This window comes from Nocardia aurea, assembly GCF_003123685.1.
GTDB classification, from domain to species: Bacteria; Actinomycetota; Actinomycetes; order Mycobacteriales; family Mycobacteriaceae; genus Nocardia; species Nocardia aurea.
The window spans coordinates 57,672-111,970 of sequence record NZ_QCYJ01000020.1; the positions used below are offsets into that span (position 1 = coordinate 57,672).

Consider the following 54,299-nt stretch of genomic DNA (forward strand, 5'->3'; position numbering starts at 1 on the left):
GACTGTTCGGCGTCGATGACGCGCTTGTTCGCCCGCACGTAATCGAGGGGGTCGGTGGACTTCAGCGCGGCGAGATCGCGGCGGGCCTCGGCCAGCGAGATCACCGCGTCGGCCTCCGACAGCGCCGCCCCGCGCGCCTGCAACGCCAAGTCCCGCAGCTTCTTCGAGGCTTCGGAGTAGGCGGAGTTGAGGTCCTTACGCGCCTGGGTCAAGCTGGCCACGGCCTGCTGCTCGCTGCGCTGGGCGGCGGCTATGGCGCGGGCCTGGGTGGTGGCGTCGCGGGTCGCGGATTCCGACATCGCCTTCGCGGCGGTGAACGCCGCGCTAACACCTGAGACACCAACCGCGAGTGTGGCGATCCCGGCGGCGGCGATCGCGGCGGCGGCAGGCAGGAGGGCGAGGGTGCCTGCGGCTTGGGCGGCGACGGAGATCAGTGGGAACAGCGATCCCGCGACCAGGGCCATGACCGCGACCTTGAGTGCTGTCGCGGCGGCCGAGGCGAGGCTCATCGCGATGTTGAATCCGCCCATGTTCGGGCCGATGGACCCGAACTGGTTCCGCAACTGCGCCAACAACGCCAGGAGTAGGAGGAGTTGGGCGTGGTCGAAGGTGATCCGGATGTGGATCGAGATGTTGCGGTAGGGCGCCAGCGCGGTGAACAAGGCCGAGCCGAACCCGGACATGTCCGGGCGGATCTTCACCCCCAGCGACAGATCCCGCCGCCACGCCAACCGGGTCCGCAGCAGCTCGTTGAACTCACTCAAATCAGGGACGATCCGCAGACCGTGGGTGATCGCGACGCGCTGGAGCTGGATACGGATCTGGTTGACGAAGTTGCGCGCCAACTCCGGATTGACGGTCAGCCGCGCCGAGCCCGCCGAATACGCCTGCGCCACAGCCTCACCCCCGAACTGCCTTCTAGGTATCGACCCCCAGCCGATGCAGCACGTCGAGGACCTGGTCTCGGTCCGCGCGAGCGCGAGCGCGAGCCTCAGCGGTGGACGGGCGCGGTTCGGGCGGGATCGGCGCGGCCGGGCTGTCGGAGAACAGGGACGCCACGACGCGGATGAGTTCCTTGGTGACGTCGATGTGCCGCAACATCAACAGCGTCGGCAGGTCGTAGTACAGGGGCGAGATCGGTGACGGTGGCGCGTTCTCGTCGATCTCTTCTTGGGCGTGCAGTTCACCCAGTTCGGGGTCCATGAGCAGCGCGGCTTGGTAGTGCGACCACATCGGCAGCCGCCGCGCCAGCCGAATCAACTGAGTCCAGGGCCGCTCGCCACGCATGTAATCCAGGAGGTCCCAGCCGCGGTGGAACAGGTCGGCCTCGATGTCCTCACCGTGACGGTCGATGAGGAGCACGAGGCCGGTCAGCCCCCCGGCAACTCACCCACCTGCTCCGGAGCGGGTAGCGCGTTGAAGTGTTTGTTGATGGCGTCGAACAGCGGCCACAGCACCTCGATGTACTCGTCCTTCACCACCGCCCACACCCGCTCGAAACCATCCCCGCACATCGCCTCGAACAATTCCTTGATCCGCCCGACCTCCACGTCCTCGCCGTCCAAGACCGCAGCCAGGGTCAACACCTGCCAGACGCTGTCGGGTTCGTTGATCGGGGTCGGCGGATTGGTGCCGTCGAACATGTACGGGGGCTTGCGTTTCCGGTCGCGGGTCGCGCGGGCCTCATCACGCATCTGCATCCACGCCGACCCCGCCGAGACGGCGGCCGTGGCGGTGTTGGTCTTATGGCGGTTCTTGCGTCGTCGTGAGTTGGGCACCTCAGGCTGCCTTTGCTTTCTCGGCGATGGTGAAGCCCATCGGGACGACGAGGTCCCCGATGCCGGGGCCGCACAGGACGTTGCGCATCGAGTAGCCGAGCTTGTCGTCGACGGTCGCTTTCACGGTGATGGGCCAGGAGGCGATGTTCTCGGCGTTCCACTGCTGCTGACCGACCTCGGTCACACTGGCGCGCGGCATCACCCGCAGGACCCACTTCTCCCGTGGCCCGACGCCGTCGACGAACAGGAAGATGACCCGGTAGTGGATGGTGTCCGGGGAGGTCGGCTCGTTCCACGACAGTTCCTTGGTCACCGGATCGGCCTGCACATCGGCGAGGCTGCGTCCTGAGACCAGTTCCAGGACCGCGCGTTTGTACTCTTGGGCGGTGAACGCTGCGGACATGTCGCGTTTGACGATGTCGGAGCGGGTGGGTTCCAGCCATCCCCAACTCTCGGTCTCCGAGAGCTGCTGCTCCGGGCGGAACTGCGGGCCACCGGACTTGTCGATCAACCCCAGCGACGAGAAGCCCTGCAATGACTGGAATCTCGCGTCGGCTCCTGCGGTGAATGCGATCGGCACCGGCACCGACATCGGCGCGAGCAGCACGGCGCCTTTTAGTGGTTTGAGCAGCAGGTCCTTGTTGGCGTCCACGATCTGCTCGAACGTCGCCACTGCCATTTGCATCTCCTTTGCCCGTGAACGAACCGTGGCCTCTCGCCCGTTCAGGGCGAGAGGCCACGGCAACAGCGCTGGTTTGCGGAACGTTCGTCGTTCGGAAACGATAACTAGCGACACGATTGGAACAGCACGACAGGGAGATTGGCGCTCCGAGCACTGATCCAACTCGGGTGATCTGGTGGGAGGCAGTCGCCGTCGCTACATCTTTGGGTCCTCTCGATCCGTGGGTCGTCCGGGACTGATGGGCGACGGCGGGGTTGCTCAGCTTGCGACTGCTGTTGGCCCTGGCGGTGGTGCATGGTGGGGCATCGCTGCGCCCAATGTGGAGTCTCCGCCGCGCGCGGCCTCGCTGCTCAGGCGTTCGGCGAGCGTTTCGAGTTCGATATAGAGGGTTGGTCGTCCGACCCGCTCCCGCTCTGCTGCCACCCACGGCGAGTACATCTGCATGAGGTGCCTGACTCGCGAACCCGAAGTCCGTTGCATCAGCGTGTAGTCAAATACGTTCATGTTGACAGCCGTCGCGAACCTCTCGTAGAGGCTGAAGAGTCGGCGCAGCTTGTGAAAGTCGATCGAGTCGGGCACCAGCGCGGCCTCCAGGAACGCCGGATACCGAGGGTCCGAGTCCAGGATTGGGGCGTGGTTCTGGAGTTCGTGTTCCTGGGGGAGGGTCGTTGCCATCCAGCTCAGCGTTTCCGATTGTCGCACTCGCCGGTATTCCTCAGCGGCCTGCTCGCTCGCCACAATGGCCTGCTTGGTCGATAGATCGAGCGAACGACGCGCGTCGTCGACCTGCCGTTGCAGCAGCCTCAGCTGGTAGACCACCAGGACGATCGCGGTTCCGCTCAAGAGCATGCTGCATCCCTCGAAGATAGTCACCTCCGAATATTGATTTCTGAAGAATCCTGTGGGAAGAGGTGACCGACATGTCCTCACATGTCCTTGCCTGACTGTCCATTCGGTTTCCTGGGCTTGAATGTGTGGGAAGCGCAGTTTGTATGGTGCATCGGGCGGGCTCGCTGTTGTTGCATATGGCGTACCTTCATTTGAAAGTTCTGCGTTGACAAGCAGTTCAGTGAGAGGGCGTGGTCAGATCGCCCGGAACGACAGTTGATACACCGCGGTCAGTTTCCGGTCACCCGTATCGGGGGCAGACGCGTCTTGGCCCCCGGTTATTTCTCGGGCCGTATCAATGAGGACGCCTGCAGCCAGCGTTCCACTAGCTTCTGTGATGGCCTGGCGGCACTGTTCCTTGAGTCGCTCACCTTGCTCGTCAGTGTCGGCATAGGTGTCCACGCGCACAATCGGTCGGTCGGTGATCCCGTCCTCGGCACCGCCGATGCGGCGAACTACCGTGTAAGGCAGGCGTTGTCCGGGTCGGCGGCTCTTGACGGTCGGGACGATCGGGGTGAGCAGGGTGATGAGGACTTCGTGCACGTTCGGATAGCTCGGCATTACCATATCCCGTCTATGGAGTGCAGGAAGTCGGCCATCACGTGCTCGGCGGCGTCGTCGCGGGAGCCTTCCTCGCGGTAGCGGGCATAGGTGGCGTAGGCGTAGACCACGCCGTACTGATGCCCGCCGCCGGGATCGACGTAGCCGACCACGCTAGTGGCGTTGTGGCCGGTGCGGCGGTGGGATCGGGTGCGCCAGTAGTCCGCGCCGAGGTCGACAATGTGTTGCAGGATCTGGCGGGTGTCGCTGCCGGCCCCGACGGACAGGTCGAGGGTGTTGTCGGTCGGGTCGTAGTCCACGGGTGTCCTTCTCGTGCGGGTGTCAGAATCCGCGGGCGATGCGGAATCGGTGGCCGGGTGACCATCCGGTGAGCGGGTTGGTCGGGGTGAGGATCGCGCCGACGATCCGGAACGGCTGCCCGTCGACCTTCACGCGGTCGGTGGCGAGAATGTCGGAGCCGAGTGGTGCGGTGAGTTGTGCGGCGACGGTGATCATTTCGCCGTCGACGTATTCCTCGCCGGTGGTCCAGGAGATCGGGCAGGGTCCGATGGTATGGCTGGGGTGGGCGTAGCGGTCCAGGAGTTGCCCGTCGGCGTCGCGGAGGTCGCCGTAGGCGTCGGCTTCGCCTTCGCGGTAGACCTCGACCATCACCCCGAACGGGTACTGCGGCGGCTCGTCCATCAGCAGATGAGCGGTCGCCCACTGGCGAGTCCGGCGTTGCGGAGCACGAGAACCGATTCATAGCACAGACGTTCGGCGGCCTGCGCGATGGCGGCGGGGTCGGGCAGGCGGTAGGCCACCGACCCGCCGTCCACGGACTGGCTGGCGACCTCGGCGCGCAACGCCCCCGCCGCTGGGGTGATCCGTGCCTTGGTCCAGGCGATGACCTGGAGGCAGGTCGCTTCGCGTAGGGCCTCGCGCTGGTCGGGATCGGAGGGCAATCCGGCGGGGGTCGTGGCGTAGAGGTCGTTGACGGTGTGGTCGCGGACCAGGCTCGACGCCGAGGCGATGAGTGCTGCGGCGTCGGCTGGGATCGGGTCGAGTCGGTGGGTGAGGTCGGCGGGTGTGGCGTAGACGAGCATCACGCGGCGTCCTTGGTTGTGCGCTTGGTCGCGGGCGGCTTCGCCCCCTCTGGATCGCCGCCTTCGGGGTTGCCGCCGGTGGGGGCTGGGGCACCGGCCGGTGCGGGGGCTCCGGCGTGGGGTCCTTGGAGTAGGACTGCGCGGTCGGGGTCGAGGCAGGTGACACCGTAGAGGGTGTCCACGGAGATGACGGTGGTCTTGTGTCTGATGTCGTAGTCCATCGCTACCCGCATCGACAGGCCCTTGTATTGCACGGTGAACACTTCGGCGCCGGGCGGCAGTTCCATCGGCGCGGACGCGAACGCGAACGCTGTGGAATGGAACGCGACCCCGACTTCGGTGGTCGGATCACCCGGTCGCGGCGCAGGTGAGGGCTGGCCGACGTTCTGCGACCAGAAGGTGTCGAACCCGACGATCTGCTGACCGATGCTGCCCTGGCGCAGCGCGGCGGTGGAATCGCTCTTGTCTGCATGCAGCAGCAACGGTTTGCCCAGCCAGCGGGCCTTGGTGGTCGGCCCGATGACCGCGCGCCGTCCCGGTGCGGGTACGGACTGGATATCGAGCAGGCGTCCGGCCTCGATGAGGTTCTCGGGGTTCTCCCAGAGGAGATCGTCGCCGGTGCCGTAGGGGTCGGTTCCGGCCTGTTGGGTGATCGCGGCCCGCAGCGAGAGGAGGTCGCGGTCGACTTTCTGGGAGATGGCTTCCATGGCGGGGCGCAGGATTTGTTCGTCGAAGTCTTCGATGTCGAGGGTGAGTTCCTCAGAGGTGACTTCGACGGAGACGTCGGCGATGGTGTCGAGGACGACGGGGATTTTGGATTCGGTGGTGTCTTGGATGACGATGCCGCGCGTGCGGTCGAAGGTGGTGGCTTCGAAGCGGGGTGGGCGTTTGACGTTGACGGTGTTGCCGACCTTTTGGGGGCCGAAGTCGCTGGAGATGTCGCGGTAGACCAGCGGCAGCATCACCGTCAGCTCGTAGAGGTTGGCCAGACTGCGTCTGGCGAGGACGTCGGGGGTGAGGAATACGTTGGGCACAAGCGTCTTTCACAGTGGATCGGTGGGCGGGTTAGGTGCGGGTGTCGGCGATGGAGGCGCGGACCTTGCGCCGGATGGCGTCGATGTCCTCCTCGTCGGCGGGTGCGGGTGGGGTGGCGTTGCCCGCGGTGAAGTCCCCGCCGGAGCGTGGCGTTATGGGGGTGGCGGCGAGTTTCGGGTTCGCTGTCAGTGCGTCGGTGACGAGGGTGTCGAGGTGTGTGGTGAAGTCGGAGGCTTCGGGGTCGAGGGCGCCGAGGGCGCCGGTGCCGCGTAGGTAGGGCATGAGCAGGGCGTGGTCGGCCTTCTGTGTGGTGGCGGCGGTGAGTAGGGCGTCTTTGATGCGGTAGTCGCGGAGTTTGCGGTCCGCGGCGCTGGCGCGGTCGGTGAGTTCGGCGATCACCTGCTCCGGGTCGATTGTTTCGTCGGCAACCAGGCCGATCGCGCGTCCGATCTCCTGGACCAGGTCCTCGCGCGCCTGCTGGGCGGCGCGGTCACGCGCGGTATCGGCCCCGGTGCGGGCCTGTTCAAGTTCACGACGCAGGTCGGCGACCAACGTTGACAACGCGGCCGGGTCTTGATCAGTCGGCAAAGCGCTTCGCGGCTCCGTCGTCGTGGTGGGCAGCGTGGTCGACTCCGTGGCACGATCGGATATCGGAGGAGTCTGGGCAGGCGCCTCAGGCAGCGCTTCGGTTGTTGCCGGTGTGACTTCGGTGGACATCTGGGTTCCTCTCTCGACGATCAGCCAGAATTGGGGCGACTTCAGGGTTCAGACAATCGGCCATGTACGGGATAATTGCCGCGCCAGCTGGTGGCACATTCAAAAAAATCTGAAACCGCACGCGGAATCATTCCCAAATAGCAAGCATCAGCTGGTTCGCACATCCCGTGAGTCCGGACCTAATTCCCGCGACGAAGCGGGAATGTTGACGAGGTGATGGGGACATGCGAGAAGTGATCCGCATGCGCTACGATCCAAAGGCTCGCATCCGCGAAACAGCCATGCGATCAGAGCCGCAAGTGGAAGGTATGATGAATCGCCGAGCATTGATAACCGGCGTCGCCGGCCAAGATGGCCGATATCTTGTCGAGCTCCTGCTCGGTAAAGGGTACTTTGTCTACGGAATAGATATAGACCGATCAGGGATCGCGCAGATGGGCACCGAAGTTGCGCTGCTTTCAGATCCTGCGCGCATTACTCTATGTTGCGCTGATGTCACCGACAGCGTAACCCTTCGACTAATAGTGGACGCGTTCCAGCCATCCGAGGTCTATAATCTGGCGGCTAGATCTCACGTGGGTCAGTCATTCAAGACTCCGAACGAGACAATGCGAATAATCGCTGGGGGAACCGCGACCGTGCTTGAAGTCCTGCGAGGCCGTCATCGAGACGCGCGCGTATACCAGGCGTCGAGCGCAGAAATGTTTGGAAACTCCCCCTCACCACAGAATGAACTTTCCAGGTTCTCTCCGCTCAGCCCATACGCGAAGGCAAAGCTACATGCGCATAGAACAGCTCAGTCGTACAGGACCAGGTTCGACATGTTCGTATGCTCAGGAATACTATACAATCATGAGTCGCCAATCCGGCGTCCCGAATTCGTCAGCAGACGAATTACACAAGGGGTCGCGTCGATAATTTCAGGCAGAGCGACAAAGATTGGTCTAGGAAACCTGAATTCACGCCGCGACTGGGGACATGCACAGGACTACGTTTACGCAATGTGGCTTATGCTACAGCAGTCTAATCCCGATGACTATGTGGTTGCGACCGGCCGAGACCGCAGTGTTGCAGATTTCGCTCGCACCGCGTTCGATAATGTCGGATTAAACTGGGAAGAGCACATTGTTGAAGACCCGACACTTCGTCGCCCACTCGACCCTCCAGACCTTTGCGGCGACGCGTCGAAGGCACATACTGAACTAGGCTGGCAACCAACAATATCGTTCAATGACCTGATCGCTGAAATGTTGGCCCACGATCTCGATGAAGCGCGAACGCGCGTCACACGAGTTCCATGGGGTTAGTCATGTCTTTGAAGATTTGGCGGCACACGAAGCCGGTAGAGTTGAGGGCGGCAGCGAGGGAACGGAGCATGCGGTTCGATCATCGCCGCGATTGCGAGTTTCAAGCCGAATATCTAGAGCAAGTCCCCCGGCTTTGGCTGCTCGATATCGTCATAACGAACGCGGATCACTTCGGATACACTACCTTGTGAGCGGCGTTGATTCAGCTTCGACAGGTTGTCGCCATCTGATACGAATTGCGCGGCACCCAAGGTTCCTGTTCCGTGTATCCCAGCTAGTATCACCAACTTCCTCGCCGGATTGCGCGGACTACTGATTGACGCAATCAATCCGTAGTCGAAATTTCCGTTCACCTCTCCAGGGGGAGCCTCTCTCGATGAACGCAACCTGCCGGGGTTTCGGAAACTATCGACAAGAATATTATCGTCATTCTCGGCCGTGATCGAGTAGCGCATCTCTATCCTCTCCGAGATCTGCCGCAGGACCGAGTTTCGGGCCGGTCCGCAAACAAGTACTAGATTGTTATTCCACAAATCATCATTGCTACTAACGCGACGATCGGGATGAATAGAGAATTCTGCACCCTCCTTGAGACCGAGCGATTCGAATAGCGTAGCGAGAGCCCTGGCCGCGTGCGTGTCGGTCGCTGGGTAGTTGTACGCCTGCTCTGGAGCATCGAAAATAGCAGAATGCACAATCATGTACGGACCAGCGGATCCAAAGAATTCGCGAAACGATTTCCCTAGTTTTCGCTCGTTGCGTTGTCTTGTGAACCAACCGGCCGCGTTCGCTAGTATAATGCCGACGCTCGCTGCAACCAGATTCGCAAGTACGTCTCCGAGTGTGAAAGTCACGGGTATAGACCTCAATCGCTGCAGCTGGCTGTATAAGAGCGACCTACCGTGAGAGCGTAAACCCGCGCAGAGCCCTTGGCTGCCCATCGGTCGATCCCCATGCTCGACCTGGAAGAACTTGGTCGACACGTACTTCTATCACGCCCCAAGCCATCTCGCGTGTCAAATTAGCCGGTCAATGGCCAACAACGCCAGCGGATTGACGGACAGTTAGGGCTCTGGTGCACGAACACAAGGCTTTCCGAAGACCAGCAACCTAAAGGTGCACCGGTGGTTGCCATACCGTTAGCCCAGGTCATCGCCATGAAAGTGTGAGCAACCATGAAGTCACGAACGCAAGCGGCGGGCGAGCTGCCTGCTGAGCTGTTTCTCAGCCTCGGTGCGGATGCGGCCGACTTCGTCGTTGACGTCGTCACCGGACCAGTTCGGATTGCGTTCGCGCACAGCCTGTTCGGTCGAGATCAGATCCGAGCCCTTCAACGTCGCCAACCGCGTAGCGGTCTCCAACGGCGGGAGTTGGGCACGGACAGGCCAGCGGACTTCGGGGTCGGCCTTCAGCTCGATACGGGATCCGAACTGGACGTGGTCGAGTTCGGTGAGGGTGCGGGCGAAGGGGCCGAGTTCGGCTTTCCAGTAGTTGATCTTCTGGTCACGGGTGGCCTCCGACAACTTGTCGCGCGAGTTCACGCCAGTGGCAGTGACCATTCCCGCGCTGCGGTCGTCGCCGAAAGCGGACGAGGACAGTCCGGCGCTGCGGAGGATAAGTTCGGTGATCTCGGCCGCGGTCTGCTGATGTTCCTCCCAACGAATCGTGAACTGCTGCGGAACGATCGGCGGCTGACCATCCTTCAAACTGCCCAATCCGGCGCCGGGCAGGGTGGTGTAGATGGCCTGCTCGGAGTCGAACACCGCCCCCGAACCAGGGCCGCGAGCCTGGGTGACGGCCCTGTCCACGAACAGCCGTGCGCGGCCGAGGTCGATATCGCGCAGCCACGCCGACCACGTCTCATCGAGCGCATCCAGCAGCGGTTCCTGCCCTTCGAGGTCGGAGCGCCCGAGCTGCGCGAGTCCTGGTGTGTGCCGCCAGGTTCGGTTCGGTCGCACGTTCGGGACGTACCGAGCGGTGAGGGTGTTCACCCCGGTCGCTATCGCCGCGTCACTGTCGACCACGGGCGCGGCCCACGCGGTGGCAGGGTGTTCCAGGAGGTTTCGGCGCTGGCCGAGCCGATCCCGGCTGCCTCGGTAGAGGCCGTGGTGGATGCGGCCGGGCCCGTGGTACTCGAGGTGCCGCCACACGACACCGCTGCCGGTGTCCTCGGCGACGGCCTGCCAGAACGTCACCGCCGCCAGCCGGTCATACCGCCACACCGGCACCGCCGCGTCGGCGGACATGATCCCCAGGTTCACCCGGTCGCTGATCGCGTGGTCCCACCACGCACGCAGGTACACCCCGCCCAGCACTGAAGCGAGTTCCCCGGCTTCGAGCAGTGTCGAGGCGGTATCCGCGCCGCCGAGCAGCAGTTCGAGGCGGGTTTGGGCGGTCTTGCGGTCCCCGCGTGCGTCGGTCTCGCCGATCACGAACCGCGGTGCCTGGGAGAACAACAGCGCCGACGACCCGCGCGCCAGGTCAGCGGCAAGGGGGACGTGCAGGCGTTTGGTCGCCTGCGGATTCGGGCGGCCCCAGAAGAACCGCGCGACCCGCCCCACCAACCCGCCCGCGAACTGGGACGGCCGGAAGGCGGGGTAGCGCTGGTAGTGCTCGGCGAGGAAGTCGGTGTCGCCCGCGTACCAGGCGTCCCACACCCGCATGGCCTTCTGTGCCTGGTCGAACGGTAGCGGGGGCCAGGCGATGTCGGAGTCAGGCAGCATCGGGCACCTCATCGAAACCGATGATCGGCCGCCACAGCCGTTCAGTGGTGATCAGCGCGTAGCGCAGGGCGTCGATGCCGTGGTCGTTGACCTTGATCGGAGCGTCCTCCCCTTCCTCGGTGGCCTTGGTCGACCACGAGTAGCCGGGCAACTCGAGCAGCAACGCCGGACACCGCGACGACACCCGCAGCAGGCCGCGGGCGAACAGCATCGCCATCACCCGCAGCCCGTAGAGGACGTCGTTGTCGGCGACGCCGGTTTCGAGGCCGTCGGTGTCGAGTTGCACCCGCAGCGACGCCGCCGACGGGTCGGCTATCACGAACTCCGGACGCATCCGCGCCTGCCGCAGATCGGGGAGGTGGCCCTGGGCGAGCCACGCCCGGATGTCGGCCGAGAGTTCAGCGTCGGTCTTGCGCTGGCTCATGGTCGAGGGCTCGTAGCGGTATTCGTCGACGGCGTAGAGGACGCCGTCGACGCCGATGCCGAGCAGGACTGCGTGGGTGGGGTTGGTGGTGCCGTAGTCGATACCGACCGCAATCAACTGAGCCATCAACGGCAGCGTGGCCCAGTCGATGACATGGGTGTCGTCCCACGAGTCGAACACCGACCCGTCCGCGGCCACCCAGTGCCCGAGGATGAAGCGCCGGTACCAGAGTCCGGAGTATTCGCGCTTGTATTGGAGTTTTCGTTTCTCCGACAGGGCGGGGTTGTCGTCGAGCTCGAAATGCCATGTCCGCCAGTCCGGTAGCAGCGGTTCTCCCTCGGCGTCGGTGCGGCCGATGCGGTCGAGGAATTCGCGTTTGAGCCAGTGCACGGGGTTGTCGGGGTTGGTGGAGCCGAACAAACGGGCGTCGTCGAGAGACATGCGCCCGAGGAGTTGGCGGAAGAAGTCGGGGCGGATGACGGTGATCTCGTCCACGTACGCCCCGGCGACGGTGAGCCCGCGCAATGACATCTCCGCTTTCGCATCGGAAGCGCCGAGCATGTAGACCCGGCGACCGAGCACGGTCGCGGTCGGTGCGCCGAGGGTGTAGGAGACCCGCCCGGCGAGATGTCCAAACAGGGCGGGGTCGCGCATGGGTTCGATGACGTTGCGTGCCAGCGATTCTCGGGTGCGGCCGACCATGACGAACTGTCCGCCCGGGGGTGGATCGGACAGGAAGATCAGCCAGCACAGAATCGAGGCGATCGTTTTGCCGGAGCGGATCGCGCCTTCCCAGATGTTGCAGCGTACGACCGCTTCCACGATCGAGACCGCTTGCTTGCGCGAGATGGGTAGTTCGTCCAGGACGCTCACGACACCGCGCTGTCGTCATCGATGTCCTGCGGCAGTACGGCGGGGGCGGAGTCGAGGAGGACGGCGTCCCGCTCGGTTTGGTCTTGTTCGACCGCGGCTTTGAGCTTGCCGAACAGGTCACCGAGCATCGACCGGTCCGAGGCCACGGTCTCGTTGGCCTGGTTGGTGATCAGCTCCGACAGACTCCGCAGGGCCAGCGACAGCGCGGTGTAGCCGTCGCGGACATCGCGCAGCGGCGGCAACGGCAGCGTGACGGGGATGAGGGTGTCGAGGCCGCGTTCGTAGGTGGTGACCGGGCTCCACAGTCGCTCGTGCAGGGCGGGGATCTGGGCTTCGAGCATTTCGGCGAAATCGAGGCGTCGCCGTTTGAGTTGTTCGAGGCGTGCGGCGCTGGCCTCGGCGGTCTGGGATTGGTCGAACCGTATTCCGAGGCGGCGTGCCCAGTAGGTGATGGTGGCGGGGTCGACTCCGAGGATCGTGGCGATCTCGTTGCGGCCCTTCCCCTCGGCGTGTAGGTCCACGATGCGGTCCCGGTCGGCCGCGGTGAGTTTGCCCGGCCGTCGTCCTGCCGCACGCCGCGCCTCGGCAGCGGCGTCGAAAGCCAGGTCCTGGGCATCGTTGCCTTCTGTGTTGGTCATGTCGTTCAGCTGCGGAACCGCGCGGCCCAGGCCGCGATCTTGCGGTCCGCGCGGTCACGCACTGCCGACATCGGGTTCGGCACCGGGGCGCCCGAGGCCGCGTCGATCACCAACAGGCCGGTTTCGGCGAGGATCACTGTGGCCTCCTGGAACTCGGCCAGCGCTTCGCAGTAGGCGGCGAACTCGAAGATGTTGGCGGGGGTGAGTTCGGTGTGCGGGGCCAGGCGCTCCCATATGGCGCGGGCCTCGCTGGTCAGCCAGTCGGGCGGGGCGGCTTTCCATGCCGACAGCGACACCGGTGCGGGGCGGCGTAGCGGGATGACCGGGAAGTCGTCGGGAGCGATCACAACTCACCTCACGTTCTCGGGAGGGGGTTTGGTGCCGACGACACCAATAGGGTGGTGTCGTCGGCCGTGGTGGTCAGGAGCCGGAGGTCGAGGCCGCGCCTCGTGATCCGGCGATGCGGCTGCGGGCGCGTTGGCCGGCAGCGCGTAGCACGGTGCCCAGGCGGCGGCCTGCGGCGGCGAATCGATTCATCGGTGTTCCTCCTTCCCGTGGTGAGTGTGCCGATACGAGACGGCGATTCATGCGCCGTGTTTCGCCGTAGAAGTCACTACGCTGCCCGGGAAGCCATCTGTTCAATCCTCTGGCGTGGCAATGATTTGCTGGCCGGGTCGGCCGGTAGATTCCCGGCAGTGAACAAGACGCGCATCGAGGCGACGGTCAATGACCACGTCATGCATGTGGTCGACGGCGGGCGGATCGAGGACGAATTCGTCGAGGCCAAAGCTGAATGGCCAAAGACCGACAAGGCCGGGCAGCTTGGTGGCATGGCCAATGCCGCGCACGGGCACCCGGTGATGTGGATCATCGGCCTCTCAGAGAACGAGCACCGTGTGGTGCCGCTCGACGAAACCGATCCAGCGGACTGGTGGCAGCAGATGCAGAGCAAATTCGCGCCCGGGGCCACTCCCGACCTGACGGTCATACAAGTGCATACCGACCACGGCAAGGTGGTCTGTCTGCATTTCGAGACCGAGCAACCGCCATACCTGGTCAAAGTAGACAACAACGGGTGGGTGACCGCCGGTGTTCCCTGGCGGTCGGGCACCCGGACCAGGACCGCCACAAGATCTGAGTTGCTATCGATGATGGAGCGATCGGCGTACGTGCCCGGACTCGACTTGCTCAGTGCCGATGTCGAGCTGACCATCACCTACACCGGCAATTTCTCGCCACCTCCGACATCGAGGCTGAGTCTGTACGGTCAGCTGTTCATCGACAGCGAGGCGGGCGAGCACATAGTGCTGCCTGAACACCGACAGGAGATCACCGTTCGAACGGGCTCGGGTGATGTCTACCCGTTTCGAACGGTGGCGTTCACCCCTGTCACGAAGCGGCACGAGAAGCGCGCCAAGCCGGAGAACGGCCTGGTCACCAACCGCGGCACCGCTGATGATGAGTTAATGCCGCATGGGATCGCGAATCGACCTGTCGGGTTGGTCGTACTCGGCCCGGACTTGATCGCTTTCGAGAGCCATATCCAAGTGTCGTGGGAACAAGCGACTTCTTTCGGTTGCGAGTGGGTCGAGGTCAGCTTGAAGTTTCCGATAGGTGCGACCGAGCGTGTCGCACGGATCTCTAGGCGGCTCGCTCGCGTTCCCAGCGCATCCGACGAGACCCGCACCCATGAGTGGAGGCTGGCCGGAGGAGACAGTTAGCCTGGCGGAAGTTTTCTACTGTTCGTCGAGGTCGACGCCGAGGATATCGGCTACCTTCTCCCCGTCCAGGTATTTGTCTCCGAGTTCGATCAGTTCGAGCTTGCGCAGGAATTCGTCCTTTTGTGCGCGGGAGCGGAAGCAGACCGCAATCCAGAATTCCGAATCGTTCATGGCCGCGAACTTCTCGGCCCACTGCTTACTCGCCCCCGAGAGTCCTTTACCGAGGGCGTCGAGTTCGGCTTTCACATCGGCTTCGAGATCGCCGGTAAAATTGCCGCGAACCTCTTCGAGGGGGTCGGGGTGAGGTTGGCGGCGTAGGGCTTCGGCGATGTCCTGGCGGGACGCTTTCACCTTGGATTTGCCCGCTTGCAGCATGGCGAGGACATCATCAGGAAGCGGCATTGCTCATCACCTCTGCACGGAAGATTTCGAGATCGGCCAGGGGGAACCAGGCAAGGATCGTTTGGTAGTCGTCGGGGAAATGGGTGCGGATCTTGCCGAGGTAGTCGTAGCGGATCCCGTCCAAGGAACGTTTGAACAGTGGGTAGTCGGGGCCGACTTCGATACCGGCCTGTCTGATCCGTGCCCACACTTCCTTCGTCTCCCAGTCCCAGAGCGGGGATTGGCGGCGCGTGCGGGGTTTGACCGGCCCCCACCGTTTGATCGCCAGCATTCGCGTCGCCGAATCCGCCGCGCGCACGCCGTCGAGAATCCAGGTGTCGGGAGCGGCGAACGCCTCGCGCATCAGGTTGTCCCATTCCTCGCGGGTGGGTACCCACAGGTCAGCGGCCTCGATGATCGCGCACCGCTCCGGAGGCTGGAACACCAGGTTGGACAACATCCGCCAGAACGCATCCGCCGGTAGATCGATGATCCGCCGCTGGAAGTGCTGTTCGTAACGGTCCAGGTCTTCGCGCACAAACTTCAAACCGGGCACGATCGACTTGTGGATCGGGATCACTTCGATCCCGCGATCAGCGAGCTCGAGCCACACCGCGATGGAGTCCTTGCCGCGGGAGAAGTTCAGGATCACCGGTTTCCCGATCTCGGCGATCCCGTCCAGCAACTGGCTCGAGGTCGGATATCCGGGTAGTCGAATCACCGGCACCCTCCCGGATGCGCCGGCCGCGATAGTCGGCCGGCCCTGAGATTTTCTCTGTCAGTTTTCATGGTGAAATCCTCGATTTGCGCATTTCTGTCCCGCCCTGGAGTAGGGCACACCTGGGAGGCTAGAGGGCAGGCTCACACCATTTACCCACCCCCCAAACAAGGCTTGAGAGCCATTCTCAAGCCCTGAAAGCTTCCAGGGATACCCCAGGGCACCCTAGAGCCATTTCAGGGCTCACAAGCTCAATTCAGGGCCATTTTCCAGGGATTATGGATTCTCCACTTGCACACCATTTCCCATTGTGGTTTTGTGGGTTGTGTAAGTGCTTTACAGGCTTCATTCACCACTGGGTACCAGCCTTCGACTAACGGCTGAGTCGCCCCAACAATTCCGCCTATTGGTACGGCGACACTCATATCGTCTTCTGGGTGAATTCCGGCAATTTCCGGTGACAGCGGAGCTATGCCAAATTACGGGAGAAGTCGCACCGAGTTTTACCCGCTCGGTGGCTCCCGCATGTCGTTCGACAACTCCACAGTGTGAACCATGCCAAGACAGAGAACTTTTCTGTCTGTCCGTTCCTGCCCCCAAATCTGTTGGGAGGCAGTCGTTCACTGGGAGAATTCATGTCCACTCGCACCAGCACACGCAACGGCTCCACCGGACCGCGCAAGGCGACGCCGTCGAAAGCCAAGCCCCAGGCCAAACCTGCGGCCGAGCCGAAGAAGGCCGAGCCGACCCCGGTACCGGAAGCCAAGGCGCAGAAACCTTTCTGCACCTCGTGTGGTTCCCGCGTCGCTCCGGAGGACAACGATCCGTTTCTGGGATCGCCTCTGCTCTACGACGATTCGGGATTCGCGAACCTGTCCGGTGCTCTGTTCCTGTGTGGTTGGCGCTCGCAGACCTTGCAGAAGGTCGTCGACGGCCGACCGGCCGTCACGGTCGTCGGTACACCCGTCGACGCGAACGGTGACACGCTGACCAACCGCAAAATCATCACCGCGACGTGGCATCACCGCACCGATATCGGATGGGTGCAGATGGCCGAACTGTGCGGCTACAGCCGCCCAGACGGCCAGGGATTCCAGAACCGGACCGCTGAGCAGTTGGTGGAATACGTCGGCCGCAACATCGCCGAATGGGTACTCGCACCCATCGACGAAGAAGCCGAGCCCAAGCCGAAAGACCGGGGCAAGACCAGCAGCGGCGGCAGCGGCGGCAAGACCGCAGCGAAAGCCACGGCCGCGCCGAAACCCACGGTCGACCCGGAATCCAAGGGCCTGCCCCAGGGCAGCAGCCCAGCACCCACCGAACCCACCCCCGATCCGGCCAACACGCCGGAACCGGCGGCGGAACCGGTGGCGGAACCGGTGGCGGAACCGGTGGCGGGAGAACCGGAATCGGTGGAACCCGATCCCGGCGACGATGTCCCCTCGGTCGAGGAGGACAGCGCCGCCGCGGGGGTGGAGGAAGAAGTGCTCGAGGAGGGCGCAGCCGTTTAGAACGCGGCGGCGGCCGACTCAGTGAGAGGCCCGGACCGAACCAGCTTCAACCTGGTTCGGGACGGGCCTCGCTTCATTCAACCATCCCGACCGAGAGGGAAACAGATGGAATCCGAGCAGGATTCGCAATCCACCGAGAAGATGTTGCGGCGGATTCGGGGGCTTTTTGCCAAGGCGGAAGGCACCGACAACGAGAAGGAGGCCGAGACGTTCCGGGCGAAAGCCTACGAACTGCTCACCAAACACAACCTCGACGAGATGAAAGTCCGCGCTTCCGGGCAGCACAACGCTGCCTCGGCGCGCGACGATCAGATCGTCGTGGTGCGTTTCGATCTCCCGCTGCGCTACCGGGAACAACGGATGACGTTGCTCGCTGCGGTGATGCGCCCGTTCTACAACAAGGACATCGACTGCGGTAGCGGGGTCGTGCGCTGTGTCGGGGTTCGGGCCCAGATCGAGAAGGCCCGCTTCCTCTACAGCCTGCTGCTGCCGCAGATGCTGTCGGCGACGAGCAAGTACGTCCCCGATGATCCGTTCGATCACTCGGCGGTGGTGCGGGAACGCAGCTCGTTCATGAACGGCTTCTCGACCACGGTCTACCAACGCCTGCTGAAGGCGGCGACCGATGCGATCAACGACGCCGGTGGCGGTGCCGCTGTGGCGGTGCGTGATCTGGTCAGCCGGGTCGACGCCGCGTTCGACGCCAGGTTCCCCAACAGGTCCAAAGGTGTCGCACACCGCCACGGCGGTGAGGGCTTCGCAGCAGGTGCCCGCAGCGGCAACGCCGCCGATGTCGGACACACCCGCCTCAACGGAAACCGCCAAGCATTGGGTTCCTGACCTGTACCCGAAGGCCCGACCCCCCGTCAGGGGGTCGGGCCTTCGGCCATTGAGCCACCGCGGCCCTGGAACCGGGGCTGTGGTCAAACCTGCCCACCGTTAGACGAGGTGGGCACTTGAGAAAGGGAATACCGAGAAGTGAACGATATCAACGAGGTTCAGGGCTGCCGGGTGGGTTTGGAGTTGACCTGCGCGGGTTGTGGTCAGGTCGTGTCCTGCCATCGGGAGGGATTCGACTACATCCTGCGCGAACTACTCGAACAGGCCGAACTCGGTTTCGGGCAGCTGCTCTCGGCGCTGGTCCTGTCCGGGTGGGACATCACCGTGCACCAGCTCGTGGTCGGTGACTTCCCGCGCGTGATCGTGATGGGCACGCCCGTCGACCGTGACGGTCGCGCGGACTTGACCAAGAGCGATGTCACCGCGATCTGGGAACGCCGCCCCGAAGGCTGGGTCGCCGGAACGAACACCACCGGCTTCCAGCGGATTTCCGGTGGCGCGTTCCGTCCGGAGTCCGCGCTCGAGCTGGCCGGACTGGTCACCCAATCCCCGGCCGTGTGGTCGCGGGTACCGGCGCGGCGCTGACCCGCCCGGCGGTGACCGACACCCTCTGACCCGACGGCGGTGGTGGTACCCGGCCTCCTTAGCCAGGGTCGGGCACCACCACCGCTCTCATGACCCGCCTCCCGGGGCGGGTACCCACCGCCGCGTCCCGGCCTGCTTAGCCCCAGGCCGGGACGCGGCTCCCTTTGTTCGCACAATTTTCTACGGGAGACAACACAATGAGTGATCCCTGCATCGTGGGCAGACTCGGCGGCAATGAAGCTACCGGGGTGTATGTCCACGTCGACGGAACACCACACACCATGCTCGAACGCCTCGGGCTGATCATGGCCCGCGACGGTATCGAAACCACCCTGACCACGCTCGCGTCCTGCCACTACGGGTGGACGTATCTGTGGCCCGAACTCGACGAAGGCGACGCCGAAACCAACCTCGGACTACCGATCCACAAAGGCCGAGTGGTCCAGGGCTACGGGTTCAGCTACACCCTCGGACCACGGATGAACAGCTACACCCTCACCGACGCACGCCAACATCCGATGATCGGGTGGGCGTACTTCATCGACCCAGCAGGCGGGGACGTGCACTGGTTCGACACCCGCCCCGGAGCGCCGGAGACCGCGCATGTGGTGACGGTTTGGAGCAGGGCATGAGCGCCGCCGACGAACCGTTGCCCGCAGGCACCTGGCGGCGTGACCGGATCCAGGGCGGGTGGCGGTACTGGACGACACTGTCGCGCCGCTACAGCGAACCCGACCAGTTCCGACCTGCGTTGATCACCGAGATCACCGAGATGCGCTGGTATCCGCCGAACCCTGCCGTCCTGCCGATGTGGCCAGGACTGGGTTTGGTGGAACTTATACGCACCGAGCAGTTCTCCGGCGTCGGCGGCCTCGGTGTCAGCGAGACCCCGCTGGAGTTCCCCGAGGACACCTACCTCGATGCCTACCTCGAACGAGGGACGGAGCCGATCTGGGCTACCTACAGCCTGCTGGGTATCAAACAGGTCCTGCGCGACGGCTGGCAGATGTCGTACTTTCTCGACAAAGGCGTCGATATCGGCGGTATCGCCATCGACATCGTCGCCGAGCAGCACCCGACCGATGTCAGCATGTTGTGCCTGCTGGAGCGCCACGACGAGTGCACCGGCACCTACAAGACACAGAGCTGGATACACCGCGAGCGCGTGCCCTGCCAGTGCAACTGTGGATGCCGGGAACGGTCACAGGGGCGCACCTCCGACGATCGAGTTGACCAGCTCGACCACGAAGGTCAGGACTTCGAGCCAGATGGGCAGGGTGGCACCGTAACTCATGAACAACCTCCAGAATCGGAGTAGCGGAAGGCGGTAGATACGACGAAACCCCCGGCGTCCTTGGACAATCCGGGGGCTTCTCTCGTCAACGCCACAGCGGCGGGGCTGTAGGCACACTACTGGCGCGGAACCGACGCTAGCTGTCCACAAACCCTTTGCGCAAGAGTGACTTTCGAACGCCATTACGGCACAGAACGGGTATTCGCGCCGGTCGTAGTCGAACGAAGTTCAGAGATAGACCGACGCGGGGCTCCCGAGGGTGATCCGCGCTCGCCGCCGTGGGGCTTGCCCAGGCGGCGCCGTGTCGGTAGTTCGGTCAGCAGCGAGGCTCGTACAGACCGCCGCAGTAGTACTTGTAGAGGTTGGGCTCGTCGGAGGCGGGCAGGGAATTGCCGATAGCCCCGCCGATCCCGGCGCCGATGAGACCGCCCGCGATCATTCCCACCGGAATCGTGATGATGGCGAGCACACCCATGCCGATCAAGCCGAACAGGCCCAGGAAGCTCCCCAGAACGAATCCGATGGTACCGCCGATGCCCGCCCCGATCTCGGTGTTGACCTGACGCTGGGAGACCCATTCGCCGATGGGCTTGGCGGTCAGGTGGGTGCCGGTTCGGTCAACGGTGGCGGAGAGCTCGACAGTGCCGTCGGAAGTGTTCGTCCGGAAGGGGATTTCGCCGATGCGCGCACCGGTTGCGTCGGAGACGGTGTAGCCGGTGTCGGTCGCGGTGAATCGACCGCCGTCCAGGTTGACCGTGACCTCCTTCAGATCGGAGGACTGAATGATGGTGAAGGCCACACCGTGGTCAGTGCCCTGAAGGGCGAATGGTCTCTCCTGCGGTGCCGCGGGCACGTCGGCGTGGGCGAATCCACTGGCGGTCACCGTGACTGCGGCAGTCATGACGGTGGCCACCGCGAACTTCGTGAGGTGCATGTGTGAGGTCTCTTTCTGACGCAAAGGGCTCGCGTCGGCACGCAATTGAACAATCCCCCGGTGCTGGAAACGAACCCGACCGCACCGGAACAGCATCAGGTTGGTTCACGATGTGGTGAACCGACAGACGATACACGTCAGCGACGCCTAACCGTGATCGGAGCACTGCCGCCCGCGACATTGCGGGCGACCCCGGCCGCGTCGTGCACATCCCGGCGCAAGTGCTCACCCGCCTCTACCTGAACAGCACGCCCGACGAGCAGGAAGCCACAGAAGCGATCCTCGGTCGCGACTTCATGGCCGAGCTGGTCGACCAGTTCGACCGGGCGACAGCGTGACCCGCCGCGACGTCGAGCACGCCGAGGAGGGCGAGACGCCGTTGTGGGCGTACGCCGAGAACCCGCGCGCCTACGACGCCGCCGAGCGTGGCGAGCTGCCCGCCGAAGCCCTCAGCTCACACGACCGCCGACTGCTGGTCCGCCAGTTCGTCGCCGACGGAATGACCGATATCGCGATAGCCCAGATCACCCGATGGACGCTGTACACCACGGCGCGGATCCGCGAGTCGATCGGTCTGGAACAGAACCAGCCCCGCAGGAGGGCCGCATGAGAATCCGAACCATCAAACCCGAGTTCTGGGTGTCTGAGGACATCGCCGTATTCGATTGGGATGTCCGACTGATCTTCGTCGGGCTCTGGTCCTACGTCGACGACAACGGTGTCGGCCGCGACAACGAAAAGTTGATCGTCGCCGACCTGTTCCCGCTCGAGGACGATCCTCGCGACACTCTCGCGAAAGTCTCGCGAGGGTTGCAGAAGCTCGAATCCGCTGGCCTCATCGTGCGGTACATCGCCGACGGCCGCCGTTTTCTGTTCATCACCAACTGGGGAAGGCATCAGCGCGTCGACAAGCCCAACAAGCCGCGCTATCCGCTCCCTACCAGCGACGATGTGCCCAATCGCGATAACGTCGCGACACTCTCGCGACATCCTCGCGAGATCCCCGCGCCTGGAACAGGGGAACAGAGGAACAGAGGAAAAAGAAGAGAGAGGGGCCGCGCAAGCGCCGCCCGCCCCCTCCAGTCGAACCGCTACCCCGAAGCCTCCGACGGCCAAACGCGGCACCGCCATCCCGGCCGACTGGATCCCCACCGAGCAGGAACGCCAGCGCCTCGCCGAACAGCACCCGACCATCGACCTCCGCGCCGAACACGAGAAGTTCGTGGACTACTGGCTGTCGAAAGGCGAAGCGCGCAAGGACTGGTCCGCCGCCTTCCGCAACTGGCTGCGCAAGGCCACCGAGTTCACGCCCAGCCGCCCCGGCCCGCGTCAGTCGCCGTCGCAGCCCCCGAACGGGCTCACACCAGCGGAGATGAAGTTCGCGCGCGCGAAGCCCTGAAGGACAACCCCAACCCGCAGGTGCTCGCCGCTGCGGATATTACCATGCCGCACAACGTGATTGGTGAACTCGACGTATGGGACTCGCTGCCCGCCATCGAGGCGTCATGATCCTCGTCATCGTCGAATCGCCGTACGCGGGCGACATCCTCGCCAACGAGGCGTATGCGCGCCGTGCCCTCGCCGACAGCCTCGCCCGTGGTGAAGCCCCGTTCGCCTCCCACCTGCTCTACACGCAGCCCGGCGTGCTCGACGACACCGATCCGGCCGAACGCGCCCAAGGCATCGCGGCCGGTTTCGCGTGGGGTGAGCGCGCCGAACTGACCGCCGTCTACGTCGACCGTGGTGTCACGCCCGGTATGGCGCAGGGCATCCGAGCCGCGCGAGCAGTCGGCCGCCCGGTGACATTCCGTTTCCTCGATACCGATCGGAGCTGACCGCAGTGACCCCGGATGAAGTGCTGATCCTGCTTCAGGTGGCGCAGTCGTACGACTCGCGCAACATCGACCGCCTGATGCAGACGGCATGGTTGGACGCCGCGAACCGGATGCGTTGGGAGCGGGACGCGGCGCTGGAGGCGATTCGCTCGCACTACGCGGTGTCGACGGACCGGATCATGCCTGCGCATGTGACGGCGCTGATTCGGACGATGCGTCCGGTGTCGTTCGCGCCGCAGTACCGGCCCGCGTTGTCGGCCGCGCCTCCCGCGTCGGAGGGAGGACGTTCGGCCGCGAGAGCGTTGTTCGCCTCTGCAGCCCGAACACAGGAACCACGGAACAGGCCCCTGCCGCGACGGAGACGGACGGAACTACTGCCGGATGGGGTCGAGGTTGGCCCGGAGCCGCAGAAGGCGCTTAGGGGCGATCTGGGGCGAATCGTTCGACAGCCGCAGAGTGGTCGGCGCGGTGAGGACTGAACGGCCTCAACGCGACGGAGCAGACGCCTTGGGTGGAGGGAACCCGGCTGGCCATCTCGTGTTCTGGTCGTACTCCGCGTTATTCATGCTCACGTCGGTCAGGTTCGCGTTGTCCAGGTTCGTGTTGTTCAGTTTCGCGCCGTTCAGGTCCGCGCCGTTCAGGTCCGCGTCGCTCAGGTCCGCGCCGTTCAGGTTCGCGCCGTTCAGTTCTGCGCCGTTCAGTTTTGTGCCGTTCAGGTCCGCGCCATTCAGTTCCGCGCCGTTCAGGTTCGCGCCGGTAAGGTTCGCGTTGGCCATGCTCGCGTTGTTCAGTTGCGCGTTGTACAGGTGCGCGTTGGTCATGCTCGCGCCGTTCAGTTCCGCGTTGTACAGGTTCGCGCCGGTAAGGTTCGCGTTGGTCATGCTCGCGTTGTTCAGTTGCGCGCCGTTCAGTTTTGCGCTGTTCAGTGTCGCGTCGTTCAGTTCTGCGTCGTTCAGTGTCGCGTCGTTCAGTTCCGCGTTGTTCAGTTTTGCGTCGTTCATGCTCGCGTTGTTCAGTTGCGCGCCGTTCAGTTTTGCGCCGTTCAGGTTCGCGCCGTTCAGTTCTGCGCCGTTCAGTTTTGTGCCGTTCAGCCTCGCGCCGGTAAGGTTCGCGTCGGCCAGTTTCGCGCCAAACAGATACGCGTCGTTCAGTTTTGCAAAGTTCAGTTCCGCGCCGCTCAGGTCCGTGTTGTTCAGTGTCGCGCCGTTCAGGTTCGCGCCGTTCAGTTCTGCGCCGTTCAGTTCTGTGCCGTTCAGGTTCGCGTTGTTCAGTGTCGCGCCGTTCAGTTTTGTGCCGTTCAGGTTCGCGTTGTTCAGGTCCGCGCCGTTCAGCTGCGCGCCGTTCAGTTCCGCGCCGTTCAGGTCCGCGCCGGATAGTGTCGCGCCGTTCAGGTTCGCGCCGTCTAACGCAACGTCGGTGAGGGCGAGATTATCAAGGTTGCAGTCTGGCAGCGACACGCTGTGGAGGCTGATGGACGTGGATATCCAAGACTTCGGATCAGCGCGCGGTCGGAGACGGCGTTCGCTGAGAATGCGCACGATGGTTTGCCGGATCTCGCGTTCGGCCAGATCAGGTTTCTCCGGGTCGTCGCTCTCAGGGAACGGGACACGTAAGTACCACTGGAGCAGGTTGATGCACACCTGCCTTTCGTCGTCTTCGCCGAACGCGTGCCAGTCGTCTGCAAGCGCCGTCAAGGCGTACACGCCTGCTTGGCGGATCGCGGCGGACTCGTTGGCGATCTGGGTTGCGATCGACGTGTAGCGGTCGCGCAAAGCTGACTCTCGCTCATGCCGTGAGTCGATCTTGTGATGGGCTTCCGCCTGTTCCCGACTGCGTTGGCCGGTCAGATATGCCAGCGTTCCCGCAGCGAGCACGCCGGTCCCGCCGATGATCGTCGCGAGCGGTTGACCGAACGACGTCGGAACCCCGGAAACGACTGCCGCGCTGAACCCTGCGGTCACGGCACCGCCCACGGTGGCGGCGATGCTGGGCCAGAACCATCGGCCGCGCCCCGGAACGAGTTCGCCGCCTGCCTTCTCCCCTTCAGACATGGGAAGACGGTACAACGCTGGCGATCTCGGAGTATCTACGATCTGGCGAATTCTGGGGCAGTCGCGGAACAAGGTGTGCGACAACGACTGACGGCACCGATTCGCCTCACCTGCCTCGCGCGCCGATGGCAGGATTGTCGGCTGTGATCCTCACATGGCTGGCGCAGGCACCGGCACCCGCTGAGACGGCGGTCGAGACGTCCTGGGCGTGGAAAGACCTCGGCCCTTCGCTGTTGCGATGGGTACGCTATGCGCTGCGGTCATCGCTGGCCTATTCCTGCGCCGAAACCTGTGGAAGACGCCGTATGACCGGCTGGAACTGCTGAGCAAAGCACGCGCCGACTGGCCCGAGGAAGATCCGGAAGGGCTCGCCTCGCTCAACCGGTCGATTGCCTTCGCGCTGGAGCAGATCCGCAGGAACGAGGGCGGCAAAGCGCACCCCGCCACGACGCTGGTCATGCGGGAGGCGGTAGCGCAGGCGCTTCGAGTTGACCGCAGAAACGCAATCCTGATATTTGCGGCCAGCCCGTTGGTAAGCGCCGCCTTGTGCGGATCGCTGTATGCAGCCGTCGGACCAACCACCGAGTTGGCCCCTTTAATCGGTGCGGGCGTCCTGATGTGGCTGGGCGCGGGCGGCGTACTCTTGCGTTACTACGGAGTGGAAATCCTGTTTGGAATTGATCCTGACCGCCGATAACGCTCAATTATCGGAGGTCAGAAATCGCCTCTGCCGCAGGTGGATCCACGCCGTCGCAGCTGGTCGGAACCTTCACGACGCGCGCCTCTCGCGCCCGCTTCTCACACGCGCATTCCGGTTCGTCCAATGGCGGATCATGCACCAGTTTCCCGCATTCGCATTCGCGGGTCCGGCGACCTGTTCGACCCGGAGCGATGCACGCCACCCAGCCCGCGAGGACGGGCCGCAGGCGATGCCCGCCCGCGAGGCAGAACACCGGGTGCGGCTCGACCCAGCCGTCCGGGGTCTCGACGAGAGTGCGACGCGGGACGACAACCCCGCCGACCTCGAATCTCTGTTCCCGCATCCCTCTATTCTAGAACGTCTGTTCGATCAACTCGCGGTGCTGGGTCGGCGCGATTCAGCCGCGCGCGGATGGCCGCTACAAGCGCCTTGAGCAGTGTCCACAGCAGGCCGAGAGCGAAGAACAGGACGAAGACAGCGGCACCAAAGCAGAGAAGGAGCAGGACTGTTTGAACTTGATCTGACACAGATGGAACCCTAGAGCGAAGGGTGTCGGCCGACAGGGTCCATCGGAAACCGCCACACCCGCGACGACCCATCCCCCGACGGCACCAGAGCCACAGTCATCCCGGCCCGCGTGAGGAACTGCTCAGCCGGTCGCCCCCCTCGATCGTCGATCAGAGGCACCCCGCCCCACCGGCACGCCTGGCCGTCACTGCGAGGATGCGCACCGATGCAGCCGCCCACCACCGGAGCCAACTGCACGCACACATCCCGGTCGAGACAGCGGACGTGAGTCAGCCGCCCGTGCGGATCCCCGCCCTCAGTTCGGAACGTCATGCACGCGGTCACAGTCACCGCGGCTGTACCCGGCCCCGGCCGCGTCACCGTCGACCATCCCAGCCGTGCCCGTCCCAGCGCGGGTCAACCCACCGGTACCCGTCCCAGTGCCGCCCGTCCCTGTGCGGTTCCTCGCCCGCGTTCTGGTGGGCGACGCGGGTCACGATGTCATCGACGGTCGGCCCCTTCTTCCGTTCCGGCCAGACGCACCACAGCAGCACCAGCAGCGGCACGCCGATACACACCGCGTACCCGAAGACAGCCGCCCACCCTGTGACGTTCACAGCGACCCCGCCCCGTCCGCAGAGGGCCGCGTATGGCCGCGCCCATATCCGACGTACCAGCGCGTGTCGTCGACGCTGTGCAGGTCCGCGACACCGGTCACGGCGCGTTCGTGGCCGTGCACATGCGCGAAGTCCTCGACGATGATCGCGTGCGCGCCGAGACCGTGGGACCGCTCCAACAGCCGGAATATCCAACCGGTTTCGCCAGGGTCGAACGTGAACACGTCGACGATCGTCAGATCATGGCGCGCAGCAACCTCGTCGAGCACGGGGAGCAGCGCCCCGACGTCGCCGGTCAGATCCGAACTGACCACTCCAACAGCCTTCACGGGGCACGCCTCCAGTCGAGTTGAGCGGCCCCGCCGCCGAGGACATTCACCCCCGCCCGAGCCCTGGGAGAGGGGCGCACCGGATGAGGGGAACGGTGCGAAGTCGACCCGACGACGCGGCCTGATCCCAGACTCTCGACCGCGTGCACTTCGCACCAGCGCGGAAAACACACGCGCCCGATACGCTTTCGACACGGGCAGTTCCGGGCGAGGTCAGGGGGATAGATGATCGTCAAGACATGGACAGCCGTTGAAGTTCGGGCACTGCGCGTCGCAGCACTGCGCATGACCCGCGAGCAGTTGGCCGACGTGCTCGGCTGGGGTGCGTCGACCATCCAGAAGTGGGAGCACGGCGCAACCCGGTCGATCTCCGGTGACCGGGCCGACGCGCTGGACAAGACGCTGGCCGATCTGACCCCGGTCCAGCTGGAACGGTTTACAGACGCCTTGACGGAAGCGAGAGCGACGCAGGGCGTGCACCCTGGAGTCACGGTCGCCACGCTCGCGGCCGAAGAGGAGGACGACGATATGCGACGCAGAACATTCGGCACCCTCGCCGTCGCTGCCGCCGCGACGACCCTCGCCCCGGCCGCCCGTATCGGCCGCGCCGACGTCGCCCGACTGGAGGCGATCAGCGCCCAGTTGGAGTCTGACCTCCAGCGGCAGGGCGGCGCGGCACTCGTTGACGGAGCGGTCGCCGCCCTGGACTACGGCCTGGCCCTCGTCGACGGTGCGACGTTCGACGGCACCACCGGCCGAGCGCTCATGTCCGCTGTCGGCAACCTCGCCACCCAGACGGGTTGGCTCGCCTACGACGCCGACCGTCACGGCCTCGCCCGCCGATGCTTCACCGAGGCGCTGTCGCTGGCGGGCACTGTCGACGACGATTGGCTGACCGCGAACGCCTGCCTGACCGCCGCACTGCAACCGGTCGCCCTCGCCCGCAACGGCATCGGCTCAGCCTCCCGCGCCCTGCCGCTGGTGGCGCGCGCGGCTGACGCGATGCGCCGACAGGCACCCTCGCGCATTCATGCCCTGATCGCGACGCGGGAAGCAGCCGCGTACGGCGTCATGGGCGACGCCGACGGATTCGGTCGAGCCATCTCTACCGCGTGGCGCGAACTCGACCGCGCGGAACTGTACGAGCCGGTCGACGACTGCCCGCAATGGCTGCGGTTCGTGACACCGCAGGAGATCCGAGGACATGAGGCGCGCGGCTGCGCGGACGTCGGCCGCAGCCGGGCCGCGCTCGGCCTGTACGAGGTCGCCATCACCGAGCACGCGAGCCCGAGCAACGCCGCGAACATGGGTGCCTGGGCCGCGTCGGCACGCGCGCAGATCGGCGATCTGGACGGCGCGCTGGCGCAAGCTCTGCCGGTCCTGAAGCAACTCGAATCCGCAGTGACTTCACCCCGCACCCTGAAGGCTCTGACCCCAGTTCGTGAGGCGCTGCGGGCAGTGCCAGCCGCTGCCGACTTCTGTGCACGATTCGACGCTCTCGACGCCCGAGGAAGTGTGTCCGCATGATCGAGTTCCGCAGGTACAACCACACCGAGGCCCGCGAGATCCGCACGCAGGTGCTCGACGTCTTCACCCGGTCCTATGTCGTCGCGATCGAGTCCGGCGATCCGTTCGACTCACCCAAGGCGTTCGCGGAACGGTTCGACGCCTACACACGCGGCCCCGGTTTCGACCTGCTCGTCGCCTACATCTCTGGCACCGCTGTCGGTCAGGCGTGGGGCTGGCCGCTCTCGCCCGCGTCCGGGTGGTGGGGTGGGCTGAAGCTCGACGACCCGGCCGCAGACCATGCCGCATTCACCACGGAGGACGGGACGCGCACATTCGCGCTGTCCGAGATCATGGTGGACGCCGAGCACGCGGGACGCGGGTACGCGCGGGCTCTGCATGACGAGTTGCTGCGCGCCCGGACCGAGACGCGCGGGACTCTCCTGGTCGAGCCGGACAACGAACAGGCCTACGCGAAGTATCGCCGTTGGGGCTGGTCGCGGGTCGGAACTCTCACCCCGCATTGGGATCACGCGCCGACCCTGGATGTGTTGGTTCGGCCGCTGGGGTAGGGGCCCACATCGTGCGGCACGAATTGCACACGGTCCGCGATGCTGTCTGGAGCGCGGATTGGCCCAAGAGTTCCGTACTCAGTTGAGCCGACGAACATTTGTTGCCCACAGTGGTGTAGGGACGGCGACTTCGACCTGACGCTAAGAGGCGCGAATGAGGTCGATTATCGGTCCGAGTTCGGTGTTCTGCACGAACGTCTCGATGCGGTCACCGGAAGGTGGTAGGTAGGGGCGGTATTCCGCGACGGCGAAGACATAGGTCCACGCTCGCAATCGAATCGGGTCGAGGAGTGGGTGGGCGGCGAGTTGATCCAATCGCTCTTCGATCGTGGATGGTCCGTCTTGAATCGCTACCCAGAGTGCGGCTTCGGCGTTGAGGTCACCTACTGCTCCCAGTGGATCGATGGTCTGCCAGTGCGCCTGTCCGAGGAGGATGTTCTTGGCTTGGAGGTCTGCGTGGAGGACGACCGGTGTGCGTGTGGTCGCGAGAAGTAGGTCGAGTACGTGCTGTGCCTCGGCCAGCCGGTCGGGTGCGCCGAATCGGGCCATTGCTGTCGCGTAAGCGGGGTCGATGAAGCGTTGACGCGCCCAGTCCATTCGCATGGCTGTCACTTCGGCCAGATCACGCAACTGGGGTAGGTCGGCGAGTCCGCGGTGGTGCAGTCGGTTGAGTAGTTCGCCGAACCGAGCGGATTCGACGTCTTCCCCGCCCGGCCAGGCGATATCGCCGGGTTCGATCCTGGTCATGAGGAAGACACCGCTGTCGGGATTTCGTTCGAGGATGGACGGTGTCGCACCGGTCTGTCCCCATCGCTCCAGCAAACGCATTTCTGTGGTGCCTGATTGTTCGTCGACGGGGATCTTGAGGACCGCGGCTTTTCCTTGACTGGTCGTGCAGTACACGCAGCACGACATAGCTCCGCTGTCGGCGACACGGTCCAGTTCGAGTTTCCACCGTTGAGCGTAGCGAGTCAGGCGTTCGGGGAGTGCGTCGAGCCAGGCTCGGCCGTCCTGGTCGCCTCGCAGGAAAATGATGGCCTTTTCGAGGCGGTCGGGGATGGGAGGGGCGATCATCGGTTGGGCACCTCCGCGAGTCGGTCTAGGAGTCGATCGATGTCGGTGTGGTCGTTGTAGATGTGCGTGGATATCCGTAGCAGAGTTCGGCCGGCTGGTGAGGTTCCGACCCACACTCGTACCCCGGCGGGTCCGAGGGTCGACTTCACGTCGGCGACGGTCGCTCGGTCGAAGAGGAACGATCGCATCCTCGGCGCCCGGTATTGCGATGTCGCTACGGGGTGTATGTCGAGTTGGGACAGCGCCGAGGTGATCTCGTCGGCGAGTGTCCGGCAGGTGTCGAATCGCCCGCTGTCGTGCCATTGGCTCCATTGTTCGATCGCCGCGGTTATGCACAGTCGAGGCGCGGGATCGAAGGTGCCGGGCCAGGAGAATCGCTCGATGAGATCGCGGGAGTGCCATGTGAGCGAGACCTCGGGTGGGCGAATCAGCTCGATGAGTGTCGGTGTGAGCCAGAGGAATCCGAGCGGGCGCGCGGTCGGCAGCCATTTGTGCAGAGTTCCGAACGCCGCGACAACTCCGGGCAACGCGGGTGCCAGTTCGACGTGGCCTGGCCCGTGTGCCGCGTCCAGCACAACTTGGCCTCCCCTGGTCCTGGACCATTCCGAAATCGGGTCGACAGGTATGCACAGCGCGGCCGATGAGGAGACCAAGCTCATCTGGAGATACCGGATATCGGTCGTTATGCGGGCGTCCAATTCGGCGAGGAGTTCCTCGACTCCGGGAAAAGGTAGCGCAACCTCGACAACATGACAGCGCGCACCGACGCGAGCGCATGCCACCTTCCATGCCTCGACAACTGACGAGTACTCGGTATCGAGCACGACGACCGTGTCGGTGGAACGCAGCGGCAGGGAGCCGATGATCGCTGCGGCTCCGGAGGTGGCGTTCGAGCACAGGGCGATTCGTTGGAAATCGAGCCCCAAGAACGTCGCCACCTCCGCGACGCTGCGGCGGAGCAGATCACGCAGTTCTGCGCCGAGGAATCTGGTCGGATCGGATTCGATGTGCCGCCGTACCTTCTCGGCTTCGCTCGCGACCCGGCGCGAGGTGATGCCATAAGAGGCGTGGTTGAGCTGCACCAGATCCGGGTCGAGGAAGAAATCCTCGTAGGCGCAGGGATTCACGAGGCGACGCCGTCGTTGCTTCGTACCGCCCGCAGTTGCGGCAGGCTCGGTACGTCGAATCGGAAGATCGCGTCGGCGGCGTGCGCGTCCTCGGGTGCCACGTGGAATTCGGTGATGGCGAAACCCACTGGATCCCAGTCACGTGACCTGGCGTCCAACACGCGCAGGTTGTTCGCGAGTCGTGTTCGTCGCTCGGGAGAGAGAAATTCTGTCAGGCACACATCCCGCAGGTGCGCGAGCAGCCGCTGTCCGGCGATCGCGCCGTGCACTGCTTCCAGTTCGTGGATCTGACAAGCCAGGGTGGCTTCGGCCCGTCCCAGCGAACCGGGAATGACGAGGTCGACATATTGGGCGAAAGCCTCGGCGGCTTCGGGGTAACGATGTTGTAGAGCGTGCACTCTGCTCGAGTCACGCAGGTGGGGCGGGTTCTCGCTGGCGACTCCGCTGTTGCCCGACATGCGAGCCAATTCATCGAGCAGTTCCCGGGATCGGCCCAGTTCCAGGCACGCCATGGTCTTCTTGCTCAGCCAGTGCAGTGCCTCGTACTCGGCGTAAGGGTGTCCGGTCGAGCGGGCGGCTTCGATCGATCGAGTGAGCCATTGCTCGGCGCTGGCCGAATCGTAGGCCGCCAGGTGGGCCAGGCCTCGATGCCCGAACGCCCTGGATCGCACTTCCGCGTTGACGGTGAGAGTCGCGACCCTCTCACACAGGTCGATGCACAGTGCGGCGTCCTGCACCGGGCCACAGAGTGCGACCTCTGCCCGGAGCATGGTCGCTTCGGCGAGGATCTCATCGGCACCGATATAGGTCGCGACGAGTTGATCCAGTACGTGGACGGTTTCGTCCCAACGGCCGGTCATGCGCAGGTTGCGCGCCCACAGCAGTCGGAAACGAGCTTCGTCTTCACCGGTGGCCACCGCCGACGCGAGGTGGGTCAGGGCGGCCGCGCAGGCGTCGGTGGCCCCCAGGTGTTCGCCTTGGGCGGACAGAGATTCGGCCAGTAGCGCGAAGTTCTCGAACGAAGGTGCGTGCTCGACCGCGATCCTGGCCAGGTCGCATGCTTTGGACACCGCACCGAGCGCGAATTGCCGACGCGCCGCGACCGACGCCAGCGCCCCGGCTTTCACCCTGTCCCGCGCGGCCGCGGCGACCGCGGCCGCGCGCACATGCGTTTCGTCGTCCCAGTCCGGTTCGGATTCCAGTATTTCCAGCAGACGGGCGTGGTGGCGCCGCCACCGCGGCGCGTTCGATGCGCCGCGTTCACGCAGGATCTGCGCGAACAGGGGGTGGTGGATCAGATATCGGTCGTGAGCCCCGCGTGGTTCGGCTGGGCGGACCAGCCGGTGTTCCTCGAACAGCACATGCAGACGTTCGTACACGTCATCGACGTCCACGCGCGCGAGGCGGGCGAGGTACTCGACTTCGAAGCTGTATCCGACCAGTGCCGCGATCTCGAGCAATCGCTGATCCGCGCCGTCGAGATAGGAAAGTCGCTCCTCCAGAACGGCGGTGATCTGCTGCGGCGCCTTGCCGTGCGCCTGATCACCCAATCGCACCAGCGACTCGGCGAACAAGGGATTGCCCGCGCTCAGCCGCACGATTCTCGACACGATGTGCGGCGCCACCGGACCTTCCCCAGCCGCTTGGCGGATCAACTGCTCTGTGTCGGCGTTCGACAACCGCGGAAGGTCGATCAGCACCGTCTCGGGCCGGTATCGGCACAGGCGCAGCACAGCACGCTGCAAGGGATGTGTCTGCTCGCCCGAATGTAGATGGTCGGGGCGATAGGCCAGCACCATGATCAACGGCCCGTCGACGCGCAGCGCCATGGTGGTCAACAGATCGATCGTGGCGGTATCGGCCCAGTGCAGGTCATCGAGCACGAGCAGGACGGGTCCGGCGGACACGAGATCCTCGACGAGACGGAGCAATTGATCGAGTCTGCTGTCGATCTCGGATGAACCTCGCCCCGACGCCGCGTAAGCCTGACCGGTCCGTACTCCGGCGGCGAGCAAGTGCCCCACGACGGGAACCGATTCGATCCAGTCCGGCGCGTGCTGCCGAAACGAGGACGCCACCCGCCCCAGCCGTCCCGCTCCCGAGCGCTCCGCCGACGAGGTCAACGATCGTAGGCACTCGCGAACAGCCTGAAACGAGTCCGAGGCAAGCGAATTCAACATCGCCTGCCCATACCCCGACAGCAATCCGGTCCCGTGGTGGCGTTGAACTGCTCGATACGCGAAGTTCTGAAGCAGGCTCGTCTTGCCGACCCCTGCCTCACCCCGCAGAACGAACACCGCGCTGCTCTGTGACGCGACGGCGCTGTCGACATGCTCGAGCAACATCGCCAGTTCGTCGGTCCGATCGACCAGCGCAGGTGGCTCAACCAACCGTGACACGCATCCCCCTACCGATGTCGGCTGTGCACTAGGAGGATTCTAGATGATCGAGTCCAGGGGGCGCCGGTGCTCCACGCCGCCACACACCACATCGCCCACGACCGCCTCGTGTCCGATAGGCAGTGAAATTTGCTGCACACCAGACAATTTGACGAGGATATTCGGGACGTCCTGGATCATGGCGATGGTATCGTCGGCGCTGAGGATCCGAGGTGGCGGCGGGCTCGGCGCTGGTCGCTGGTTCGCCCATAGGTAACCTGCAACAGAATTCTGAGTCGGGCCGAGGCCCAGCGGTCCGCGACGCTTTCCGGAGTGGGCCACAGCCATTCGACATTGCCCTGCGCATCCATATCAGCTATTCGGCACCGCGGCCGCTGGGGCTGGGAGCCAGTACGCAGGAGCCCCAGAAATGACCATGATGTCACCGTCGGCTCGGGTAGCGCTGTTGTCAACTGTTCCAGCCCTGAGTGTTTCGACGTTCGTAGTACGCGTCGTCAGCAGCCTGGATTTCGTCCTCGCTCATCTGACCTCGCGGTTCTGGCTTCTTGCGGTCGTGATCGCCCCGGAGTTCTTCGATCCCGGCCCGCAGGCGCGGGTCCACGCCCTGGAGGAGTTGTTCGACTTTCGTCGCGGCGTCGGCGCGAGCACGGCGGTGACAATCGAGCAGCGCGCTGCTCAGTTGGGTGGAGGACCATTGCATCGCGCCGGGCGCGATCTGTAGCGAGGTGATCTCGCCGGTGACGTCGACTTCCACGGTGAGGCCGCGAATCTCACTGCGCCCTCGAATCTTCGACGCGGCATCGGTGAGTTTCACTGTGCTGGCGCGTATTTCGTCGAGCTGGTGTTGTAGTTGTCGTTCCCAGTCCGACAGATTGGTCATGGGGCTGTGTCGGAGTCGTCGAGCAGGTCCGCGAACACTGCTCGGATGTGCGGTTTGTTGCTGACGCTCGCGATGCGGGACAGCGGTGAACTGCCCTGTCGGTTTTCGATGGTCGGATCCCCGCCCCGGTCACGCAGTAGTGCGATCACTTCGGGGCTGGTCCAAGGGCTGCGGACCGCATACATGAGCGGGGTGTTGCCTTCGTCGTCGCGGGCGTTGACTTCGGCACCGGCGTCCAGCAGTACCCGCACGGTTTGGACTCCGTCGTATTGGGCGGCACCGTGTAGCGGTGTGACTCCAGCGTTGTCGCGGTCGTTGGGGTCTTGTCCGCCTGCGATCAGTTCGGCCACCTGATCGTGGGTGGTGCCGCTGCTGTCGGCGGCGGCGTAGTGCAGCGGGGTCCGGCCGCCCTCGTCGCGTGCGATGGCGGGTTGCTTGTCCTTTTTCTTCCACATAGCCGGTGTCCCCTTGTTCTACTTCGGCATTTCGTTGCGGTGGCTGGAGTTGCCGGGCCGGTCCTCGATCCGGAAGTGTTTGGGATCGTTGTAGTAGTCGCAGTATTCCTTCCATGTCATCGGGGGGTTGCGCCGCAGCGCCTCATCACGCAGTCGCCAGTTCTCGTGCCCGTAGATGTGCCCGTATTGCGGGGTGCCGTCGACAGGATATTTCACGCCGTTGGCGCCCAGGTAGTAGTCGCCTTTCGCGTCCTTGGGCAGCGCGGTGATCGCGGCGTCGTCGTACTTGCCCGTGACCGGGATCAGCACTTTGTCGTCAGTGGCGCTGATGTAGTACTCCCGCCCGTTCACCGTCGTCGTATCGGTGGCGGCATTCACGGTGTCTTTGGTCGATTTACGCAGATACGGGCGTCGCGCCAGCAGGTTCAGGTCGAACTGGGACAGCGGATTGACCATCCCGAGCGATTCCGCGGTCAACAGACTCGCTTGCGAGGTGATCAGTGGCGTGAGTTCTTCGATCGACCGGAGGAACGCACCACTGGCGGCGATCACCGGCAACCCGGACGTTTCCGCGGTCAACGCCAACGCACGGATAGTGGCCGCGATCCGCGATCCCACGACCGCGGCGCGGGCGGCGAGCGCTCCATTGCCGGCGAAGATCGAGAGACCGAAGGTGAACTCGGCCGCCGCCAACGAGACAGCTTCCCCCGCGACCCAGAGCGCGGCGAAGGAACCGAGTTCCTTCAGGATCTTCTCGTGGGCGTCGGTGACGGCGATGGAGTAGTCGACACATCCGTGCGCCAGGGTCATGAACTGCGCGGCCAGGGCCTTGCCCTGAGTTTCGAGCAGGGTGATCTGGTCGAGGATCTGTTGGACCTCGGGGGTTTGCTGATTTCCGATCGCGTCGCGGGCGGGCTGGAAGTTCAAGTGGGTGTTGAGTTGCTCGGCGCACCAACTCCATCCGGTCCCGGCATCGGCGAGGGTATCGGTCTTGGCGTTGGGCCATACCTCGCCCTGGACATAGTCGACGATCTTGTCCCACCACGACGGTGTCCCCGAATCTCCTCCGTACAGGTTCGGGATCTCGGGGCGTTTCATCCACTCCAACGACCCCGGCGGGAACGCGATGTCATCGGGTGCGCCACCGATCACCGATAGCTGGTTGGCGTTGGCGTGATTGGCTGCGGTCGCCTGCAGCAGATCGTGCATCTGTCCGATCGCGATCACATACGACACCGCTGCGTCGACGGCGTCCTGGGCGACCGGGTCGTAGTTCGACGACCATTTCGTGCCGATCCGGTCGGTGCCCGCGCATCCACCACAGATCTGCAATCGCGCGAACAGGGTGTTCATGTCTGCGCGGGCGTAGAGCCAGTTGTTCTTGATCGACTCCGCGGCTTGGCGCAATTCGTTCGGTGTGACGATGACCGGTGTCATCAGGGCCACATCTTCTGATTCACACTGATCGCGGTGCTGTAGTTCGTGTGTGCGCGGCGAGCCACTTCCTTGAGTTCGTCGAGGTTTTCGGCCATCTCGTCCACGCCCAGCGCCCATTGCTCGTGCGCGGCGCGTTGCGCGGTCGCTGCCTCGCTCGACCAGCTCAGGTGTAGTTCGGCGATATGGCGGTCGACCTCGCCCAACCAGTCCCCCACGTCACGACCGAACTGCTCCATCGTGGTGATCGCGGCATCGAGTTGTTCGAGATCCACCCGGAATCGGTCATCGCCGGTCATGGCAAATCCAGGCTGCTCAGCCCGGTGAAGGCGCCGCTGTTGGTCGAGTCGCGCAGCTCGTACTGATTGGCGGCCTCGGCCAGGGATGTCGCCGAGGTTTCCAGTGCCGCGATGACTTTCTCGGCACCGGCCTTCCACTCCACCCATGACTCGTCGTAGGCGCTGGCTGCTGCTCCTTGCCAGCCGTCGGCGAGTAGTTCTTTGCCGATGGTGTCGTCGAGTTGCGTCAGCTGATCTCGAATGACCTGCGCCTTGCCTGCGGTGAACCTGGCCGCCTCACGAAGCCGATCGACCTCGACGTGGAGTTCGTCGGACACACCCATCCCTCTCCCCCTCGCGGTGCAGATCGCCCATGAACTATAGGACGCGGCATCCGGCGAATCGGTTCCCGCACACACGCGGTCGACCTACCGCCTGTGATACCTGCGAGTGCCGCTAGGCACGCCGGTCAGCCTCTGGCAAGTCGGTCGCAGACCCGATACCGGCGTACACGAGATCTCAATACGCTGCGACTATCGGCCCGTGCCGCGTCCACCGGTAGATCGAGGTCTCGCAGGTCAGGTGTTCGGTTCGAATCGGCACCACCGTCGACATGTCAGGAGTCAATCATGTTCAGTTCATGCGCATCCGTCACAAGTCGTGCATTCGCACGCGGCACTGCCCGAGCCGTCGTGGCAGCGTCCGCTTTCGCGATGATCGCCACAGGATTGAGTGGCGTCGCCGTCGCGGGACCGCAACATCATGGAACCAACCCCTCGGCTGGGCCGGACTTCTGCAATCAGAACGGCTACCTGGCCGCCACCCGCCCGATCGAAACCGAGCTCGGGCAGGTCGTCACCTATGTCGATGTCTACTACTCCAACAGTTGCCAGACGAACTGGATCCGAGTCCGAGAGAACCCTGCCGGAGGAGCCACGATCAAAACGATCTGGGCCGACGGACAGCCTGGCCCGTTCACCGAACAGGACAACGGATCGGACTCCAGTTACAGCATGCAGGTCTACGCGCCAGGGACGACATGTATCCATTTCCAGGTGCATCTGAAATACCCCGACGGCCGACACTTCGCCGAAACCTACAGCGCTGGAGCGAATTCCGAGACCATCTGCGGCCCCTAGGCAGGCGGCATCGGAGCCTCGCCGGGTATGTCGGCTGCGCTATTCCACTACCCCGGCGGGTATTTCGCAGCCGAGGACGGCGGCGAGGAGCCGGTAGACCTCCGGTGCCCAGCGGGTGTGGCACGACAGACACACGCAGCCCGCGGCGCTGATCTGGAGTGCGGATTGGCGCACGTATTCGCCGGTGCTGTCGGGTCGGTGCACCGTCTGTGTCCCACACGAGGGACAGGCCGCGACCAGTTCCCACCGTCGTACCGGTTCGATCAGTGCTTTACCGGCCATCGCCCAGTGCTCGAGATCGTCGACGCACCAGGCGATGGCTTCGTGGTCCTCGGGTGCCCAGGTGTGGGCGGCGAGGAGATTGAGACGGCGCACGGTCTCGGGTTGCTCGTCGTCGGGGCCGGGGTCGGGCCACCAGGCGGCGACGGTGGTGTCGACGGTGGTGATCCAGTCCAGGCCCTCGACCCAGGCCGGCGGGAGGCTGCGCGGGCGCAGGGTGCCGCCGGTTCCGGTGCGGGCGGCGAGTTCGGCGCGGATCTCGGCGTATACCGATTCGCGGTAGCCCGAACGGGTTTCGCCTTCGGTGTCGGTGTGGGAGTCGAGGCGGTGGCCGATGAGTGCGTGGACGGCGTCCTCGAGTTCGCGGGAGAGCGCTGGCGGCCGGTGGGTGGCGGTCATGGGCGTGGGTCCGCGGGTAGAGGTGCGACGGAAACCATTTCTCTACTGTAGCGCGCATCAGTAGACATACTGTTGGTGGTGGGTAAAGGTCGCTCAGACCGCGGGGCAGAATTGCTCCGCGAGCCTCCACAGCTGACCGCCCTGGATGCGAGCGGCGTGGCTGATCAGGCTCGATAGCAGGCGTACGGCTTGTTCTTCGTTGCTGTCGTAGAACAGTTTTCGCGCCTGCGTGTGGGGCAGGGCGAGCAGTTCTTGGGCGAGCATGGGCACGATGCGGGTTCGGCCTTCGTAGCGGACGAATTCCCCGATCCCGGTCCATTGCGCACCGGCGAGGGTGACGGTCCATCCGGCGATGTTGTAGGCGGTGCCGTCGGGGCGGATCTCGCGCCAATGGGTGTGGTCGTGCAGGTGCGGGTGGGCGTGTAGAGCCGCGAGCACTTTACGGGCGAGGGGCAGGTTCAATACTGGGGACACTGGGAGATCTCCTGGACACGGCGAAGCCCGTTCCCGGCTGTGGTCTGCCGGGTCGGATGCGCGCGGCGCGGCGGCAGCGTGTGGCTGCGCGTGGCACCGTTTCGATAGTCGATTCTGGAGGGCGGGACCGGCCAGAAATCTGAGGGGGCCTGATCCCGAACAGAAAATCGTAAACGTGAGATCCGTTATAGAGGAAGGGTTTCCGGCCAAGAGTTCGCTGTGGTGTCCGACACGATCGCAGGGGTTCGGCTATCCGTTTGCTGCGGTCCTGGACACGCTGACCAGAGCAGCTGCCCGGTCCGGGTTCTGGGTGAGCAGCACACGTTTGGCTTCCACCTCGACGAATGTCCAGCCGCCGTCGGTGTTCCGCAGTCGCAGCCGGGCCGTGGTCGGTGCGGTGTGCAGGTCACGGGCCATGGCGCGGGCGGTGGGAATGTCGTCGGGATGCAGGGCGGGATTGCGGTCGGGATCGTCGGACAGTTCCCACGCGATGCCCGGCATCGGGGCACCGAGCCAATGATGAGCGGTGAGGGTGTCCAGGTCGACCAAGGCGTGATGGATGCCGGGCACCGACAGTTCGGCCTCCAACGCAGCGCGGGAGAACGTCAACGCTGGCGCCGGTGCGGGGATATCGCGGCCTTCGCTGATATCGATCATCAGGCCGCGGGCGAATCGTTGCCCGTCCACGATCGCGCCGCGAGCGCAGAAGTGCACGTCACGGCGCACGCCGTCGTCACGCAGGATCTGCCAGATGTCGTGGTAAACAGTGTGTTCGTCGGCTTCGGCAGCCAAGGCCAACACCGTGCCCTGATCCTCGGCATACGCCATCCACCGCATCGCCGACGCGCGGCTGATCTCCGGGCGTCGCCGGTCGGGGGCGACAGCGTGTAGGTCGTAGGTCTCCTCGGTGAGCAGGGCGGTCATCGCGTCGAGATTCCAGTCGAACGCACTCGAGCGCGGAGCCTCGGGCACATGGGTATCGGGGCTGCCGGTCCAGATCCGCACCCCGTGGATGTCGCCCGCGAGGTTGCGTACCGGCTCGGCGACGAAGTGCGTGTGCCGATCGGCGCAGTTCTCCTCCCACGCGTGCCCGGTCTCGCGGACCTTGACGGTCAACCGCCGCGCAGCCTGCAACGTCGGGTTCCGCAGGACACGGTCGAGTAGTTGCAGGCGTTGAGGTTTGCGCCCGATGGCCAGCACGGTCGGTTCGTCGCGCATGCATTCGATCAACAGCCATTCCCCCCACATGCGAACCAACGCTAATAGGAAACGGAGGGCTCGGCACCGGTTAGAAGACCGAACGGTGCCGAACCTCACGCTCATAGATACTGGTCAATCACTGACGGTCTGACCGGTGACCCGAGTGACCATCTCGCTCGGGTCGATATGCCCGTCGACCTGATAGCGGCCTCGCATGTGGTCATCGATCTCGATGACGACGCCGTGGGGGTCGATCGCGGACCGGTAGCCTTCGGCGTCGCTCCCGTCATCCAGCAGGGTCAGCATCAGGCCACCGAGCAGGAAGGTGCCACCGTATCGGGGTTGCGCGGTACCGGGCGGGTGGTAGCGGAACAGGACCGTGCACGGTCCTGTGTCTTCCTCCTCAGGTTGGTGCATGACCACGACGTGATCTGTTCCCCGCCACGTACTCCCGAGCCGGAACGCGTGAATCACCGCCCGATACGGCAACGGGTCCGGGAACTCGATCGCGCTCGTCGTCCTCGGCGCCGGAAACGGGTCGGGGTCGGGTGGGGTGTCCTCGGGCAGTGTGACGAGCTGGATTTCGACGATATCGAGGGTGAGGTCGAAGCCGGCGCGCTCGAGGCGCACTTGCAGGGGTTCGATCGGGCCCTCGACGGTGGAGCCGGGGCAGATGATCTCGCTGGTGTCGGTGGCGTAGTCGTAGGCGTCCACATCGCGTTCACAGTCGGCGCACCCGCAGTAGCTCTGCCGCAACAGAACCAGGTTGCGGCGAATCGGCAGCGCGTGCCACTCGTCGATGCAATTCGGGCATTCCTCGGGCCGCGGGGACTGTGGCTCGATCGGGTTCTCGGCTTCGGCGGCGAGGGCGTCGATGCGGTCGGTGAGGGCCTGGTCAGGAGTTTTGTTGTACTCGTATGTCATCAGCGGATTCCGAGTTCGTCCAGGCGATCCTGCACGGCGCGCGCGGCGTGGTCGGGATCGGTGTGTACGGCTTGCAGATGGCGGATGCGCCCGGCCTGATCGCAGTAGGCGATGCGGGCCTGCCAGCGCTGCGGCTGCCCGGTATAGGCGGGCGGCCGGTCGATGAGGATCTCGGCCGACGCGGTACCGGGTGTGAGCACGTCGAGGCTCATCGGGCACCGCCGACGCCGGGGATACGCAGATCAGCGAAGGCGACTGCGTCGCACCAGCAGCGCCCGCGGCCTTCCTCGACCTGGACGACGTTGAGCCACAGGAGGTCCTGCGCCCATACACCGAGTCCGACGAAGCACATGACAGTGCTTGCCGCGCTGAGTGCGTAGGCGTCGTGCTCGGCGAGCGTGTCGGGGTCCGCGCCGAGGTCGAGCAGGGCGCGCCCGAGCAGGCGCGAGCCGCGCCAGGCCCCGGTGTCGTCGCGTACGACGTAGCGGTCCCCGTGCGGGTGCTCGCCACCGGTGGGCGTGGTGGCCTCCGGCATGGCCATAGCGAGTGCGCGCACGCGGTCCACCAAGGCGGTGGCGGTGATGACAGTGGCGGTCACAGCTGCCCCCGACCGATGCGACCGATCACATCGGCGAGGTCGTCGATGCTGTTGGAGCCCAGGAACAGCGCACCAGCCTGAACATGGCTCAGACCCAGGCGCCGTTCGGCGTACTCGTGCGCATGCAACCGCAGACCGGTCGCGAGGTCGACCGCGGTGGTCAGATCCCACTCCAGGCGTACAGGCGGCCTCACCGTGTCGTCGGTCAGGTGGCGGGTACGCAAGGTCATCGTGTCGTAGGCCCAATCGACATCCGGGTCGAGTTGCACGACCCAACCCGCGAAGCACAACGCCGTACGGCAGACCGGTGCACCGTTGTCCGCGTGGACGACCTCCTCGACATCGACGGTGCGGTAGAACGTCTGATCCCACGACAGGCCCGGATGACGCGGATGGTCGGGCAGGTCGGCGATCGTGGTCAACACCCGCAGCGCGAAACGGGTATCGGGGACCAGGCGGCGGATCATGACCGCACCCCCGCCCGCGACACCAACTCAGCACCGAGCAGTCGCCCCGCCGAAAGCAGCCGCACCGGCCGCTGCGGAACCCAGGTGGCCCGGCAGCACGGGCAGTAGGCGGTACGCCGGTTCTGTCCATCGATGACGGTCAGACCGGGTTCGAGGGCCGAGGCCGGGCAGGCCGGGCAACGGCGCTGCGCCAACGGCCGAACCAGGCTGGTGACCAGCCGGGACGTGTCCAACTCCCCGGAAACCGCGATCGGATCATGGTCTTCCGGGCAGTGCAATTCCAGGACGATTCTCATTCGTCATCTCCCGTAGAAAGCGATATTCAATTCGACGAGGATTCCCGGTGGGGGCAAGCCACCATTGAAATCCCCTACACACCAGTATATTTCAGTTCAATATCGGCATCAATACCTCATTTCTGTTGCTACACAATAGGTTTCGATCCGGCTCAACCCTCATAAACGCCTTTGCTTCGGCACAGCGCGAAGTAGCCGCCCGCCGGTGTCCACGGAAACCCCGACGAGGAGTGGTACAGCTCGCGCGGGAACAACCGCTCGTCGCGGGCGTAGCGCCACTGACGCAGGTCGACCACCGAGGGATGCTCGTCTTCCTCATGCCCCTTCGCCGGGACGATCCCGTACCCGAACTCCGGCCACCGCAGCAACAGCGACGACCCGATCGGGCGCACCGACCGGGATCGCCCGTCGGCGGCGTGCGGGATATGGCCCTCGAGGATGAGCGTGAACCGATACTTCACCCGCAGGTGATCCAGGATGCGCACCAACTCCCGCGCGCCGTCGGCCACCTCGGTATCCAAGGCGTTCAGCCGGTACAGCGGCCCCGCCACCACCAGAACCGGCTGATGCGCCGCGATAGCGGCCTCGATGCGGCGCAACTCGCGCGGATCCTCCAATCGGACGCCGTCCGGGCGAGCCTCGATGCGCAGTTCGTCGTCCCAGTCCGGCCGCGGGTGAGACTGCTGATCGCAGATCCGATTCACCCGGCCCACGAGATCGCCGTAGCGGCGACGCAACTGCCCCGGCAGGTTCTCCGCGTCGATCACCAACACCCGATGTGACGTCGCCCTCGGCGCGCCCGGTCCCATGATCGGGGCAGCGAGGAACGGGTGTAGGCCTGCGGTGACCGCGACCGCGATCTGCGCGAGCAGTGTGGATTTCCCGAGTCCTTCGATGCCGGTGAGGATCATGCGGTCGCCGTACTCGAACAGTTTCGGGATCAGCCAGTCGTAGGAATCCGACCCAGCGAGGATTTCCGCGACCGAGGGCGGCAGCGCCGAAGCGTCCGGAGAACTGGGGTCGGACAAATCCAGTTCCAGGGCCTCGCGTGCGCGCGCAAGGACTCCACCAGTGGAATGGAGATCCCCGGAGCGATGCAACGCGTGGAGTTGCTGGATCATCCGCGTCGCCTCGAGCACGGCAGTGCGGGCTTGCCAGAGCGTCGTGATCCGATCGGCGAAGTACGGCACCGACGCGGGAATGCCCTTGCCGAGCAGCTCCAGGCTCACCCGTCGCAGCCGGTCGGGGTTGCCGCCGAGCGCACCCCGGCGCGCGGCCCGGTCGACGATCACCACCGGATCAGGGATCAGGTCCTCGCGTAGAACATCCACGAGCGCGGCGTGCAGCAGTTGGTGAGCGGGAACATAGAACGCCTGGTTCGCGATACTCGCGACCTGTTCGGCGACCGCGAGGTTGCCTTCGGCGTAGAGCGCCGCGCCCAAGAGCTGCTGTTCGGCTTCGACGTCGCACATCTCGGGGGCGTCCCAGTCCACGCCGGTTTCGGTCATGTCCGGGCCTCGGCGAGCCGTTCACGCAACTTCGAGGCCGCCCACAACCCGGCCTCGAGCATCAAGCGCAACTCCGAGCGCAACACGTCCTGGCTCACCCCGGCCTCCAGCAGGGCTTCGAGTTCGGCACGCATCGCCTCACGGGCCTTACCGGGAGGGTGCGCGCCGTAGCCGGTGAGAGTGTCGATGTGTTCTCGGGCCAGCCGGAACGCCATCGCGCGCCGCTCACCGACCGTGATCGGGTCCGAGACGGGTAGCGGTCGCTGGGCGGCGATCATGCGCCGCATCGCCCCGTTGTCGCCGTACGGGTCGAAAAGCAGGTCGGCGTCGCAGTTTTCGGTGAGTTCACCGGTTTTCAGGTACTCGTCTCTGGCGTCGATGACCGCTTCGGCGCGGTCGAGGTCGGCTTGCGCCCGCTGGCGGCGGATCGGGTCGGTGTCGGGATCGGCGAGGACTGCGACGGCGTTGGGCGCCAGTCGGGCCAGGACGCGTCGGCGCATTGCCGGGGTCGCGGGGACTTCGGGGGCGGCGGCGTTGAGCCGATCGGCCGCGTCGTCGCCACCGTGGCGAGCCCGCGGTGCGACCGGCGCCGGCGGTGGCGACGGCCGCGGTGGTGGTGGGTCTGGGTGGATTTCCTCCCGCGCGTTACCTACTGGAGGAGGGATATCAACGTAAGTACCAGAGGTACTTATGACTTGTGACTTGTGAGACGCGCGCGCGTCACGCGAGGAAGCCGCTGCGGTTTCGCTAGCTGATCCGCCACCTTGTTCGCGGTTTTTCGCTGCCTTAGCCAGTCCTCCGGATTTGCCTGCTGACCTGGCCTGTTCTGTCCGGCGGGCAGGGTCGGTGTAGAGGGTTTGGTGGCGGTCGTAGTCGTGCATGACGACGCCGTCATGCCGCCGTGATGGCGACGTGGCGGCGACATCTGGTCGCCGTGGCGTCGCCGCCGTGCCGGTGTCGTGGCGGGTTGGCGGTGCTGTGGTGCCGCCGTCGTGGTGGCCTGGTGTCGCCGTGGTGCCGACATACAGGCGGCAGGAGCCTGCCGCGATGAGCGCGTCCTGAATCCGCGTTTTGGCGATCTTGCGGAACGCCGACAGGGGTAGGACGCCGTTGGTGCGGTTGCGGTGGCAGTACATCCACATCTCGATCAGCGCCAGCTTCGCCACCGGCGACAGCGGCTCGGTACGGCGGTTCTCCAGGAAGTCGACCGAGAGCTTGATGTAGGGGCGCATGTCTCGACGCGTCCCGGCCCCGGTGCGGGCGCTGGCCTCGAGATAGAGGGGCTGATGCTGGGCGTAGTCGTGCATCACGTACACCTCCTGCCCGCACGGCGCGGCTTGGGTGCACCCACCCTGGCGGCACGGCACGCTCTCACTGCACTCCTGGTGCTGCCAGCACCCTGCGGCGGTGAGTGTTTCGCGCAGGCGTTTGGGCACCGCGCGGCGGGCGTGGGTGGACCCGACGACGCCGTTGGTGCGGTTGCGGTGGCAGTAGATCCACATCTCGATCAGCGCGAGCTTGGTCACCGGCGAGAGCGGGCCGGTGCGGTGGTTCTCCAGGAAGTCCAGGCTCAGCTTGATGTAGCCGCGCTGATCCTTTCGACCTTCAGCGGGCAGCAGCGGGCCGGACACCGTCTCGGTGTCCGGCCTGCCACGTGCATCGCTGAGATCGCGCTCAGGTGACCGGCTCGACATCACGCGATTCCGGTTCGCCGTCGTGCCAACGCCGCTCGGTCACCCACGCCGCCGACTCGCCGCTCTCTACCGGGTAGCGGCACTCGTAGAGCACGCGCGTCACCCGCCCGGCCCCGTCGCGCACCTGGTCGACCATCCGCCAGGGCTGGCCGTCACCGAACGGGTCACCGGCGCGCAAGAGCGGCACCGGGGCCGCAGGGTGCGCACTGGCGGTCTCCGGTGCGGTCATGAGGCGCGACCCCCTTCGACCGGTGTGTAGATTGAGGCCCGGTGCTTGCGTCCGGTCTCGGCCTGCGAGGAACGGATACGGCCGCGTTTGAGTGCGGTGCCGATCAGCCAGAACACCACTGTGTCCTCGACACCGGACAGTTCGTCGGCGGTGAATGGGTCACCACGTTCGATGAGCCGGTCGAGGTGGTCGGAGGCGCGTTGCTCGGCCGCGGTCAAGACCATGCAGCCGTAGCGCATCACGCGGGTCTGCAACGTCGCGACGCTGATGCCGAACTTACGCGCGATCGACTCGTGCGACATCCAGCCTTCGCGCAGGAAACGGTATTCCTCGATGAAGATGCGGCGGGCGTCCTCGGCCTCGATGCTCATGGCATGAGGCCCAGAACGCCCGCGCACCGTGCTCACGCGGTCCTCTGGTGGTCGATTGCCTCGAGGTAGGCGTGCCAGTCGCATTCGAGCCACCGCAGCGGTCCCGATTCACCGTTGAGCGGAAATCCCTTGTCCGCCAGCCGGTGGGGTTTGGGCTGGGATCGCCACTGCAACAACAACTGCCGACTCACCCGCAGCCGATCCGCGATCTCGTCGGTGGTGAGCAACCCGTGCCCACAGCCCGCAACGTCACATCGTCTCGCCATTCTGTTTCACCCCCTCTCCGCGTCGTGATCCTGCTCGCCGCGCTGGGCGGCGAGCTTGGCGTCCACGGCTTCCAGGGCTTCCTTGATCGCCACCACCAGCTCACGCAGCGTGGTCGGTGTGCCCTCGTGGTCGACGGTCGGTGCGCCCAGCAGCCGGTAGGAGGTGATCTCAAGGTAGATATCGCGCAGCTGGGCGGTCGATACCACATCGAGGATGCGTTCACGGAACTCCGCGACGGTTGGCACCTCCGCGCCGCCGTCGAGCCAATCCGCGATCTGGGTCGCCAACTCCGCACCCGGTTGAGCGATGACCTGGCCGTTTAGGAACGGCAACCGGGTCTTGGAGATGTGCAGGTTGTTGGACAGGTCGAGGTCGGCGACGATGTCGAACTCGTATTCCAAGCCGTCGCGCTGCACCGGTTTGGTGCCGACCTTGCGCGGGACCGGTCGGCCTTTGTCGTCATCGATGACGAGGTATTCGGTCTTGGTGCGCAGGGTGACGATCAGATGCCCGGGGAAGGTGAGCATCGCGTCGATCATGCGCCGTTCGTCAGGATTGACTTCCTTCCAGCCCGAGAACGAGTTGTTCGCGGCTTTGCGGCGGTCGACCTGTTCGAGCATGCCGTCCTGGCCCATCCAGTAGTGGCTCCAGGTGTCGATAATGAATACCGAGAAGCCCTCTCCGGCAGCCGCTCCCAGGATCTCGACCAGGCTGGTCGGTGAGAATCGGTCGGGGTCCAGGGTGCGCCACTGCCAGCCGTTGGTGCCCTGGTACTTGCTGGCGCTCCCGCGTTCGGTGTCGACCATCCCGATCCCGCCGCCCTCGCGCCGCGCCCATTCCCACGCCAGGCTCAGCGCGGTGTAGGTCTTGCCCGACCCGGACGGACCGGCCAGGGCGAGGCGGGCGGGGCTCTTACGACGGACCGCGGGCTTGAACTCGATCGCCATCACCACCACCACCGTGGAGGGTGATGGTCGGTGAACCCGGCTGCATATGTGACCGCAGCCGGGTTAGACTTGGATTGCATGACTACTCCCGTAGATGTGCGCCGACCCGGCGGGGGGCTAAGCCCGCCGGGTCAACTAATTTCTCCCATAGACAAATCTCTGGCGTGTCCGGCGCTGCTCCTCACTCTTCGATCCTGAACAAGGTCTCTGCCGGGATGTCCAGGCCCGCAGCAAGTTTCGCGGCGGTCGCGGGAGTGCAGGTAGTCCGGGCACCCGAGCGCAGCAGGCCGACGATGGACTTTCCGCATCCCGCGCGCCGAGCCAGCACCCGAACCGGAATCTGCTTGGCCGACATCGCTTCTCGCAGCGCGGTCCGTGATCTCAACCTGGCCCGATAGACCATTACCTTCGCCCTCCCTCCTGAGGTCTCCCTCTTCCAGGAACCTACCAGCAGTGCAGCAATGTGTCTATTTAGTCGGTAGATTGTGCAACTGGTCTTTGTTTGTGCGACAAGTGATTCGGATGTTCTATTCCGCACGCTGGTCGGATACTTCCGCATCATGGCTTATATGAGTGTCCACAGATGCCCTACAGTGTGGACATGCCACGCAAGCGCGCTGTCCCCGAACCCTGGGCCTCGGCGATGGCCGCAGTCGGCCTCACCAGCCGCAACGAACTCGCCGACGCCGCCGGAATCCACGCCACCACCGTCGCCCGACTCATCGACGACCCCGAACACCAGACCTCACTCGAGACCATCCGCGCCGTCGCCGACGCGCTCCGCCTCGACGTCCGCGACGTCGCCCACTGGGCAGGTCTCTACCTCGAGATGGTCGAACCATTCGTCCCCGCACCGGAATCCGGGATCCTCGGCCGCGAACAACGCCGACTCGTCAACGAACTCATCCGCGCCCTGGCCGTGACCAACCGTCATCCCCGCCCCCCGCTCAGGATTCAGACCACCGGAATCATGGTCATCTCCGACGACTGAGCGACTTGAATCGCGCCATCGGACGCACCTTACGACAGCCCCTGATGTGCCATAATTCGATCGAGACAACAGGAGGCGGATCGCCCCGACCATCGGCACGGTGACCGATTTCTGATTGCCTAGCGAACTATTGGCCGAGTTCAGGGGGATGCATGTCACCGGAAAATAGTCGACCGACGGTGCCGCCAGAGTATACTGCGACAGCTATCGGATTGGCGTTATCCCTCGCAGCGGCAATCGCCAGCCACTTGCTCGGCATTTCAGGAGAAATAAGCTTTGTAGTAGGCCTGATCGGGGCTGTTCTGTCGTTGCAAGCAGAAGTGCTAGTGCGTAACACTCGACTTCGCCATGCCCTCGCCGAGATGGGCGAGATTTCTTCCGTGGCCATGAATCGCCCGGATTACAGCAGACGAGTACTGGACATATTGCGTTCAATCGAAGCAGTGACCAGCGAATCCGGCGCAACAAACACGATTGCGAATCCAATTTTCCTGGCCCGCGCCAGCAGGATAGTCACCCAATGTCAGAACGATCTGTCGGTATTGGCGGGTGGCACCTTCACGTCCGCGCAGTACGACTTTGGATCGCTGGACGACGCGATCAGCCGGGCAAAGCGCAGCCTACACGGAGTGGCGCTACAAGGAGTCGACAGAGTTACATTTCGCGAGCTGGGCGGTTACGAACAATACCTCAATGCCCAAAAAGAGGCCCTCGCCCGCGGCGTCACCATCGAAAGAATATTCATCCACTCTCAACGGAACGACAATCTGATCGAGACTATGGACGAACAAGTTCGCATGGGCGTACGCGTGTACGAGGTCGAGGCGGACCTGGTCCCTCCTGTCCTGCGTGTCGACTGCGCGATTGTAGATAACTTATTCTACGGCAGAATCGAAAGCAGTCCCGCTGGCGGAATAATAGCGACTCGTTACTCGAGAAACGAGGCTGAGCTAAATTCTCGAATGTCCGAATTCGAAGAGCTGAGAACAATAGCCAGAAAATACTTGGAATCCAGCGTCACAGGAAGTTGATCACATAGGGCAACCAGCGGGGCGAGAAGTCGGTCCATCACCCCCTTGTTGCTACCCACGCGCGGCGCTCAGGACGCCTGCCGTCGAATGTGAGATGGCCGCCGCGGCGCGGAGCGTTGCGGATGCCGCCCACCGCATCGGCCCCGCAATCCCGCCGACCGGGCACCGAGAAATGCGGCAAGCGTGACCAGTCACTACCCGCTATTGTCATCCGGTGAGCGACTTACCTTCTGGCTTAACACCTTTGGAACTCGCGGCCTATGTCCGCGCTCAGATCGACGCTGGTCACGCCTACACTCGACGCCGCAAGCACGGATTCCGGTGGCGAGCCGTGGTCCTGCGCGTATCACTGGTCGCCTTCTCTGCCGCGTCGACGATCATCCTCGGCCTGCAAAACCTCGATCCATGGACCGGCACCGCCTTCGCGTTGGTGGCCGTTGTTACGGCGTTCAGCGCACTCGAGCCATTCTTCGCATGGCGTCCCCTGTGGGTTGCCATGGAGAAGGCTTCGTATCGATTCAATCGTCTCAGGGATGAGTTGGCGTTCTACGTCGCCACAACCGCCTCCGACCAACTCGACCCCCAACGAGTCCGCGAAACCTTCGACGAGTACCAGCGAATCTGGGAGCAGCTGGGTACCAGCTGGATCAGCCTCCGCGAACACTCCGAGCGCTGACACCCACCGGTCTCGCCGTTCCGGCAACGCGCTCACCCACAGTTCCACGCATTCCCGGATCCGAACTGAAATGACGGGCGATATCCGGCGGCCCCGAGCGTGGCGACAGCGAAATTCGTCGCCACGGCCACACTCGAACGTCAAAAGCATCGAATAGCACGACGATGCACATTCTAGGGCTGAACGCATGAAACTCAACGGCGACGAACTCGCACCGACCAGCGACGCAGTGCGGCACAGCCGCTGCGGGAATACCATTCTATGGTGCGCCGCGATAACGTGCGATCTCCAGCGCCGTCCTCACCTGGTAGCCGCACAGCACCGCAGGATATTTATGTCGTAGCTGTCGCCGCAACCGGGTACCGATCACCGGCACCTGTCCGATCAGAAGTATGGGCCACATCTAACACTACGAATTCTGAGATGATCCCGCTTCCGGCAGACTTCTGAATTCCGATGCCAGCACATCGGTTAAGCCACGGATGGCCACCTCGGCTGCATCGAATAGGTCCGAATCGTGGCCACCTTGCTGCGAATAGCTATTCAATGCGAGACGCGCCTTTTCAAAAGCGGACTGCGTACCGCTCATGCCGAGGAGCTGAAGTCGAGCTCTGGCAATTTCGATTCGAGCATGCCGAGACGCGGCTTGCTTATGCCAGTCGCTCCTCGCCTCTTGGGTTGCGTCGGTTCGAAGCTTCCGATCCCGCTGCCCAGCAGCCTTTCGCTGCCGCACATTGAACAGACCTTCGCGTATAGCTTCGACGGCTTCGACGGCCGCCGCCAACCGTTCCGCCCGACGCTCCTTCTGTCGTTCGTTGCCCAACTGCCGAGTCACGTTTCGCCAGGCGATCCACGCCGCCAACAGAGCAATAATGGCCGCAGCGACTGTCGCGACGGGTTGAGCCCACCATTGCGGATTCATGCTTCCTGCGGACTGCGCAATGATCAGCACGCCGTACATCTGAAACCCCTTGCCTGCATGGACCTTCAGCCAGGGCGTCACGCCGACGCCACCTGACGAATCTCAACACTACAACTGCGGCAGTAAATCCACGTCTTACCGCTTCGAACCGACTCGTGAACCCACACATCGGACGCTACCAGAAATCCGAGTCTCGTTGGTGCCCCGTAGAATTGAGCATGAAGACTCCGGCTAGCCCCCGGAATTGGATATCTACGGGAGTACAAATGAACAACAGCGTCGACGCGCGCCCGGATGGCGGGCGCGCCTGATGCCCCGCGAAAGAGTCAAACCGGGAACGCACGGAAAAATAACCGTCACGATCACCCGCTACTCGGCCGGTAAACCGGTTGCCTACGAGGCGATCACGAGGTTCCGGGACCTGGACGGCGCGCTCCGCCGTGTGACCGCCACAGGAAGATCCCGCCCCCGAGCGATCGCAGCACTCCAGGAGAAATTGAACAGGCGGGTGACGCCGTCGAAGTCCGAGATCACCGCGGACACGCTCGTCGACCGACTCATCGAGCAATGGAAAGCGAAGGTCGAGAAGTCCAAACTGGCCGCGAACACCAAACGTCGGTACACCGAGATCCTGGAACTGCACCTCGCTCCACGGATCGGCAAACTGACCATCGGTGAGTGCACCACCCAAACGCTGGAGGCGACACTCGAAGACATCTCCGACGAGGTCGGGAAGCCGACAGCCAAACTCGCCAAGACCTGCCTGTCCGGGATGTGGACGCTGGCAAGCCGATACGGTGCCAGCGCGGGCAATATCGTCAAACTTCTCGCGGCGATCAAGGTCGAGGACAAACCGGTAGTCGCCTGGTCACTCGACGAGGTCCACAGCATCCGCGCGGGCCTCCACACCGACAAGCGTGCCCTCGCCAACGGTATCGCCGACCTGGTGGACTTCCTGCTGGCCACCGGATGCCGCATCGGCGAGGCGATGGCGTTGCGGTGGAAGCACTTCGATCTAGACTCCCCCAAACCCACCGTGCTCGCCGAAGGAACGGTCATCCGCGTCAAGGACGGCGGCCTGATCGTCCAGCCACACCCCAAGGGCGGCCCGAACGGTAAACGCCGCCTCCTGCTACCGGACTGGGCTGTCGCGCGATTGATCGCCCGCCGTGACCTCCTCCCCCACCAACCCGAGGATCTGGTGTTCCCGTCGGCCCTGGGTACCCTGCGCGACCCACGCAACGCCCGCAAACAGATGAAACGAGCACTCGACCGCATCGGAGTCACCGACGTCCCGCAGAACCCCCACACCGCACGCAAGACCGTCGGCACGACACTGTCCGAGGACGCCGACGGCGGACAATCCGACATCGGCGTAGCCGCCGCACAACTGGGCAACACCGAAGAGGTCACCCGCCGCCACTACGTCCAACGCACTCACCGCGGCCCGGACGCACGGAACCGGTTCGACGCCTTCGCCCTACCCGAGGAACGCAACCCCACCGCGCAGACCGACTGAACACATCCGAACACCGCCGAAGAACAACCACGTGGCAAACCGTCGGCTTCCGCTGATTCGCCCCCTGACCAGCGGAAGCTGCGCCACGACCAACAAGAAGATTCCAGTTGAAAATGACGAGTAAATGACGACCTGGGCGGTTTTCACCCGATACACAGGCAGGCTACAAGCCTGTGACCAGGCTGTTTGTGGGGCGGGCGGGGCTCGAACCCGCGACCAATGGATTATGAGTCCACGGCTCTAACCGACTGAGCTACCGCCCCTCTTCCGCGATGCTATCGCGGCGGTGGGGATGCTACCGGCTCCGGCGGGGCGTGCACCACTCGGATACCGGGGAGTGGATAGGGTGGCGCGGTATCCTCGACGAATCTGGAGGGCCGGGGTCATGGGTGGCGTGTTCGTGAATGTGTTGAAGGCGCATCAGTGGGTGTACGAGCACAGCCGGGGGGTGGTGGGGCATCGGGTGCTGTTCGGTAATCCGACGTTGTTGTTGCGGACGGTGGGGCGGAAGACGGGGGTCGACCGTACGTCGGCGCTGACGTACGGGCGGGACGGGGACGATTATCTGGTGACGGCGTCGAATGGTGGGTCGCCGCGGCCGCCGGGGTGGTTGGCGAACGTGAAGGCCGAGCCGCTGTGCGAGATTCAGGTCGGGACGAGCAGGATCACGGTGACGGCGCGGGCGACGTATCCCGATGATCCGGATTACGAGCGACGGTGGCGGATCGTGGACGAGGTCAATCAGGGGCGGTACACGGAGTATCAGAAGCGGACGAAACGACCGATCGCGGTGGTGGTGCTGACGCCGGCGCGCTGAGCGATTTCAGCGGCCGACGCCGCGGGGGTGGTCGTAGCCGTAGTCGGCACGGTCGGCGGGATTTGTTCGTTCCCAATGGTTTACGTCGCTCGGGGGTTTGCTCGCGTAGCGGACGACGGCGAAGACCAGGATGAGTACGGCGATGATCACGGCGAATACGATCAGTGTGTGCACCGACGCACATTAACGGTCGCCGAACTGCCGCAGGGAATCTCGATGACAGGTCACAAAATCGGGGGTGCTCAGTTTGTCAACAGGGTGCGTCCCAACGCGGTTCGATCGTCGATGGCGGTGTGCGCGTCGGTCGCGCGGTCGAGGGGGTAGGTCTGGCCGATGACCACTTCGACCTCCCCCGCGGCGACGGCGGACTGTGCGCGTTCGGCGAGCGCGTGCCAGTCGGTGTCGTCGCCGGTGATGTCGAACAGGCCGAGTGCGACGATTCGGCGGGCGGCCAGGGCGTCTCGATCCAGGTCGGCGAAATTTCCTGCGGCGGAACCGTATCCGATGAACCGGCCGCCGTCGGCGAGCACGTCGGTGGCTTTCGCGCCGAGTGCGCCGCCCGCGCCGTCGAGCACGATGTTCACCTCGGAACCGCCGGTGGCGGCGCGGGTCTTGTCGATCCAGTCGGGCTCGGAGTAGTCGACGACGACGTCGGCGCCGAGGCGTTCGGCGAGTTGCAGTTTGGCCGAACCTCGGGCGGCGGCGATGACGTGGGCGCCCGCGACGCGGACGAATTGGATGAGCAGGGTGCCGAGGCCGCCGCCTGCCGCGGTGATCAGTACCCATTCGCCCGGTCGCGGTGCCGCCCGGTCGAATATCGCCAGAGCGGTCTTGCCGTCGTGGGTCAACGCGACGGCTTGGGCGAAGGTGAGTGGTTCGGGGATTTCGATCAGGGTGCGCGCCTTGGCCGCCGCGCGTTCGGCGTAGCCGCCGATCGGAAGTCCGCCGCCGATTCCGCTGGCGGCCGTCGCGGTGGCGACGCGTTTGCCGATCCACGACGGGTCGACGTCGGGGCCGACCTCGGTGACGACACCGGCTATCGCTCCGCCGGGGACGTACGGTGGTTCGACCGCGAAATATTCGGTGCCCCAACCA

68 protein-coding genes and 1 tRNA gene (2 of these 69 cut by a window edge) are annotated in these 54,299 nt (G+C 64.6%); 20 read left to right on the top strand and 49 right to left on the bottom strand.

What is annotated here, in order from left to right:
* The 11 genes from DAT37_RS44785 to DAT37_RS05335 all read right to left on the bottom strand — a co-directional run.
* Positions 1-896 carry the 5' portion of a transglycosylase SLT domain-containing protein gene (locus DAT37_RS44785; RefSeq protein WP_198654106.1) on the bottom strand. The gene continues 2,662 nt to the left of window position 1, outside the view, so only the first 896 of its 3,558 coding nucleotides appear in the window; its start codon is at positions 894-896; its stop codon lies beyond the left edge, outside the window.
* A 22-nt stretch (positions 897-918) separates the two neighbouring features.
* Complete coding sequence (locus DAT37_RS05290; RefSeq protein WP_109523560.1) at positions 919-1,362, bottom strand: hypothetical protein; 444 nt, start codon at positions 1,360-1,362, stop codon at positions 919-921.
* 8 nt (positions 1,363-1,370) lie between these two features.
* Positions 1,371-1,778, bottom strand: a complete 408-nt coding sequence (locus tag DAT37_RS05295; protein WP_109523561.1) for a hypothetical protein — start codon at positions 1,776-1,778, stop codon at positions 1,371-1,373.
* Between the two features lies 1 nt (position 1,779).
* A complete protein-coding gene (locus tag DAT37_RS05300) occupies positions 1,780-2,457 on the bottom strand; it encodes a phage tail tube protein (protein ID WP_157978285.1) in 678 nt (225 codons plus the stop codon).
* A gap of 261 nt (positions 2,458-2,718) precedes the next feature.
* On the bottom strand, positions 2,719-3,333 hold the full coding sequence (locus DAT37_RS05305) for a DUF4760 domain-containing protein (protein WP_109523563.1): 615 nt from the start codon (positions 3,331-3,333) through the stop codon (positions 2,719-2,721).
* 210 nt (positions 3,334-3,543) lie between these two features.
* Positions 3,544-3,909 (bottom strand): hypothetical protein, encoded by a 366-nt coding sequence (locus tag DAT37_RS05310; RefSeq protein WP_109523564.1) that lies wholly within the window; start codon positions 3,907-3,909, stop codon positions 3,544-3,546.
* Positions 3,909-4,208, bottom strand: coding sequence for a hypothetical protein (locus tag DAT37_RS05315; protein WP_109523565.1), 300 nt, complete (start codon positions 4,206-4,208; stop codon positions 3,909-3,911). Before DAT37_RS05315 ends, DAT37_RS05310 begins: the two co-directional genes overlap by 1 nt.
* A 22-nt stretch (positions 4,209-4,230) precedes the next feature.
* Entirely contained in the window at positions 4,231-4,590 is a 360-nt protein-coding gene (locus DAT37_RS05320) for a hypothetical protein (RefSeq protein WP_109523566.1), read from the bottom strand.
* Complete coding sequence (locus DAT37_RS05325) at positions 4,590-4,994, bottom strand: hypothetical protein (protein ID WP_157978286.1); 405 nt, start codon at positions 4,992-4,994, stop codon at positions 4,590-4,592. The genes DAT37_RS05320 and DAT37_RS05325 overlap by 1 nt, the downstream gene beginning before the upstream one ends.
* Positions 4,991-6,025 carry a P22 phage major capsid protein family protein gene (locus DAT37_RS05330; RefSeq protein ID WP_109523568.1) on the bottom strand — a complete coding sequence of 345 codons (1,035 nt, stop codon included), beginning with the start codon at positions 6,023-6,025 and terminating at the stop codon, positions 4,991-4,993. Before DAT37_RS05330 ends, DAT37_RS05325 begins: the two co-directional genes overlap by 4 nt.
* 31 nt (positions 6,026-6,056) lie before the next feature.
* Complete coding sequence (locus tag DAT37_RS05335) at positions 6,057-6,614, bottom strand: hypothetical protein (protein WP_198654107.1); 558 nt, start codon at positions 6,612-6,614, stop codon at positions 6,057-6,059.
* Between the two features lie 440 nt (positions 6,615-7,054).
* Between DAT37_RS05335 and DAT37_RS46345 the strand changes: the two genes are divergently transcribed.
* Positions 7,055-8,050, top strand: coding sequence for a GDP-mannose 4,6-dehydratase (locus DAT37_RS46345; protein ID WP_109523953.1), 996 nt, complete (start codon positions 7,055-7,057; stop codon positions 8,048-8,050).
* A gap of 113 nt (positions 8,051-8,163) precedes the next feature.
* Here the strand turns inward: DAT37_RS46345 and DAT37_RS43850 are convergent, their stop codons facing one another.
* The 5 genes from DAT37_RS43850 to DAT37_RS05365 all read right to left on the bottom strand — a co-directional run bounded on the left by DAT37_RS43850 (position 8,164) and on the right by DAT37_RS05365 (position 13,055).
* Positions 8,164-8,904 (bottom strand): hypothetical protein, encoded by a 741-nt coding sequence (locus DAT37_RS43850; RefSeq protein ID WP_157978288.1) that lies wholly within the window; start codon positions 8,902-8,904, stop codon positions 8,164-8,166.
* Between the two features lie 327 nt (positions 8,905-9,231).
* On the bottom strand, positions 9,232-10,773 hold the full coding sequence (locus tag DAT37_RS05350) for a phage portal protein (protein WP_157978289.1): 1,542 nt from the start codon (positions 10,771-10,773) through the stop codon (positions 9,232-9,234).
* Positions 10,763-12,070: a PBSX family phage terminase large subunit gene (locus DAT37_RS05355; protein WP_109523572.1), complete on the bottom strand. Its 1,308-nt coding sequence runs from the start codon at positions 12,068-12,070 to the stop codon at positions 10,763-10,765. The genes DAT37_RS05350 and DAT37_RS05355 overlap by 11 nt, the downstream gene beginning before the upstream one ends.
* A complete protein-coding gene (locus tag DAT37_RS05360; RefSeq protein WP_109523573.1) occupies positions 12,067-12,708 on the bottom strand; it encodes a helix-turn-helix domain-containing protein in 642 nt (213 codons plus the stop codon). Before DAT37_RS05360 ends, DAT37_RS05355 begins: the two co-directional genes overlap by 4 nt.
* 5 nt (positions 12,709-12,713) lie before the next feature.
* Positions 12,714-13,055 (bottom strand): P27 family phage terminase small subunit, encoded by a 342-nt coding sequence (locus tag DAT37_RS05365; protein ID WP_109523574.1) that lies wholly within the window; start codon positions 13,053-13,055, stop codon positions 12,714-12,716.
* Positions 13,056-13,403: 348 nt separating this feature from the next.
* On the opposite strand from DAT37_RS05365, the gene DAT37_RS05370 reads away from it, so the two are divergent.
* Complete coding sequence (locus DAT37_RS05370) at positions 13,404-14,429, top strand: hypothetical protein (protein WP_109523575.1); 1,026 nt, start codon at positions 13,404-13,406, stop codon at positions 14,427-14,429.
* Between the two features lie 15 nt (positions 14,430-14,444).
* Here the strand turns inward: DAT37_RS05370 and DAT37_RS05375 are convergent, their stop codons facing one another.
* Together DAT37_RS05375 and DAT37_RS05380 are read right to left on the bottom strand one after the other, a co-directional pair.
* Positions 14,445-14,831 carry a hypothetical protein gene (locus DAT37_RS05375; protein WP_109523576.1) on the bottom strand — a complete coding sequence of 129 codons (387 nt, stop codon included), beginning with the start codon at positions 14,829-14,831 and terminating at the stop codon, positions 14,445-14,447.
* Complete coding sequence (locus DAT37_RS05380; RefSeq protein ID WP_157978290.1) at positions 14,818-15,531, bottom strand: adenine nucleotide alpha hydrolase family protein; 714 nt, start codon at positions 15,529-15,531, stop codon at positions 14,818-14,820. The genes DAT37_RS05375 and DAT37_RS05380 overlap by 14 nt, the downstream gene beginning before the upstream one ends.
* Before the next feature lie 632 nt (positions 15,532-16,163).
* On the opposite strand from DAT37_RS05380, the gene DAT37_RS05385 reads away from it, so the two are divergent.
* The 5 genes from DAT37_RS05385 to DAT37_RS05405 all read left to right on the top strand — a co-directional run bounded on the left by DAT37_RS05385 (position 16,164) and on the right by DAT37_RS05405 (position 19,782).
* Positions 16,164-17,039: a hypothetical protein gene (locus tag DAT37_RS05385; protein ID WP_109523578.1), complete on the top strand. Its 876-nt coding sequence runs from the start codon at positions 16,164-16,166 to the stop codon at positions 17,037-17,039.
* Positions 17,040-17,144: 105 nt separating this feature from the next.
* The gene (locus tag DAT37_RS05390) at positions 17,145-17,879 is read left to right on the top strand and encodes a DUF2786 domain-containing protein (protein WP_109523579.1); all 735 of its coding nucleotides are present in this window, start codon (positions 17,145-17,147) and stop codon (positions 17,877-17,879) included.
* Between the two features lie 138 nt (positions 17,880-18,017).
* A complete protein-coding gene (locus DAT37_RS05395; RefSeq protein ID WP_109523580.1) occupies positions 18,018-18,464 on the top strand; it encodes a hypothetical protein in 447 nt (148 codons plus the stop codon).
* Between the two features lie 197 nt (positions 18,465-18,661).
* A complete protein-coding gene (locus tag DAT37_RS05400; protein ID WP_109523581.1) occupies positions 18,662-19,096 on the top strand; it encodes a hypothetical protein in 435 nt (144 codons plus the stop codon).
* Positions 19,093-19,782, top strand: a complete 690-nt coding sequence (locus tag DAT37_RS05405) for a hypothetical protein (protein ID WP_109523582.1) — start codon at positions 19,093-19,095, stop codon at positions 19,780-19,782. Before DAT37_RS05400 ends, DAT37_RS05405 begins: the two co-directional genes overlap by 4 nt.
* A gap of 292 nt (positions 19,783-20,074) precedes the next feature.
* Here the strand turns inward: DAT37_RS05405 and DAT37_RS05410 are convergent, their stop codons facing one another.
* Complete coding sequence (locus DAT37_RS05410; RefSeq protein WP_109523583.1) at positions 20,075-20,692, bottom strand: hypothetical protein; 618 nt, start codon at positions 20,690-20,692, stop codon at positions 20,075-20,077.
* A 334-nt stretch (positions 20,693-21,026) separates the two neighbouring features.
* Here DAT37_RS05410 and DAT37_RS05415 point away from each other — a divergent pair, with 334 nt between their 5' ends.
* The 4 genes from DAT37_RS05415 to DAT37_RS05425 all read left to right on the top strand — a co-directional run bounded on the left by DAT37_RS05415 (position 21,027) and on the right by DAT37_RS05425 (position 23,006).
* A complete protein-coding gene (locus DAT37_RS05415) occupies positions 21,027-21,302 on the top strand; it encodes a hypothetical protein (protein ID WP_109523584.1) in 276 nt (91 codons plus the stop codon).
* A 339-nt stretch (positions 21,303-21,641) separates the two neighbouring features.
* Positions 21,642-22,091 carry a DnaT-like ssDNA-binding domain-containing protein gene (locus DAT37_RS46350; RefSeq protein WP_157978291.1) on the top strand — a complete coding sequence of 150 codons (450 nt, stop codon included), beginning with the start codon at positions 21,642-21,644 and terminating at the stop codon, positions 22,089-22,091.
* A gap of 106 nt (positions 22,092-22,197) precedes the next feature.
* Positions 22,198-22,527, top strand: a complete 330-nt coding sequence (locus DAT37_RS05420) for a DUF7768 domain-containing protein (protein WP_109523585.1) — start codon at positions 22,198-22,200, stop codon at positions 22,525-22,527.
* 5 nt (positions 22,528-22,532) lie between these two features.
* Complete coding sequence (locus DAT37_RS05425; RefSeq protein WP_109523586.1) at positions 22,533-23,006, top strand: hypothetical protein; 474 nt, start codon at positions 22,533-22,535, stop codon at positions 23,004-23,006.
* A gap of 6 nt (positions 23,007-23,012) precedes the next feature.
* On the opposite strand, the gene DAT37_RS05430 is transcribed toward DAT37_RS05425, so the two are convergent.
* A complete protein-coding gene (locus DAT37_RS05430; RefSeq protein ID WP_109523587.1) occupies positions 23,013-24,578 on the bottom strand; it encodes a pentapeptide repeat-containing protein in 1,566 nt (521 codons plus the stop codon).
* Between the two features lie 238 nt (positions 24,579-24,816).
* Between DAT37_RS05430 and DAT37_RS05435 the strand changes: the two genes are divergently transcribed.
* A complete protein-coding gene (locus DAT37_RS05435) occupies positions 24,817-25,275 on the top strand; it encodes a hypothetical protein (RefSeq protein ID WP_109523588.1) in 459 nt (152 codons plus the stop codon).
* Between the two features lie 887 nt (positions 25,276-26,162).
* On the opposite strand, the gene DAT37_RS05445 is transcribed toward DAT37_RS05435, so the two are convergent.
* Positions 26,163-26,402: a hypothetical protein gene (locus DAT37_RS05445; protein ID WP_109523590.1), complete on the bottom strand. Its 240-nt coding sequence runs from the start codon at positions 26,400-26,402 to the stop codon at positions 26,163-26,165.
* On the bottom strand, positions 26,399-26,731 hold the full coding sequence (locus DAT37_RS05450) for a hypothetical protein (protein WP_157978292.1): 333 nt from the start codon (positions 26,729-26,731) through the stop codon (positions 26,399-26,401). Before DAT37_RS05450 ends, DAT37_RS05445 begins: the two co-directional genes overlap by 4 nt.
* Positions 26,732-26,956: 225 nt before the next feature.
* Between DAT37_RS05450 and DAT37_RS05455 the strand changes: the two genes are divergently transcribed.
* Together DAT37_RS05455 and DAT37_RS05460 are read left to right on the top strand one after the other, a co-directional pair.
* A complete protein-coding gene (locus DAT37_RS05455; protein WP_109523592.1) occupies positions 26,957-28,258 on the top strand; it encodes a helix-turn-helix domain-containing protein in 1,302 nt (433 codons plus the stop codon).
* On the top strand, positions 28,255-28,809 hold the full coding sequence (locus tag DAT37_RS05460) for a GNAT family N-acetyltransferase (protein WP_109523593.1): 555 nt from the start codon (positions 28,255-28,257) through the stop codon (positions 28,807-28,809). Before DAT37_RS05455 ends, DAT37_RS05460 begins: the two co-directional genes overlap by 4 nt.
* 141 nt (positions 28,810-28,950) lie before the next feature.
* Here the strand turns inward: DAT37_RS05460 and DAT37_RS05465 are convergent, their stop codons facing one another.
* The 8 genes from DAT37_RS05465 to DAT37_RS05500 form a co-directional block, all read right to left on the bottom strand.
* Entirely contained in the window at positions 28,951-29,883 is a 933-nt protein-coding gene (locus DAT37_RS05465; RefSeq protein WP_109523594.1) for an aminoglycoside phosphotransferase family protein, read from the bottom strand.
* Positions 29,880-31,010, bottom strand: a complete 1,131-nt coding sequence (locus DAT37_RS05470; protein ID WP_157978293.1) for an aminotransferase class V-fold PLP-dependent enzyme — start codon at positions 31,008-31,010, stop codon at positions 29,880-29,882. The genes DAT37_RS05465 and DAT37_RS05470 overlap by 4 nt, the downstream gene beginning before the upstream one ends.
* Positions 31,007-33,400: an ATP-binding protein gene (locus DAT37_RS05475; protein WP_109523596.1), complete on the bottom strand. Its 2,394-nt coding sequence runs from the start codon at positions 33,398-33,400 to the stop codon at positions 31,007-31,009. The genes DAT37_RS05470 and DAT37_RS05475 overlap by 4 nt, the downstream gene beginning before the upstream one ends.
* 457 nt (positions 33,401-33,857) lie before the next feature.
* On the bottom strand, positions 33,858-34,289 hold the full coding sequence (locus DAT37_RS05480; protein WP_109523597.1) for a hypothetical protein: 432 nt from the start codon (positions 34,287-34,289) through the stop codon (positions 33,858-33,860).
* On the bottom strand, positions 34,286-34,744 hold the full coding sequence (locus tag DAT37_RS05485; RefSeq protein WP_109523598.1) for an ankyrin repeat domain-containing protein: 459 nt from the start codon (positions 34,742-34,744) through the stop codon (positions 34,286-34,288). The genes DAT37_RS05480 and DAT37_RS05485 overlap by 4 nt, the downstream gene beginning before the upstream one ends.
* An 18-nt stretch (positions 34,745-34,762) precedes the next feature.
* Positions 34,763-36,181 (bottom strand): HNH/ENDO VII family nuclease, encoded by a 1,419-nt coding sequence (locus DAT37_RS05490; RefSeq protein WP_157978294.1) that lies wholly within the window; start codon positions 36,179-36,181, stop codon positions 34,763-34,765.
* Positions 36,181-36,477 carry a WXG100 family type VII secretion target gene (locus DAT37_RS05495; RefSeq protein WP_109523600.1) on the bottom strand — a complete coding sequence of 99 codons (297 nt, stop codon included), beginning with the start codon at positions 36,475-36,477 and terminating at the stop codon, positions 36,181-36,183. The genes DAT37_RS05490 and DAT37_RS05495 overlap by 1 nt, the downstream gene beginning before the upstream one ends.
* Complete coding sequence (locus DAT37_RS05500; RefSeq protein WP_109523954.1) at positions 36,474-36,794, bottom strand: WXG100 family type VII secretion target; 321 nt, start codon at positions 36,792-36,794, stop codon at positions 36,474-36,476. Before DAT37_RS05500 ends, DAT37_RS05495 begins: the two co-directional genes overlap by 4 nt.
* A gap of 375 nt (positions 36,795-37,169) precedes the next feature.
* On the opposite strand from DAT37_RS05500, the gene DAT37_RS05505 reads away from it, so the two are divergent.
* On the top strand, positions 37,170-37,595 hold the full coding sequence (locus DAT37_RS05505) for a DUF2690 domain-containing protein (protein WP_157978295.1): 426 nt from the start codon (positions 37,170-37,172) through the stop codon (positions 37,593-37,595).
* A gap of 39 nt (positions 37,596-37,634) precedes the next feature.
* On the opposite strand, the gene DAT37_RS05510 is transcribed toward DAT37_RS05505, so the two are convergent.
* The 15 genes from DAT37_RS05510 to DAT37_RS43860 form a co-directional block, all read right to left on the bottom strand.
* Positions 37,635-38,273, bottom strand: coding sequence for a DUF7341 domain-containing protein (locus DAT37_RS05510; protein ID WP_109523602.1), 639 nt, complete (start codon positions 38,271-38,273; stop codon positions 37,635-37,637).
* 93 nt (positions 38,274-38,366) lie between these two features.
* A complete protein-coding gene (locus tag DAT37_RS05515; RefSeq protein WP_157978296.1) occupies positions 38,367-38,747 on the bottom strand; it encodes a hypothetical protein in 381 nt (126 codons plus the stop codon).
* Between the two features lie 249 nt (positions 38,748-38,996).
* Positions 38,997-39,995: a GAF domain-containing protein gene (locus tag DAT37_RS05520; protein WP_109523604.1), complete on the bottom strand. Its 999-nt coding sequence runs from the start codon at positions 39,993-39,995 to the stop codon at positions 38,997-38,999.
* 84 nt (positions 39,996-40,079) lie between these two features.
* Positions 40,080-40,871 (bottom strand): hypothetical protein, encoded by a 792-nt coding sequence (locus DAT37_RS05525; protein ID WP_109523605.1) that lies wholly within the window; start codon positions 40,869-40,871, stop codon positions 40,080-40,082.
* Positions 40,871-41,083: a hypothetical protein gene (locus tag DAT37_RS05530; protein ID WP_109523606.1), complete on the bottom strand. Its 213-nt coding sequence runs from the start codon at positions 41,081-41,083 to the stop codon at positions 40,871-40,873. Before DAT37_RS05530 ends, DAT37_RS05525 begins: the two co-directional genes overlap by 1 nt.
* Positions 41,080-41,469 (bottom strand): hypothetical protein, encoded by a 390-nt coding sequence (locus tag DAT37_RS05535; RefSeq protein WP_109523607.1) that lies wholly within the window; start codon positions 41,467-41,469, stop codon positions 41,080-41,082. Before DAT37_RS05535 ends, DAT37_RS05530 begins: the two co-directional genes overlap by 4 nt.
* Entirely contained in the window at positions 41,466-41,936 is a 471-nt protein-coding gene (locus DAT37_RS05540) for a hypothetical protein (RefSeq protein WP_109523608.1), read from the bottom strand. Before DAT37_RS05540 ends, DAT37_RS05535 begins: the two co-directional genes overlap by 4 nt.
* Positions 41,933-42,232 carry a hypothetical protein gene (locus tag DAT37_RS05545; protein ID WP_109523609.1) on the bottom strand — a complete coding sequence of 100 codons (300 nt, stop codon included), beginning with the start codon at positions 42,230-42,232 and terminating at the stop codon, positions 41,933-41,935. The genes DAT37_RS05540 and DAT37_RS05545 overlap by 4 nt, the downstream gene beginning before the upstream one ends.
* Positions 42,233-42,384: 152 nt before the next feature.
* Positions 42,385-43,740, bottom strand: coding sequence for an AAA family ATPase (locus DAT37_RS05550; RefSeq protein ID WP_109523610.1), 1,356 nt, complete (start codon positions 43,738-43,740; stop codon positions 42,385-42,387).
* Complete coding sequence (locus DAT37_RS05555; protein WP_109523611.1) at positions 43,737-45,371, bottom strand: hypothetical protein; 1,635 nt, start codon at positions 45,369-45,371, stop codon at positions 43,737-43,739. Before DAT37_RS05555 ends, DAT37_RS05550 begins: the two co-directional genes overlap by 4 nt.
* A gap of 43 nt (positions 45,372-45,414) precedes the next feature.
* Positions 45,415-45,663 (bottom strand): hypothetical protein, encoded by a 249-nt coding sequence (locus DAT37_RS05560; protein WP_109523612.1) that lies wholly within the window; start codon positions 45,661-45,663, stop codon positions 45,415-45,417.
* On the bottom strand, positions 45,660-46,034 hold the full coding sequence (locus tag DAT37_RS05565) for a hypothetical protein (protein ID WP_109523613.1): 375 nt from the start codon (positions 46,032-46,034) through the stop codon (positions 45,660-45,662). Before DAT37_RS05565 ends, DAT37_RS05560 begins: the two co-directional genes overlap by 4 nt.
* 32 nt (positions 46,035-46,066) lie before the next feature.
* On the bottom strand, positions 46,067-46,300 hold the full coding sequence (locus DAT37_RS05570; RefSeq protein WP_157978297.1) for a helix-turn-helix transcriptional regulator: 234 nt from the start codon (positions 46,298-46,300) through the stop codon (positions 46,067-46,069).
* A 6-nt stretch (positions 46,301-46,306) separates the two neighbouring features.
* Positions 46,307-47,248 carry an AAA family ATPase gene (locus tag DAT37_RS05575; RefSeq protein ID WP_109523955.1) on the bottom strand — a complete coding sequence of 314 codons (942 nt, stop codon included), beginning with the start codon at positions 47,246-47,248 and terminating at the stop codon, positions 46,307-46,309.
* 181 nt (positions 47,249-47,429) lie between these two features.
* A complete protein-coding gene (locus DAT37_RS43860) occupies positions 47,430-47,633 on the bottom strand; it encodes a helix-turn-helix domain-containing protein (protein WP_157978298.1) in 204 nt (67 codons plus the stop codon).
* Positions 47,634-47,849: 216 nt separating this feature from the next.
* Between DAT37_RS43860 and DAT37_RS05580 the strand changes: the two genes are divergently transcribed.
* The 3 genes from DAT37_RS05580 to DAT37_RS05590 all read left to right on the top strand — a co-directional run bounded on the left by DAT37_RS05580 (position 47,850) and on the right by DAT37_RS05590 (position 49,946).
* Entirely contained in the window at positions 47,850-48,239 is a 390-nt protein-coding gene (locus tag DAT37_RS05580; protein ID WP_157978299.1) for a helix-turn-helix domain-containing protein, read from the top strand.
* A gap of 152 nt (positions 48,240-48,391) precedes the next feature.
* The gene (locus DAT37_RS05585; RefSeq protein ID WP_157978300.1) at positions 48,392-49,270 is read left to right on the top strand and encodes a hypothetical protein; all 879 of its coding nucleotides are present in this window, start codon (positions 48,392-48,394) and stop codon (positions 49,268-49,270) included.
* Positions 49,271-49,484: 214 nt separating this feature from the next.
* Positions 49,485-49,946, top strand: a complete 462-nt coding sequence (locus DAT37_RS05590) for an SLATT domain-containing protein (protein WP_109523617.1) — start codon at positions 49,485-49,487, stop codon at positions 49,944-49,946.
* 409 nt (positions 49,947-50,355) lie between these two features.
* Here DAT37_RS05590 and DAT37_RS43865 read toward each other — a convergent pair whose 3' ends face one another.
* On the bottom strand, positions 50,356-50,949 hold the full coding sequence (locus tag DAT37_RS43865; RefSeq protein ID WP_157978301.1) for a hypothetical protein: 594 nt from the start codon (positions 50,947-50,949) through the stop codon (positions 50,356-50,358).
* Positions 50,950-51,364: 415 nt separating this feature from the next.
* Here DAT37_RS43865 and DAT37_RS05595 point away from each other — a divergent pair, with 415 nt between their 5' ends.
* Positions 51,365-52,387, top strand: coding sequence for a tyrosine-type recombinase/integrase (locus DAT37_RS05595; protein WP_157978302.1), 1,023 nt, complete (start codon positions 51,365-51,367; stop codon positions 52,385-52,387).
* 189 nt (positions 52,388-52,576) lie between these two features.
* On the opposite strand, the gene DAT37_RS05600 is transcribed toward DAT37_RS05595, so the two are convergent.
* Positions 52,577-52,650, bottom strand: a tRNA-Ile gene (locus DAT37_RS05600).
* Between the two features lie 122 nt (positions 52,651-52,772).
* Here DAT37_RS05600 and DAT37_RS05605 point away from each other — a divergent pair.
* Entirely contained in the window at positions 52,773-53,204 is a 432-nt protein-coding gene (locus DAT37_RS05605; RefSeq protein ID WP_109523619.1) for a nitroreductase family deazaflavin-dependent oxidoreductase, read from the top strand.
* 6 nt (positions 53,205-53,210) lie between these two features.
* On the opposite strand, the gene DAT37_RS43870 is transcribed toward DAT37_RS05605, so the two are convergent.
* Entirely contained in the window at positions 53,211-53,378 is a 168-nt protein-coding gene (locus DAT37_RS43870; RefSeq protein ID WP_157978303.1) for a hypothetical protein, read from the bottom strand.
* Positions 53,379-53,446: 68 nt separating this feature from the next.
* Positions 53,447-54,299: the 3' portion of a zinc-binding dehydrogenase gene (locus DAT37_RS05610; RefSeq protein WP_109523620.1), read on the bottom strand. Its footprint extends 143 nt past the window's final position; only the last 853 of its 996 coding nucleotides appear in the window; its start codon lies off the right edge, out of view; it ends in the stop codon at positions 53,447-53,449.

What these genes read in the sequence shown, in the direction of transcription:
- DAT37_RS05580 (WP_157978299.1), top strand. Translation starts at nt 47,850, where the DNA reads ATGCCACGCAAGCGCGCTGTCCCCGAACCCTGGGCCTCGGCGATGGCC.
- DAT37_RS05570 (WP_157978297.1), bottom strand. Translation starts at nt 46,300, where the DNA reads ATGGCGAGACGATGTGACGTTGCGGGCTGTGGGCACGGGTTGCTCACC.
- DAT37_RS05420 (WP_109523585.1), top strand. Translation starts at nt 22,198, where the DNA reads ATGATCCTCGTCATCGTCGAATCGCCGTACGCGGGCGACATCCTCGCC.
- DAT37_RS05520 (WP_109523604.1), bottom strand. Translation starts at nt 39,995, where the DNA reads ATGTGGGGGGAATGGCTGTTGATCGAATGCATGCGCGACGAACCGACC.
- DAT37_RS05435 (WP_109523588.1), top strand. Translation starts at nt 24,817, where the DNA reads ATGGGTACGCTATGCGCTGCGGTCATCGCTGGCCTATTCCTGCGCCGA.
- DAT37_RS05485 (WP_109523598.1), bottom strand. Translation starts at nt 34,744, where the DNA reads ATGTGGAAGAAAAAGGACAAGCAACCCGCCATCGCACGCGACGAGGGC.
- DAT37_RS05540 (WP_109523608.1), bottom strand. Translation starts at nt 41,936, where the DNA reads ATGATCCGCCGCCTGGTCCCCGATACCCGTTTCGCGCTGCGGGTGTTG.
- DAT37_RS05455 (WP_109523592.1), top strand. Translation starts at nt 26,957, where the DNA reads ATGATCGTCAAGACATGGACAGCCGTTGAAGTTCGGGCACTGCGCGTC.
- DAT37_RS46350 (WP_157978291.1), top strand. Translation starts at nt 21,642, where the DNA reads ATGTGCCCAATCGCGATAACGTCGCGACACTCTCGCGACATCCTCGCG.
- DAT37_RS05585 (WP_157978300.1), top strand. Translation starts at nt 48,392, where the DNA reads ATGTCACCGGAAAATAGTCGACCGACGGTGCCGCCAGAGTATACTGCG.
- DAT37_RS05530 (WP_109523606.1), bottom strand. Translation starts at nt 41,083, where the DNA reads ATGAGCCTCGACGTGCTCACACCCGGTACCGCGTCGGCCGAGATCCTC.
- DAT37_RS05550 (WP_109523610.1), bottom strand. Translation starts at nt 43,740, where the DNA reads ATGACCGAAACCGGCGTGGACTGGGACGCCCCCGAGATGTGCGACGTC.
- DAT37_RS05385 (WP_109523578.1), top strand. Translation starts at nt 16,164, where the DNA reads ATGTCCACTCGCACCAGCACACGCAACGGCTCCACCGGACCGCGCAAG.
- DAT37_RS05545 (WP_109523609.1), bottom strand. Translation starts at nt 42,232, where the DNA reads ATGAGAATCGTCCTGGAATTGCACTGCCCGGAAGACCATGATCCGATC.
- DAT37_RS05495 (WP_109523600.1), bottom strand. Translation starts at nt 36,477, where the DNA reads ATGACCGGCGATGACCGATTCCGGGTGGATCTCGAACAACTCGATGCC.
- DAT37_RS05505 (WP_157978295.1), top strand. Translation starts at nt 37,170, where the DNA reads ATGATCGCCACAGGATTGAGTGGCGTCGCCGTCGCGGGACCGCAACAT.
- DAT37_RS05430 (WP_109523587.1), bottom strand. Translation starts at nt 24,578, where the DNA reads ATGTCTGAAGGGGAGAAGGCAGGCGGCGAACTCGTTCCGGGGCGCGGC.
- DAT37_RS05575 (WP_109523955.1), bottom strand. Translation starts at nt 47,248, where the DNA reads ATGGCGATCGAGTTCAAGCCCGCGGTCCGTCGTAAGAGCCCCGCCCGC.
- DAT37_RS05350 (WP_157978289.1), bottom strand. Translation starts at nt 10,773, where the DNA reads ATGCTGCCTGACTCCGACATCGCCTGGCCCCCGCTACCGTTCGACCAG.
- DAT37_RS05400 (WP_109523581.1), top strand. Translation starts at nt 18,662, where the DNA reads ATGAGTGATCCCTGCATCGTGGGCAGACTCGGCGGCAATGAAGCTACC.
- DAT37_RS05375 (WP_109523576.1), bottom strand. Translation starts at nt 14,831, where the DNA reads ATGCCGCTTCCTGATGATGTCCTCGCCATGCTGCAAGCGGGCAAATCC.
- DAT37_RS05465 (WP_109523594.1), bottom strand. Translation starts at nt 29,883, where the DNA reads ATGATCGCCCCTCCCATCCCCGACCGCCTCGAAAAGGCCATCATTTTC.
- DAT37_RS05480 (WP_109523597.1), bottom strand. Translation starts at nt 34,289, where the DNA reads ATGACCAATCTGTCGGACTGGGAACGACAACTACAACACCAGCTCGAC.
- DAT37_RS05410 (WP_109523583.1), bottom strand. Translation starts at nt 20,692, where the DNA reads ATGCACCTCACGAAGTTCGCGGTGGCCACCGTCATGACTGCCGCAGTC.
- DAT37_RS05605 (WP_109523619.1), top strand. Translation starts at nt 52,773, where the DNA reads ATGGGTGGCGTGTTCGTGAATGTGTTGAAGGCGCATCAGTGGGTGTAC.
- DAT37_RS05460 (WP_109523593.1), top strand. Translation starts at nt 28,255, where the DNA reads ATGATCGAGTTCCGCAGGTACAACCACACCGAGGCCCGCGAGATCCGC.
- DAT37_RS05565 (WP_109523613.1), bottom strand. Translation starts at nt 46,034, where the DNA reads ATGAGCATCGAGGCCGAGGACGCCCGCCGCATCTTCATCGAGGAATAC.
- DAT37_RS05560 (WP_109523612.1), bottom strand. Translation starts at nt 45,663, where the DNA reads ATGACCGCACCGGAGACCGCCAGTGCGCACCCTGCGGCCCCGGTGCCG.
- DAT37_RS05390 (WP_109523579.1), top strand. Translation starts at nt 17,145, where the DNA reads ATGGAATCCGAGCAGGATTCGCAATCCACCGAGAAGATGTTGCGGCGG.
- DAT37_RS05300 (WP_157978285.1), bottom strand. Translation starts at nt 2,457, where the DNA reads ATGGCAGTGGCGACGTTCGAGCAGATCGTGGACGCCAACAAGGACCTG.
- DAT37_RS05360 (WP_109523573.1), bottom strand. Translation starts at nt 12,708, where the DNA reads ATGACCAACACAGAAGGCAACGATGCCCAGGACCTGGCTTTCGACGCC.
- DAT37_RS05310 (WP_109523564.1), bottom strand. Translation starts at nt 3,909, where the DNA reads ATGCCGAGCTATCCGAACGTGCACGAAGTCCTCATCACCCTGCTCACC.
- DAT37_RS05525 (WP_109523605.1), bottom strand. Translation starts at nt 40,871, where the DNA reads ATGACATACGAGTACAACAAAACTCCTGACCAGGCCCTCACCGACCGC.
- DAT37_RS05405 (WP_109523582.1), top strand. Translation starts at nt 19,093, where the DNA reads ATGAGCGCCGCCGACGAACCGTTGCCCGCAGGCACCTGGCGGCGTGAC.
- DAT37_RS05490 (WP_157978294.1), bottom strand. Translation starts at nt 36,181, where the DNA reads ATGACACCGGTCATCGTCACACCGAACGAATTGCGCCAAGCCGCGGAG.
- DAT37_RS05510 (WP_109523602.1), bottom strand. Translation starts at nt 38,273, where the DNA reads ATGACCGCCACCCACCGGCCGCCAGCGCTCTCCCGCGAACTCGAGGAC.
- DAT37_RS46345 (WP_109523953.1), top strand. Translation starts at nt 7,055, where the DNA reads ATGAATCGCCGAGCATTGATAACCGGCGTCGCCGGCCAAGATGGCCGA.
- DAT37_RS05320 (WP_109523566.1), bottom strand. Translation starts at nt 4,590, where the DNA reads ATGGACGAGCCGCCGCAGTACCCGTTCGGGGTGATGGTCGAGGTCTAC.